This is a genomic window from Labilibaculum filiforme, from assembly GCF_002843315.1.
GTDB lineage: Bacteria > Bacteroidota > Bacteroidia > Bacteroidales > Marinifilaceae > Labilibaculum > Labilibaculum filiforme.
In genome coordinates, this window is the sequence record NZ_MVDD01000025.1 from 1 (window position 1) to 47841 (window position 47841).

The 47841-nt window shown below is 34.6% G+C and carries 42 protein-coding genes; 30 read left to right on the top strand and 12 right to left on the bottom strand.

Annotation, left to right across the window (positions count from 1 at the left end):
* Positions 1–227 precede the first annotated feature (227 nt).
* Complete coding sequence (locus BZG02_RS19075) at positions 228–1733, top strand: tetratricopeptide repeat-containing sensor histidine kinase (protein WP_101263347.1); 1506 nt, start codon at positions 228–230, stop codon at positions 1731–1733.
* Between the two features lie 74 nt (positions 1734–1807).
* Here the strand turns inward: BZG02_RS19075 and ovoA are convergent, their stop codons facing one another.
* Positions 1808–3943 (bottom strand): 5-histidylcysteine sulfoxide synthase, encoded by a 2136-nt coding sequence (gene ovoA, locus BZG02_RS19080; RefSeq protein ID WP_101263348.1) that lies wholly within the window; start codon positions 3941–3943, stop codon positions 1808–1810.
* Positions 3944–4111: 168 nt separating this feature from the next.
* Between ovoA and BZG02_RS19085 the strand changes: the two genes are divergently transcribed.
* The gene (locus tag BZG02_RS19085) at positions 4112–4360 is read left to right on the top strand and encodes a GlsB/YeaQ/YmgE family stress response membrane protein (protein ID WP_101263349.1); all 249 of its coding nucleotides are present in this window, start codon (positions 4112–4114) and stop codon (positions 4358–4360) included.
* A 220-nt stretch (positions 4361–4580) separates the two neighbouring features.
* Here the strand turns inward: BZG02_RS19085 and BZG02_RS19090 are convergent, their stop codons facing one another.
* Complete coding sequence (locus BZG02_RS19090; protein WP_101263350.1) at positions 4581–5528, bottom strand: LysR substrate-binding domain-containing protein; 948 nt, start codon at positions 5526–5528, stop codon at positions 4581–4583.
* Positions 5529–5744: 216 nt separating this feature from the next.
* On the opposite strand from BZG02_RS19090, the gene mtnN reads away from it, so the two are divergent.
* The 4 genes from mtnN (at position 5745) to BZG02_RS19110 (ending at position 9807) form a co-directional block, all read left to right on the top strand.
* Positions 5745–6449, top strand: a complete 705-nt coding sequence (gene mtnN, locus BZG02_RS19095; RefSeq protein ID WP_101263351.1) for a 5'-methylthioadenosine/S-adenosylhomocysteine nucleosidase — start codon at positions 5745–5747, stop codon at positions 6447–6449.
* A 12-nt stretch (positions 6450–6461) separates the two neighbouring features.
* Positions 6462–6941, top strand: coding sequence for an S-ribosylhomocysteine lyase (locus BZG02_RS19100; RefSeq protein ID WP_101263352.1), 480 nt, complete (start codon positions 6462–6464; stop codon positions 6939–6941).
* Between the two features lie 106 nt (positions 6942–7047).
* Entirely contained in the window at positions 7048–7497 is a 450-nt protein-coding gene (locus tag BZG02_RS19105; RefSeq protein WP_101263353.1) for a hypothetical protein, read from the top strand.
* Between the two features lie 189 nt (positions 7498–7686).
* A complete protein-coding gene (locus tag BZG02_RS19110) occupies positions 7687–9807 on the top strand; it encodes a M3 family metallopeptidase (RefSeq protein ID WP_101263354.1) in 2121 nt (706 codons plus the stop codon).
* Between the two features lie 137 nt (positions 9808–9944).
* Here the strand turns inward: BZG02_RS19110 and BZG02_RS19115 are convergent, their stop codons facing one another.
* Complete coding sequence (locus BZG02_RS19115; RefSeq protein ID WP_101263355.1) at positions 9945–10532, bottom strand: TetR/AcrR family transcriptional regulator; 588 nt, start codon at positions 10530–10532, stop codon at positions 9945–9947.
* 467 nt (positions 10533–10999) lie between these two features.
* On the opposite strand from BZG02_RS19115, the gene BZG02_RS19120 reads away from it, so the two are divergent.
* The gene (locus tag BZG02_RS19120; protein WP_101263356.1) at positions 11000–11743 is read left to right on the top strand and encodes a hypothetical protein; all 744 of its coding nucleotides are present in this window, start codon (positions 11000–11002) and stop codon (positions 11741–11743) included.
* Between the two features lie 328 nt (positions 11744–12071).
* On the opposite strand, the gene BZG02_RS19125 is transcribed toward BZG02_RS19120, so the two are convergent.
* Together BZG02_RS19125 and sfsA are read right to left on the bottom strand one after the other, a co-directional pair.
* On the bottom strand, positions 12072–12605 hold the full coding sequence (locus tag BZG02_RS19125) for a YkgJ family cysteine cluster protein (protein ID WP_101263357.1): 534 nt from the start codon (positions 12603–12605) through the stop codon (positions 12072–12074).
* Positions 12606–12646: 41 nt separating this feature from the next.
* Entirely contained in the window at positions 12647–13342 is a 696-nt protein-coding gene (sfsA, locus tag BZG02_RS19130) for a DNA/RNA nuclease SfsA (protein WP_101263358.1), read from the bottom strand.
* 77 nt (positions 13343–13419) lie between these two features.
* Between sfsA and BZG02_RS19135 the strand changes: the two genes are divergently transcribed.
* On the top strand, positions 13420–14658 hold the full coding sequence (locus BZG02_RS19135) for a hypothetical protein (RefSeq protein WP_143470523.1): 1239 nt from the start codon (positions 13420–13422) through the stop codon (positions 14656–14658).
* Positions 14659–14741: 83 nt separating this feature from the next.
* Here BZG02_RS19135 and BZG02_RS19140 read toward each other — a convergent pair whose 3' ends face one another.
* The gene (locus tag BZG02_RS19140) at positions 14742–15230 is read right to left on the bottom strand and encodes a superoxide dismutase [Ni] (protein ID WP_101263360.1); all 489 of its coding nucleotides are present in this window, start codon (positions 15228–15230) and stop codon (positions 14742–14744) included.
* Between the two features lie 193 nt (positions 15231–15423).
* Positions 15424–16170: a 3-oxoacyl-[acyl-carrier-protein] reductase gene (gene fabG, locus BZG02_RS19145; protein WP_101263361.1), complete on the bottom strand. Its 747-nt coding sequence runs from the start codon at positions 16168–16170 to the stop codon at positions 15424–15426.
* 826 nt (positions 16171–16996) lie between these two features.
* On the opposite strand from fabG, the gene BZG02_RS19150 reads away from it, so the two are divergent.
* Together BZG02_RS19150 and BZG02_RS19155 are read left to right on the top strand one after the other, a co-directional pair.
* Positions 16997–17266, top strand: a complete 270-nt coding sequence (locus BZG02_RS19150; protein WP_101263362.1) for a hypothetical protein — start codon at positions 16997–16999, stop codon at positions 17264–17266.
* Between the two features lie 43 nt (positions 17267–17309).
* A complete protein-coding gene (locus BZG02_RS19155; RefSeq protein WP_101263363.1) occupies positions 17310–18161 on the top strand; it encodes a hypothetical protein in 852 nt (283 codons plus the stop codon).
* A 25-nt stretch (positions 18162–18186) separates the two neighbouring features.
* Here the strand turns inward: BZG02_RS19155 and BZG02_RS19160 are convergent, their stop codons facing one another.
* Complete coding sequence (locus BZG02_RS19160; RefSeq protein ID WP_101263364.1) at positions 18187–18933, bottom strand: SIR2 family NAD-dependent protein deacylase; 747 nt, start codon at positions 18931–18933, stop codon at positions 18187–18189.
* A 375-nt stretch (positions 18934–19308) separates the two neighbouring features.
* Between BZG02_RS19160 and pstS the strand changes: the two genes are divergently transcribed.
* The 12 genes from pstS (at position 19309) to BZG02_RS19220 (ending at position 33430) form a co-directional block, all read left to right on the top strand.
* A complete protein-coding gene (pstS, locus tag BZG02_RS19165) occupies positions 19309–20376 on the top strand; it encodes a phosphate ABC transporter substrate-binding protein PstS (protein WP_101263365.1) in 1068 nt (355 codons plus the stop codon).
* 145 nt (positions 20377–20521) lie between these two features.
* Complete coding sequence (pstC, locus tag BZG02_RS19170) at positions 20522–21376, top strand: phosphate ABC transporter permease subunit PstC (RefSeq protein WP_101263366.1); 855 nt, start codon at positions 20522–20524, stop codon at positions 21374–21376.
* Positions 21377–21395: 19 nt separating this feature from the next.
* The gene (gene pstA / locus BZG02_RS19175) at positions 21396–22289 is read left to right on the top strand and encodes a phosphate ABC transporter permease PstA (RefSeq protein WP_101263367.1); all 894 of its coding nucleotides are present in this window, start codon (positions 21396–21398) and stop codon (positions 22287–22289) included.
* Positions 22271–23119: a phosphate ABC transporter ATP-binding protein PstB gene (gene pstB, locus BZG02_RS19180; RefSeq protein ID WP_218972306.1), complete on the top strand. Its 849-nt coding sequence runs from the start codon at positions 22271–22273 to the stop codon at positions 23117–23119. Before pstA ends, pstB begins: the two co-directional genes overlap by 19 nt.
* 49 nt (positions 23120–23168) lie before the next feature.
* A complete protein-coding gene (gene phoU / locus BZG02_RS19185) occupies positions 23169–23864 on the top strand; it encodes a phosphate signaling complex protein PhoU (RefSeq protein ID WP_101263368.1) in 696 nt (231 codons plus the stop codon).
* Positions 23865–23875: 11 nt separating this feature from the next.
* Complete coding sequence (gene phoB / locus BZG02_RS19190) at positions 23876–24628, top strand: two-component system response regulator PhoB (protein WP_218972307.1); 753 nt, start codon at positions 23876–23878, stop codon at positions 24626–24628.
* Between the two features lie 20 nt (positions 24629–24648).
* The gene (gene phoR / locus BZG02_RS19195; protein WP_180335788.1) at positions 24649–26442 is read left to right on the top strand and encodes a sensor histidine kinase; all 1794 of its coding nucleotides are present in this window, start codon (positions 24649–24651) and stop codon (positions 26440–26442) included.
* Between the two features lie 161 nt (positions 26443–26603).
* Entirely contained in the window at positions 26604–27590 is a 987-nt protein-coding gene (mgrA, locus tag BZG02_RS19200; protein ID WP_101263370.1) for an L-glyceraldehyde 3-phosphate reductase, read from the top strand.
* 170 nt (positions 27591–27760) lie between these two features.
* The gene (locus BZG02_RS19205; protein ID WP_101263371.1) at positions 27761–28117 is read left to right on the top strand and encodes a hypothetical protein; all 357 of its coding nucleotides are present in this window, start codon (positions 27761–27763) and stop codon (positions 28115–28117) included.
* A gap of 106 nt (positions 28118–28223) precedes the next feature.
* Positions 28224–30299: an ATP-binding protein gene (locus BZG02_RS19210; protein ID WP_101263372.1), complete on the top strand. Its 2076-nt coding sequence runs from the start codon at positions 28224–28226 to the stop codon at positions 30297–30299.
* Between the two features lie 122 nt (positions 30300–30421).
* Positions 30422–32035 (top strand): ABC-F family ATP-binding cassette domain-containing protein, encoded by a 1614-nt coding sequence (locus tag BZG02_RS19215; protein ID WP_101263373.1) that lies wholly within the window; start codon positions 30422–30424, stop codon positions 32033–32035.
* Between the two features lie 213 nt (positions 32036–32248).
* A complete protein-coding gene (locus BZG02_RS19220) occupies positions 32249–33430 on the top strand; it encodes a phosphopentomutase (RefSeq protein WP_101263374.1) in 1182 nt (393 codons plus the stop codon).
* An 86-nt stretch (positions 33431–33516) separates the two neighbouring features.
* Here BZG02_RS19220 and BZG02_RS19225 read toward each other — a convergent pair whose 3' ends face one another.
* From BZG02_RS19225 to BZG02_RS19235, 3 genes are all read right to left on the bottom strand, one after another.
* Complete coding sequence (locus BZG02_RS19225; RefSeq protein WP_101263375.1) at positions 33517–36150, bottom strand: transglutaminase family protein; 2634 nt, start codon at positions 36148–36150, stop codon at positions 33517–33519.
* An 18-nt stretch (positions 36151–36168) separates the two neighbouring features.
* A complete protein-coding gene (locus tag BZG02_RS19230) occupies positions 36169–36921 on the bottom strand; it encodes a copper homeostasis protein CutC (protein WP_101263376.1) in 753 nt (250 codons plus the stop codon).
* Between the two features lie 75 nt (positions 36922–36996).
* Positions 36997–37755: a hypothetical protein gene (locus BZG02_RS19235; RefSeq protein WP_143470524.1), complete on the bottom strand. Its 759-nt coding sequence runs from the start codon at positions 37753–37755 to the stop codon at positions 36997–36999.
* Between the two features lie 306 nt (positions 37756–38061).
* Here BZG02_RS19235 and nadA point away from each other — a divergent pair, with 306 nt between their 5' ends.
* On the top strand, positions 38062–38988 hold the full coding sequence (gene nadA / locus BZG02_RS19240) for a quinolinate synthase NadA (protein ID WP_101263378.1): 927 nt from the start codon (positions 38062–38064) through the stop codon (positions 38986–38988).
* A gap of 56 nt (positions 38989–39044) precedes the next feature.
* On the opposite strand, the gene BZG02_RS19245 is transcribed toward nadA, so the two are convergent.
* On the bottom strand, positions 39045–39770 hold the full coding sequence (locus tag BZG02_RS19245) for a hypothetical protein (RefSeq protein WP_101263379.1): 726 nt from the start codon (positions 39768–39770) through the stop codon (positions 39045–39047).
* A gap of 257 nt (positions 39771–40027) precedes the next feature.
* On the opposite strand from BZG02_RS19245, the gene BZG02_RS19255 reads away from it, so the two are divergent.
* The 7 genes from BZG02_RS19255 to BZG02_RS19280 all read left to right on the top strand — a co-directional run bounded on the left by BZG02_RS19255 (position 40028) and on the right by BZG02_RS19280 (position 47681).
* The gene (locus BZG02_RS19255) at positions 40028–41335 is read left to right on the top strand and encodes a carboxypeptidase-like regulatory domain-containing protein (protein ID WP_101263381.1); all 1308 of its coding nucleotides are present in this window, start codon (positions 40028–40030) and stop codon (positions 41333–41335) included.
* A 260-nt stretch (positions 41336–41595) separates the two neighbouring features.
* Positions 41596–42150, top strand: coding sequence for an RNA polymerase sigma-70 factor (locus BZG02_RS19260; protein ID WP_101263382.1), 555 nt, complete (start codon positions 41596–41598; stop codon positions 42148–42150).
* A 5-nt stretch (positions 42151–42155) separates the two neighbouring features.
* Positions 42156–43178, top strand: a complete 1023-nt coding sequence (locus BZG02_RS19265) for a FecR family protein (RefSeq protein WP_101263383.1) — start codon at positions 42156–42158, stop codon at positions 43176–43178.
* 10 nt (positions 43179–43188) lie between these two features.
* On the top strand, positions 43189–44772 hold the full coding sequence (locus tag BZG02_RS19270) for a carboxypeptidase-like regulatory domain-containing protein (RefSeq protein WP_101263384.1): 1584 nt from the start codon (positions 43189–43191) through the stop codon (positions 44770–44772).
* Positions 44773–44993: 221 nt separating this feature from the next.
* Complete coding sequence (locus BZG02_RS20910; protein WP_281253720.1) at positions 44994–45206, top strand: DUF5655 domain-containing protein; 213 nt, start codon at positions 44994–44996, stop codon at positions 45204–45206.
* A gap of 98 nt (positions 45207–45304) precedes the next feature.
* A complete protein-coding gene (locus BZG02_RS19275; protein WP_101263385.1) occupies positions 45305–46312 on the top strand; it encodes a lysylphosphatidylglycerol synthase transmembrane domain-containing protein in 1008 nt (335 codons plus the stop codon).
* 91 nt (positions 46313–46403) lie between these two features.
* Entirely contained in the window at positions 46404–47681 is a 1278-nt protein-coding gene (locus BZG02_RS19280; RefSeq protein WP_101263386.1) for a DEAD/DEAH box helicase, read from the top strand.
* Positions 47682–47841: the final 160 nt, after the last annotated feature.

The window sequence follows — 47841 nt, forward strand, 5'->3', positions numbered from 1 at the left end:
TTGATAGATATCATAACAGAGATCATCAAGGCATCGATAGGAAGAAGCCGTTTATAATCTATAATATGGCAGCTTAAATTCAACTTAGAAAACAGAAATCTTGGTCCAACAAAACGAGGGTACTATATAAGGAAATTAGCATCAAAACAATTATTAATATCAGTAATATATATATCAATCAAAACGACTATCCAAATGCTCAAAAATATGTGCAGGAAGCTATTCATATGTCCGAAAAACATGGAGACGCAAGCATGTTGGCTAGTCAAATAAATACGATGGGACAAATTTATTCCGCTCAGAATAAATTAACCGAAGCAGCAACTTATTTTAAAAAATCTCTTGAAATAAATAGAAAAAACAATAATTATTTTGGAACTGCCATTGCCTTATATAACATCGGTGGCATAGAACATAAACTTAAAAACTATACGAAAGCACTAGAATACAATCAAGAATCGCTACGCTTAAGTACTAAGATTAATGATCGAATTGGAGTATTAATGGTTAATAAAAGTATAGGACTAATTTACAAAGAACAGAATAGAATTGATTCGGCATTATATTATTATAAAAAATCGTTTGATTTAGCGAAAGAATTGAATTTAAAAAACGAAAAATTAGATATTTACAACAAATACTATGAACTCTATAAAACTACTGGTCAGCTCAATAAATCGCTAAATTACCTCGAAAAATTCGTTTTACTGAAGGATAGTATTTACAATGAAAACCGCTCGCAACAAATTGCCGAAATGCAAACAAAATACAATAGCGAGAAAAAAGAAAAAGAAAACGAATTACTTCGAAAAAACAGTGAGATTCAAAATTTAGCAATTGCAAAACAAACCAACTTAAGGAACTCATTTATAGCCTTATCCATACTCATAATATTAATCGCAATTATATTACATAGTCGTTATAAAATTAGAAAAGACGCAAATGATAAACTCTATCAAAAAAATAAATTGATCGAAGAGCAAAAAGAAGAACTATTACTAAAAAACGATAAGCTTACAGAACAATACAATCAAGTTAAAGTATTAAATGCCACGAAAGATAAATTTTTCAAAATTATCTCCCATGACCTTAAATCCCCTTTCAATTCTATTTTAGGCTTTGCAGACCTACTAAAATCGCACTATTTTTCTTTTGATGATCTTAAAAGAATTGAAATGATTGATGATATCAATAAGTCTTCGCAATTAGCATACGAATTACTAATCAATCTTCTTACTTGGTCTCAAACCCAGACCGGAGAAATCAAGATTAATAAAGAACCTCTTGTTTTAAAAGAATTGGTTGAAACCTGCACGAAGCTTTACGGACAAAATGCAGTGGCTAAAAACATATATATTGATGTTCATATTCCCAACGACATTATTCTTACGATTGATAAAAACGCAGCCCTAATTTTTATAGGTAATTTAATTAACAATGCCATAAAATTCACTTTAGAGGGTGGCTTAATTTCAATTAAAACTACGGACAATGAAAACTTTATTCGTTTGCATATTATTGATAATGGGGTTGGAATGACTCCTGAAATTTTGGACAGTCTTTTTCAAATTGATAAAACCATTACTACACAAGGTACAAAAAATGAAAAAGGAACCGGTTTAGGATTAATTCTTTGCAAAGAATTTGCAGAAAAAAATGGAGGAAAAATAGAAGTAAGCAGCAAAGTTGGAGCCGGTAGCGAATTTATAATTTCTTTACCGAAACATATTTAGCGAATAAATAAATGTTTCTAAAAATAAAATAAGGGACAATTAATTTCTTTTCAATTGTCCCTTTACAGATTTCTTTATTTCTTTCTCCAAATAGTCATTTGTGCAATAGTATGCTGATATTTTCTTGCCGTTTCGCGAATTACAAAAGGCACATCCGTCGGCTCATCCAGCAAAACAAAATGCTCTTTCAAAATCTCTTTTAAACCATCTAAACTAGAGTAAGGTTCCCCATCTTTGCGATAACCACCAACCCACTTATCAGCTTCGGTAAATTCTTCCATCCAAGTATAGGGCGAGGTAAGAACCAACAGTCCACCATCATTTACCCGTGCGGGCAAATCCTGCAAAAATTGAATTGGATCGTACAATCTATCAATTAAATTACCAGCAAAAACCAAATCGTAACCAGCATAAATAGCTTTTAAATTGCAAGCATCGGCCTGAAAAAATTCTACCTTATCACGAGTATCATTTAAATGAAGATCTTCAAGTTTCACCTCCTGATAGGTAGTCAATTTCCCTTCTTCCTTTCGAATATACTTTAGTTTTCCAGCTTCTTTTAACTGAGTTCCTATTCGTATAAAACGAGCCGAAAAATCCAAACCAGTCACCTTATCGAAATGTTTTGCCAGCTCGAAAGTGGTTCTACCGGTTGCACATCCAATATCCAAAGCATTGCCTTTATTCAAATTTTTAAGCTGATTTTCAATTAGTGAAAGACAAGCTTTTGCATAATTTGGCACCCCAAAATATTCTTCGCCATATTGAGATTCGCAATACTGAGAAACTAAATCGTCGGTTTCATAGTAATCTGTTTCAATTTGCACTTCCTGTTCCGATTCAATATATCTAAAACCCGCGTGCTGAAAGAAATGGCGACGAAAAGCATAACGAGAATCACGAATAGCCAAATTCCCCGTCGAAATCCACGATCCCCCTTTAATTAAATTGTGTTTCGCATCAAAAGTTGGCGTTGAAAAATCATCGTAAAAAGGATGAATCTCGAAACCATCTAACCCAAAAATAGGCATCTCAGTCCATTGCCAAACATTACCAATAACATCGTAAAATCCCCCATTTTCGAAACAATCCACAGGACAAGGCGAAGCATAATGCTCCAAATTTATATTTCCGGGTGCGATTTCCCATTCCGGCTGATCGGCCATTTGCAACGAATCGTGTAAACGATAATACTCCGCTTCGGTAGGCATTCTCAAGCTTTTTCCTGTCTTCGCAGATTTCCAATTACAAAAAGCTTTTGCCTCCAAATAATTTACCTCTGCAGGCCAATTCCAGGGCATTTCAATAATTTCAAGCATGCTTCGAAACTTCCATACCTTACCTTCTTTTAGCCACCACAATGGATGCTCACATTTTTTATAAGACACCCAAGCCCAGCCTTCTTCCGTCCACCACTTTTCGGTTTTGTATCCTTTATCGTCCACAAACGCCTTAAATTCCTCATTGGAAACCAAGTACTTCGATGCATAAAAAGATTTTACCTTGCAATGAAATTCGCCAAACTCATTGTCCCAACCATATAAAGCGTTGTCCTTTCCTTTTCCAATACTTACCTTGCCCGATTTCACCTTTACCAATTCATTGGCCGGAGCTTTTCCCCATTCCTCGCAAATTTTAAACAGTGAATTGGCTTTTACCAAATGAATGGGAAGTTGACGAATTAAAACCGATGAAGTTTCGATATGTATTCGCTGATGCTCAATGCCCATCATAACTACCCAAAAATCAGTATTCCAATGAATTGGAATACTTAACGGAAGTTCTAAAATTAACTTTTCGATCCTTTTTTTAGCTTCATCGCGATAAGCCTTAGTCTCCTGAACTGTTGGCCAATCGTAATGCTTATCATTCAAATCATCCCACGACATTTCGTCTACTCCGACCGCAAACATCGATTCAAATTTTGGATGAATTCTTTCGGTAATGATTCCTGCTAATATCAGCTTATTCACGAAAAAAGTGGCCGTATGTCCAAAATAAAAAGCTAGCGGATGACGCAATGGATCCGCTCGATGCAAAAATGCTTCCTGTCCGTTTAGGCAATCATATAATCGTTCATCCAACTCCCAAGTATTTCTAAAGTAGTTGAGAATTTCTTGTCTTTTTTCTTCTGCCGCCCCTTGGTTCAATAGTGGTGTTTTAGTCACCAATAAATCCCGATGACTCACTGTTTCTATCCTATTTTTCATAAATTATTAGCTTTGAATTTTCCCTTTTCATTGCAAAAATGAAGTTACTAATTATTCTTACTCATTCAAAAAAACGCATTGCAGTGTAAATACACCAAAACAACAGTTAAAAGCTACATTTTGTTTAAATTATTTTTAGTATTTTAAGAAGCAACGAATACTTATTTTATGCACTACCTAATTTTCTTATTAATTGGTCTAATTGCTGGATGGATTGCCGGCATTCTGCTAAAAGGCCGAGGATATGGCATCCTAATCAACATGCTTTTAGGCGTAATTGGCTCTTTTATTGGCGGTACAATATTTAGTATTTTTGGAATTCATTTAAGCGGATTTTTTGGTTTGCTTTTATCGTCTACTATTGGCGCCATTGGTGTTATTTGGCTGGTAGGATTAATTTCAAAGCACAAAACGTAATTTTCGAAATGCGCCTGCCAATTTTTTATTGCTTCCCTACTTTCCCAGTAAAAAATTGTAATTCCAAATTCACTTTGAGCAGCTCCTACTCTCAAACAACCAGCTTGTATTTTTGCCAATTCCATCATCGAATCGGCCATTTCTTCATAAGCACTATCGGCCTTAATTTTTACCAACAAAAACAGTACCGCATAGTTAAGGAGCTCTTATTGTTTTGAAATCATTTCTCTACAAAATTAGTTTTTACAATTTCTTTGTCTTCCCTGCCAAGCATCTGCGAAGGCACACATTCTTTAATCACTTCACATACAGCATTTATCAAATTCCTTCTCACTTCTGTTTTTAGGGAAAGCATGCTTATTTCTCTTACCTTTTTTTTACCTTTTATATCCTTAATCATCTCTTCCTGCTCCGAAGGAATCATTAAAGTAGAAAGTTCGGGCAAAAAAGTAATTCCTCCTTTATATTCTACAATCCTCCGCAGCGCGTCAATATTATTACTTTCGTATACAAAATTTTCATTCTGATTGGGCTGTATACTACAAATATTGGTTACCTGATCCATAAAACAATTTCCTTCTTTTAGCAACCAAACATCCGAGTAATCCATACTACTAATATCAATTTCCTCCTGCGAATATAGTTGATGCTTATCGGACACGTACAAATAGAAACGCTCGTAAAACAAGGGTTTCACTTCTAAATTACCCTTCGATATAATTGGTGTAGAGAGAATACCACCATGATAAGTTCCGGTTTTTATTCCTTCTAAAATATCCTCGGTAATTGCCTCCTGAATTTTTAACTTCATTTTAGGATACTTCTTATTCAATTCATCAATAAAAAGGGGCACAAGAAATGGCGAAAGACTAGGAATAATTCCCAAACAAAGCTCTCCTCGTACCTCCTCGGATAATTGAATGGCAAAATCTTCTAATTGTTTCGATTCTGTAAGCAAAGCTTGAGCTTTCTCAAGAAAGGCAATTCCATTTAAGGTCGGTTCCACACTTTTTGTCGACCGATCGAAAAGAATAATACCTAATTCTTCCTCTAATGCTTGTATTTGAAGAGTTACAGCAGGTTGCGATACTCCCATAGATTTAGCCACATTAATATAGCTACCCAATCGGCCTAAAGCCAATGCATAATTCAATTGTTTTAAGGTCATTTAATAACTTTTTCTTATTTAAAACTTGAAGTTAATTAAAAATATCAACCTGCACACTCATAAATAAGGAGTTCTTTTATCGAAAAATAAAAATAGCAAATCAATAAATTAGGGATTAATACGTTTAAAACTGCATTGTTTTTTACCTTTGTGCCCTTAAATCGGTACTATTATTTTCTACAATGCACTTAATACGTACCTCTTGATACACATAAAATGAAAATTGGAATTATAGGTGCAATGGAAGTCGAAGTGGTTAAGCTTCGCGATCAATTGTCCAACAGAAAAGAACAAAAAAAAGGAGCTTTTGTTTTCTATACCGGAACTTTAAATCAGGTAGAAATTGTACTACTTCAATCGGGTATTGGAAAAGTTAATGCAGCCATTGGAGCGGCTTTACTCATCGATAACTTTAAACCTGATTACGTTATTAACACAGGTGCTGCAGGCGGTTTTCCCGGAGAATTAAAAGTAGGTGACATTGTCATATCCGAAGAAGTAATTCATCATGATATGGATTGCACTGTTTTTGGTTATAAAATGGGACAAGTACCTGGCATGCCAGCCAGTTTTACTGCAAACGAAAAATTAATTTCTTTGGCCGATAAAGTGGTTCATCAGTTCACCGAATTGCAAACAAAAAAAGCAACTATTCTTACTGGCGATCAGTTCATGAATAATGCAAGTGCTACCAGCAAAATAAAAGCTTTATTTCCAGCTGCCGAAGCTGTAGAAATGGAAGGAGCCGCAATTGCACAAACTTGTTTCCAATTCAACATTCCATTTGTAGTTATCCGATCTATTTCGGATATTGCAGGACAAGAGAATGCTATGGAATATCAGGAGTTTGTAGAAATAGCGGCAGTAAATTCAGCAAAAATGGTGACCGAAATGGTTCATGAGTTAGGAAATTTGAAATAAAAAAAAGAGAAGATGGAAAAGATACAAAGCTTTACAGTAGATCATAATAAATTAAAAAGAGGGATTTATGTGTCCCGAAAAGATAAAGTTGGAGCAGAAACATTAACAAGTTTCGATATCCGAACCAAATTGCCAAATCAGGAGCCAGCAATGGATATTCCCGCAATGCACACCATGGAACATTTAGGTGCTACCTTTTTAAGAAACCACAAAGAGTGGGCCGATCGCACTATCTATTTTGGGCCAATGGGTTGCAGAACTGGATTTTATCTAATATTTAATGGCGATTTAGAATCAAAAGACATTGTAAAAGTAACTCAAGAAATGTTCGATTTTATGGGCGATTTCACCGACGAAATTCCAGGAACCAACAAAATTGAATGTGGAAACTATATGAGCCACGATTTACCAATGGCCAGATGGGAATCTAACAAATTTAAAACAGAGGTTTTAAATCATCTTACAGCAGAAAATTTGAATTATCCCGAATAAGGAAACTGACATACAATATTTTAAGAGACTATTCTTTGAATAAAAGAACAGTCTCTTTTTTTGTTTAATTTTTCCTATATTTAACTATAGTAAAAAGCTTTATGCAATGAACATTTCAGGATTCCGATTTCTTATTATCACCATTTTAATACTACTTATTCCTATTTATGGTAATTGGAAACTAATAGCCTATGGCGAAAAAACAGAAGGCATTGTTGTAAAAATTATAGAAGAAAATACCGGCATGCTACTCTCCTTTTATTCTATTATTGCTTACGAAACAAATCAAAAAGAATATACATTAAAAGGTCCCGAAAATGTTGAATATCCTGTTGGTAAAAAATTTCAAATTCTCCATCTATCGGATGATCCTCAAAACGCCATCATTTTTTCGATGAAAGGAATGTATATAAACCGTTACACCTCTACTTCGGTTGTTCTATTTATATTGTGGATTGCATTTTACCTTAGTTTTTCGCCAAAAAGTGACAAACGAAATTCTGGAAAACAAAAAGTAAACTCGAACAACAAAATTTGCAGAAAAAAACTGGTGTAAATCCTGATAACTCAACAACGAATCTTCCATTAAAAATAGTCCTTCCACTTTTCAGCATATTTCGCAGTATTGATTCTAAACTGCAACAATCATGTTACGAAAACTAGGTAAATCATAAGGAAAACTAGTCATATTTTACTAATTTGGCACACAAAGATTCTATTAAGTACTAATACTAAACCTAACAACGTGAAAAAGACTTTTCTTTATGTACTTGTTGCAGGAATCGGTTTAACCGCTTGCAATAGTAACAAAAGTGAGCAAAAGACTGATAATCCGTTTTTTGCAGACTACAACACTCCTCATCAAACCGCTCCTTTCGAATTAATAAAATTTGAGCATTTCGAACCTGCTTTTACAGAAGGAATGAAGCAAGGACGTACCGAAATTGATGCTATTGCTAACAATACAGAAGCTCCTACTTTCGAAAACACCATTGAAGCAATGGATAAAGCAGGACAATTGCTGACTAAAGTTAGCAGTGTATTTTTTAATCTTACAGGTTCGGACACCAACGATTCTATTCAAGCTCTTTCGAAAAGATTAGCTCCTGAGTTGACCAAATATGGTGCAGATATCGACTTAAACGAGAATTTATTTAAAAGAGTTAAAGCTGTTTACGAACAAAAAGATGCACTAAATCTTGATGTGGAAGCAAATACGCTTCTTGAAAAAACTTACAAAGGCTTTGTGCGTGGTGGTGCTGATTTAGATGCCGACAAAAAGGCAAAACTTCGTGTAATCGATGAAAAATTATCTTTACTAACCTTACAATTTGGCGAGAACCAATTGGCAGAAAATAATGCATTCGTTTTATTGGTTGATAAAGAAGAAGACTTAGCTGGTCTTCCTGAATCTGTAAAAGCTGCAGCTGCAGAAACTGCAACTGAAAAAGGAGAAAAAGGAAAATGGGCATTTACTCTTGACAAGCCAAGCATGCTTCCATTTCTTCAGTACGCAGACAATCGCGAACTTAGAAAAGAAATTTACATGGGTTATGTGAACCGTTGTAATAACAACAATGAGTTTGATAACAAAAAAGTATTAGCAGAAATTGCAAACCTAAGAGTTGAAAGAGCTCAGCTATTCGATTTCAAAAGTCATGCAGATTACATTCTTGCCGAAAATATGGCAAAAACTCCTGAGAAAGTATTCGAATTATTGAATAAGCTTTGGGATGCAGCTCTTCCAAATGCAAAACTGGAAGCTGCTGAAATGCAAAAAATGATTGATCAAGAAGGAGGCAAATTTCAATTAGCTTCTTACGACTGGTGGTACTATTCTGAGAAAGTGAAAAAGGCAAAATATAATTTGGATGAATCCGAATTACGTCCTTACTTCGAAATTAACAACGTTCGCAATGGTGCTTTCGAATTGGCTCACCGCCTTTATGGAATCAATTTTATTGAAAGAAACGATATCTCAAAATACAATAAAGATGTTCAAACCTGGGAACTTCAGGAAGCAGACGGAACTCATATCGGAATTTTTTATTTAGATTATTTCCCTAGAGCTTCGAAGCGTGGTGGTGCATGGATGAACAGTTTCCGCAAACAATCGGGTTGGAATACAGAGAATGCAGTTACTCCAATTATTTGTAATGTATGCAACTTTACCAAACCAATTGGCGATCAGCCAGCTTTACTAAGTGTTGACGAAGTTGAGACTTTATTCCACGAATTTGGTCACGCTTTGCACGGATTTCTTTCAAGATGTAAATACAACACTCTTTCGGGTACTTCTGTATCACGCGATTTTGTTGAATTACCATCACAAGTAATGGAAAACTGGTGTTTAGAACCAGAAATGTTGGCATTATATGCTAAACATTACCAAACTGGTGAGGTAATTCCTGTTGAATTGGTGAAAAAAGTTCAGGATGCTGGTAAATTCAATCAAGGATTTGCAACTGTTGAATACCTTGCCGCTTCCTTGTTAGATATGAAATATCATACTTTAACCGAAGTTCAAGATATCGATGTTACAAAATTCGAAGATGATTACTTGAAATCAATTGGCTTGATTCCTGAAATTTATTCAAGATATCGTTCTACTTACTTCTCTCACATCTTTTCTGATCCTGTTGGATATTCTTCTGGATACTACGCTTATATTTGGGCTGGAGTACTTGACTCAGATGCATTTATGGCATTTAAAGAAACTTCTCTATTCGATCAGGCAACTGCAAAAGCTTTCCGCGATAATGTATTGGCTAAAGGTGGTACCGAAGATCCAATGGAATTGTACAAGAAATTTAGAGGTGCAGAACCAAATATCGATGCTTTATTAATTAAGCGTGGTTTAAAATAATTTGTAAGCTTTACGACTAAAGACCTTTAGTCGACTTACAGAAAAAATATATAAAAATCCGGTTCATTTTATGAACCGGATTTTTTTAATAGTATTTATCAGCTTCCACAAATAAAATGCAAATCCATTCGTATCAACTAATCATCAATTTCAGCTTTTTTACTGTACATGTTTAATACTTTCTGTTGCATTTCATCAATTGGATAGCCATCAGGTTCCAAAACATAATTCATTGCAATACCATCGAGCATCGAGGCCAAAAAACGCATTTCCATTTTTGGATTCTCCGCTCCTTCTTTTCTGAAATAATCACTAATTACCTCAAAATTAGAATTCACAATTTCGCGCAACTCCTGTTTATACTGATGAACAACCCCAGGCTGCAATCTTAACGAATAAAATAGACTGAAAAAGTCCAGGTTTCGAGCAACAGAATCAAAATAATCATTAATAAAAAATAGCAATTCAACTTCCAACAGCTCGCCATCCTGATTCGGATCTATTCCGTCGAATATTAAATGTACCGCCTCGGCAACAATGGTGTGAAGCAAATTTTCTTTCGTTTCAAAAAGAGAAAATAACTTTTCTTCACTAACACCTGCTTCGCTTGCAATTATAGCTCCAGTAGTTGAGAAATAACCATCGCGCACAAAAATTTCCAACGCAATGTGAAGAATTTCTTTCTTTAGTATTTTATCTGCAGTTTTATTTTTTGTTGCTCCCATAACCTTAAGTTTTAAGAATTAAGCCTCTACTTTCCTTCAAGTTACAACAGAATTTCACTTATTTCCAAAATATAATAAGAAGAATGTATTTTTAGTGCAAGCAGAAGACACCATTTTAAAGTAATATTCACTCTATCTTCTACTAATTAATTTCAATCATAAAAAATAACTTAACATGAAAACTAAGTTATTCAAAGAGTTTAACAATGATGGGCTTATCTAATTAAACAGCCGGCATTTGGAAATTACCGACCGCGAACGCCTTGAACGTATTTGTGAGAATGGTTAATTCTGCCTCTATTTTTTCAAAGCCTTTACCAATCTATTAATTGAGATCATGACAAAATTGCTAATCATATTTTCATTAGCTTAAAATCGATTTTAGATGTAAGATTTTGGCAATATCTGTTTTGATTATTTAAGATTACTTTGTTAAATTTAAAGTGCATAACAAACCTATACATAAAGTGAATAAAAATCTCGTAAGCATCCGACCTCAATTACTTACCAATATTCAAAACATCGCATTAAAAGATATCATTACCCCCACCATTCCAATTGCCATCTACCTTCAAGAGATTGAAAACATTGCCGTGTGGGCTACCGACGATTTAACTGCGTTAAACAAAGTAGGTATCACTGCTAATCATATTAAGGATTTAAAGGATCGCATCAATGCCTGTCGCAGCTTTCAAACAGAGTGGTTAAAATTGAAAAATATAAAGCCGACAAAACAGAAAGAATGTGAAGAATTAAGACATGTGGCTAGCAAACAAAGAGATGAACTTGTATTCATCTACAGATATGCATTTAGAAATAATATCGCAGCCCTTAAAGAAATAAAGGCTATTAATAAGAAAAATACAACGGCAGAACTTGTTGCAACTTTGGCTAATTTGATCAGAATTGGCAGAACCTACCCAGAACTACTCGAAAAAATCTCTTTTGATTTCACCCAACTTGACAAGGGAAAAGAACTAGGATACAAATTACAAGGTCAACATTCTGATTTTGTAACTACCACACCAGAAAAGGATAAGATAAAATATTTACGCGATAAATCGTACACCCACCTTAAGCACTTGGCGGATGATATAAAAAATGCGGGCAAATTTGTATTTGCAAAAAATAAGGAACGACTGAAAGGGTACGAAATAGCATACTACAAAAAGAAAAAGGCATATCTTAAAGAAAATGTGAATTCACAATAATCGAAAGAAAGGATAATTTTTGCCAATAGGAATAGATTTATCACTAAAACTACCGCCTTTCCCTGTTTCATCCTATATTTCCGATATTTTAGTCAGCTTGCTCTTTAATTTTGCATCTTTCCGTGTTTATTACAAGATTTCCCATTTTTCAACTCTCTTTCTCGGAAAGATTACGATATTTTGGGAAAGACTCTATATTTTACGGAAAGACTATACATTTATTGAAAAGAAATTATTTTTTAAGGAAAGACTAAAAAATTTATAGAAATAATGATTTTTTGATCTTAAGAGTATCACAATTGGGAGTTTTTATATTCCCTTTGGTAAATTAACCTTTCAAATCACTCACCAATCTATTCATCGAGATCATATCGAAGTCGCCAAATTTTTCAGCTTCATAATTCTTCACGAATTCTTGATTAATTAGGAACAATTTACTGTTGTAGGTATCCTGAGGATAAGTGTTTTCGCTGTGAAAATCATCAAATGCCGTAAAGTTGAGCGGACAAGTAGATAATTCCCATTCATCTCCATCTTGACTCATAAACAGTAATGGCAAACCATGTGTGCGACAAATAAAAGGTCGCGATTGATAAATTTGGCACAAATCATTAATCAGAAAATTACAATCGTCGGCTTCTTCATCCAGCTCCCGATACTCTTTTGGGGGATTTGCTTTCAATTCCTGTAGAATACTGAAATACTCCACCGGCAAAACCGAAAAATGCATGCAACACTCCGAACAACCTTTTTTACAAGCCATTTCCTCTTTATGTAATTTGGCTAACTTCTCACTCAATTCGCTCACTTCGTTTCTTAGTGCGCGGTATCTTTCTAATTCGTTTTGTGCCTTGTCGTTCATGTTCTATTTATTTAGAATCGCAAAAATACATATTTGCAAGTTTATTCCAATTCAAAAGGCAATAGTTCTCCCAATTTTATCTCGTAGGGCGTCACAATTGCCCGAATGGGATAAAGCTCTACTCCATTTTCGTAAGCTTCTTTTAAGGTTTTTGCATATTCAGGATCGATATCCGATGCAGGAGCGAATTTAGTAACATCTGTTCGTTGAATCACATAAACCATCACCGCTCTTTTGCCTTCTTTTTTCACTTGCATTAAGGTAGTTAAGTGCTTTTTTCCACGAGTGGTTACAGCATCCGGGAAACGAGCATACTCCTCCACTTTCATACTCACATTTTTCACTTCTATAAAGCACTCTTCCTGTTCATTCGAGGCAAAAACATCGAATCTACTATCGTCGAATTTCACCTCTCTTTTTACGAACGAATATCCTCTTAAATCATCAATTTGTTGATTTTTCACCGCTTCGTAAACCAACAAATTCGGAACGGCAGTATTAATTCCTACCCAAGAATCGTTAATTTTTATCATTTCCCAGGTGTATTTTGTTTTCCGTTTGGGATCATCCACGTAAGTGAGATAGACTTCGGCCCCTTCCTCCAAACAAGATTTCATACTGCCCGAATTTGAAGTATGCGCCACAACAATTTCCCCATTATCCAATTCAACATCCGCTAAAAATCTTTTGTATCGCTTTATTAATCGTCCGTGAACTAGTTTATTGGGAAAAATCATGCGTATAATTTAAGTTGAAAACCCAAAGATAAGCAGATTTCACCTATTTTTGTGAGACAATGAAGACATGAATTGGAATGATGCCAACGGAAACTGCCCCCAAACTATTTATTTATAATCCTACTTGCGAAATGGCTATTGCTAACGGAACTGTTAGTTTTATGCCGAACAAAACGTTAACAAAGTTTGAACAAGATTTGGATGTATTTCCCCTATTTTTTGCAGAAAAGAACGACACGGTTTTGGTTCATCAACAGCCCGATGAGCAATTTCTTGATTTACTTGCAAAAGCAGGAGTCAGCGTTCCAAGTTTCAGAGTGCTCAGCGAGGCATTGGTTGATTCCGAATTTATTAAAATGCCAAAAGATAGTCTGCATCCTTGGGGCTGGAGTCCAAGAATACATCACATTTTTAAGCCATTTAAAGAATCCTGTAGTTTGGCTTTTTTGGAGCAAGCAAATGCTTACTGGAAACCAGAACATCGCGAACTATATAGTCGCAAAAAGGCACTGGAAATTGGACAAAATGCAATTAATCGTTTTAAAAGCTCCCTTTTTATTGATATTGACAGCACAGCACAAATCTGCACTAGCGTTTCGGAAGTGGAACTGCAAATAAAAAAATGGAAGCAAATTGTAATTAAAGCACCCTTTAGTTCAGCAGGCCGAGGCATACAAATTCTTCGATATTCCACCTTAAATAAATCCATTATTCAATCGATTAATGGAATAATTGCCACGCAAGGCTACGTAATGGTCGAAGCATTTTTAAATAAACTATTCGATTTCTCGCTTCAATACTATTGCAACGGAAAAGGAGAAATTAGCTATTTAGGATTAGGATTTTTTGAAACCGATTCGAAAGGACAATATTTGAGCAATTATTTGGGTGGTATTCCCGATAAAATGAAAGAGGTAATAACGGAACAGTTGGTGAGCGAATTAGAAAACTGCATGACAAAAACCTTACTAGCTTCGGATATTGCAAGCACGTATACTGGCTATTTTGGAGTTGATTGTTTATTGGTTCTCGATCGGGAAGAAAAGATAAAAGTTCATCCCTGTTTAGAAATTAATCTTCGATACAACATGAGCACGCTGGCACTTTTCCTGAACAAAAACATTCATTCTGACTGCAAAGGCGATTTTAAAATCTTCCATCAATTTCAATCTACTTTCGATCAATTTCACCTCGAAATGATCGAAAAACATCCCTTTAAAATGCAGAATGGAAAATGGCTAAGTGGTTACCTTCCCTTGGTAAGTCCTTTTCAAAACAAAACATTTGGCGCCTACTTACTACTGAAAGAGTGCTGAAATTCATAAGTTTGCACAATTAATAGGTTGAAAAAAAAATCCCTTCCTGAATTAGAAAGGGATTTAAATACCAACAGCACACTTTAGTGATGGTGATGAGTTTCTTTGCCAAAATATAGATGAGAAAAATTGTGAACTGCTTCGTTCAATTTATCGATGTAAGTTAAATCGGTTGTCTGTTTCGCTTTCATTGCATACACACAAATTTCATGCAATACCGCCAATTGCTCAACACTTTTCTTTTGTACTTCCGGATCGTCCGACACTTTTACACGCTGAAACATAAAGTACTGCGTAGCAATATCCTGAATCTTTTTAGCGTGATCTTCCTTATTCGTAATCCATCGAACCAACTGATTGTAATCCACTTTCTCTGCCGATGACAATTCAGTAATCATTTTCATACTTTTCTCGATAGTTGTAATGTGTTCCGATAACAGAACCACACGAAGCGAATCGGCGTAAATGCCACAAGGAATTTCGCAATGAGCATACGTTTTTGCTGAAGTCCCAACCAAGAGCATAAACAGTATTACGATACCTGCTCCAATTTTTGATTGTAAAGTTTTCATGGAAATCAATCTATTTTAGTGAATATTTAATTTTCTTATTTAAAATTAGTCTAAATATTCATAATGCAAAAATTTCCTGCTGGTTATTTTTAACTCTACAATTGCAACATCACCCTTACTCTTTATTCCTAAAACGTTACAAGCAAAAAAAACCACCCCGAAGGATGGCTTTCAAATATGATATCGTAATTTCTTACATATTCATACCACCACAAACGTGAAGTGTTTGTCCGGTTACATATGAAGAAAGATCAGAACCTAAATAAACGCATGTTTTTGCGATTTCTTCAGGAGTACCTCCTCTTTTCAATGGAATTTTACTTGCCCATTCTTTCACCACATCTTCAGGAAGTTTTCCTGTCATTTCTGTGATGATGAATCCTGGAGCAATTGCGTTAGAACGAATTCCACGAGAACCCAATTCTTTAGCGATTGATTTTGTAAAGCCAATAATACCAGCTTTAGAAGCTGAATAGTTCGATTGACCAGCATTACCGCTAACACCAACTACCGAGCTCATGTTAATGATAGAACCGCTGCGTTGCTTCAACATTGTTTTTTGAGCCGCTTTGGTAAAGTTGAATACCGACTTCAAGTTCACGTTAATAACCATATCCCACTGCTCTTCAGTCATACGCATCAATAAAGTATCTTTAGTGATACCCGCGTTGTTTACCAAGATATCAATAGCACCAAATTCTGCTACAATTTCAGCAACAACTCTATCTGTATCAGCAAAGTTACTTGCATCAGATGCATATCCTTTGGCTTTAACACCGTAAGAAGCAATCTCTTTTTCAGTTTCGATAGCTTGCTCATTGTAGAACAAGTCAGTAAAAGCAACATTAGCACCTTGTTTTGCAAATTCAATTGCAACTGCCTTACCAATACCACGAGATGCACCAGTAATAATCGCTGTTTTTCCTTCTAATAACTTCATGAAATTCTATTTTGATTTTTTAATTTTCTATCCATTCACCGGACGAACCGGTTTTCAATCCTAAGATTACCAACGATTTAATTTGTGCATACACAAGCAACTCATTCGTAAATCGAAAACAAATATAAAATATTTTCCTCTATTATACTTCATAAATTAGGCTTTTGAAACGCCCTTTCGGGATTTACAATCAATCTGAAAGCTCAATTTCTTACTTGCAAAACCCGACTAATCAAATGGGTAACTTATCTATTCCGCCGGATCAAGGCCACCAATTCCAACAATATTTCACTGGCTTTTCATGGAAGAAATATTTCTGTATTGGTCAAAACCAGACATCAACGATTTCCAATTTGCAGTCCCGGATATATATGTTCGCATAATATATCGAAGCATTCTGCTTAGTTAAGGGAAACTTTGGGTTAAAAAGCGAAATTGTGCGGTTCCATATCCAAACAGAAGGCTAAGCGAAGCTAAAATTTTAGGTTGCGAAGCGTATTGTTTCGGTTACGAACCTATATTTTATGTTTCCTAACCGAAACGGATCAATATGGAACCAAAAATTAAAGATAAATAACCGAAACAGAATAGTAAAGAACCCTATTCGTGTTAATATAAATGGAACGCTGGCTTTTCATGGAAGAAATATTTCTTTATTGCATTTACCAGCAACCACCAGCAGATAGTTTTTTTATGGTTTATTAAGTCGCTAATTTGTACAAGTTTTTCTGTAATCTTTGCTAATTTTGAATTCAACTAACCAATAAGACAACACATATACTATTATATATTTATATCCATTATATTACCAATAAGCAAAAGAAAAATGAATAAACAGAACCCAATTCTAATTGTTGATGTTGATCTAAATCATTATGCATTATATCAGAAAAAAGAAACAGAAGTATATTATCTTGTTGAGATTAATGAAATAATTCAAAAATCTAATACCGAGGATATTATTTACCAGTGTTATTCTACAACCTACACTAAAGAAAATGACAGATATGTAGTTCGACTTAATGATAATGGTTTAACTCTTGAGATATCAAATGATGATTTGCAATCTGTTCCTGTAAAATGCAATCCTTTCTAAAACACATATTTCTTATAAAGAGAGCAATCAACCATAATTCAGTATGAAAACCCTTATAAAAAAATATTGGTATATATTAATACTTCTAATAACCTTGCCAATAGTTTTAAATCTAGTTTTACGCTTAAATGCACCTTTTGATATTGTAGGTAATGCAGAAACTTGGTTAGCATTCTGGAGTACCTATTCTGCTAGTATTATTGGTAGTCTTATTACCCTTTTTGTACTATTTAGGACATTAGATCAAAATAAACTCAGTCTATCAGAAACGTTAAAACAGAATGAAATTAATAACAAAGAATCTAAAAATCTTCAAATAGCTATTTACCAGAAAAGATTAGAAGAGCGTAGAATAAAGGAATTAACGCAAACATTTAAAGAGAGTTTACATTTTATAAATCACTCACAGATTCATTATAATCAGAGATTGATTATAACTGGAAACTACACCGAGGCAAGTAAATTCTTTATTAGTGAAACGGCAAGATGTAAACAGACTATAAGCACTTTATTATTAGATCTTATTCCTATCAGGAAGAGTGAAGAATTAGATGATTACCGAGAGACCTATACCGATTTACTTGAACTATACTTAATACTAAGTATCCAAATTATGAATATTACTTCCATATTAATTGGACAGTCATTTGCTGAGAAAAAAAACCTATTCCATATAACAATAACCTTCAATACATCCATAACTGTATTCTCTAAAAGTGATATTGATGATATAAATAGAGCAAAGTCTGAGGATCAATTTGTAAGTCAATTAACAGCTTTAATACAAAAGCAGATTAATGAATTTTCAACTAAGGCTAATAATATCGAAAAAGGACTTATGCGTAAATCGAAAGCTATAATAGATGATCTTTTAAAGCAATTAAGTGCTATATAAAACGAATTATAAGGTAAAAAAAAGGCTATCTTTTCAGATGAATCAACCCCTCCAATTCCAGCAATATTTCACTGGCCTTTCCTTGAAGAAATATTTCCGTAATGTTATTCGTATAATTAGACGGCTCGGTATTAATTTCGATGATTACTGCACCTGCCCGCTTTGCCTCGGTAGGAATCATTGCAGCAGGCATCACCTCTCCTGTTGTTCCTATAATTAATACTACATCGGCTTTTTGTGCTGCTAAAATTGATCGGCGGTACGCTTCTTCGGGAATTCCTTCCCCGAAAAACACAAAATCTGGTTTTAATACTTCCCCATCATTTTTACAAAAAGGAGGCAAATCATCTAAATTCACTTCATTGGGCAAATAAATAGTCTTGCAATGCGGACAAATCAATTTCTGGGAATTCCCGTGAAACTCAAGCACATTTTTAGATCCTGCCATCTGATGCAGATTGTCTATATTTTGAGTTACCAATGCTTTTAATAATCCTTTTGCTTCAAAATCGGCTAACACCCGGTGCGCCTCGTTGAACTTTGCCTTTCCAAAAAAATCATAAAAAATCGATTTAATCGCCGTCCACGATTCCAATGGATGGGTATGAAAAAAATCCAAATCTAAACATTGCGGATCATACTTGCTCCATAGTCCTTCCGGTCCGCGAAAAGGAGGAATTCCACTTTCTACCGAAACACCAGCTCCAGTAAAAGCAATCATCGAATGCGAGTTCTTCATTAATGTAGCAACTCTTAAAAGGTCGTTCTTCATATATAATTTGTTTTTCCTCGTAAATGTGAACTAAAAATTGGTACAGTTTTGCGTGGCATAACATTCGGTACTCTACTTCATTACCACCCACACAAAAGAACTTCTCGTGTAATTATTTAAGCCCTATTATGAGATTGAAGTAATCAAATAATGCTCTTTTCCGAAATCAATAAACATTCCACAAACACCTGTAAACATGCAACTTAAAATACGTAACATTTATTTAACATTCCTGTAACGTTCCTGTAATATTAGCTTCATACTATTGTAGTAGCATAAAACGAGGAGCCTATTTCTCCTCTACTATCTAAACGTGAAATTTAAATATTTTAATAAATACAAGAACTATTGTTCTACACTAAAATCTTAAAAAAGATGAAAAAATTTCAACTGCTTCTAACTGCTCTTATTGCAATTGCTTTAATGACTAGCTGTGGAGGCTCCGGAAAAGAAAAAGCATCCACCGAAAAAGCAGAAGCTATTACAGGTGCTGGTGCAACTTTTCCACAACCGTTTTACAACAAAATTTTCAAAAATTACTCTTCTGAAAAAGATCTTATAGTTACCTACGGTGGAATTGGATCTGGCGGTGGAATTCGCAGTTTAAAGGATGAAATTGTTGATTTTGGTGCTAGTGATGCCTTCCTAACAGATGCTAAATTAGCCGAAATGCCTAGTGAAGTGCTACACATTCCTACCTGTTTGGGTGCTGTAGTCGCAGCCTACAATCTGCCCGAAAAACCAGAATTAAAATTCACTGCAGAATTGATGGAAGGAATTTTTATGGGAAAAATCACCAACTGGAGCGATGTTAGAATTGCAGCTGTAAATCCGGGCATTAACCTACCCGATTTAGCAATTACAGTTGTTTATCGTTCCGATGGAAGTGGAACCACCTTTATTTTTAGCGATTACATGAGCAAGGTTAGCACTGATTGGAAGGAAAACATTGGAACAGGAAAAGCATTGCAATGGCCAGTAGGAATTGGTGCTAAAGGGAATCCAGGCGTTGCCGGAACAATAGGTCAAACCCTTGGTGCAATTGGATATATCGGATCGGAGTACGCATTTGCTCAAGGCATTCCAGTTGCAAGTATTCAAAATTTAGCTGGCAACTTTATTCATCCATCTGTTGAATCGGTAAGTGCTGCTGCAAAAGGCGAAATGCCTGATGATACCCGTGTTAGTTTAACCAATACGGATGCCTCTGACGGATATCCTATTTCAAGCTTTACTTGGTTAATTATTTACAAGGAGCAAAATTACAAGAATCGTAGTTTTGATCAAGCAGTACAGACTATTAAATTAATTGATTGGGCAATTAGTGCAGATGCCCAAAAAGAAACTACTAAAGTTCATTATGCTCCTCTACCAGAGTCTGCTGTAACCAAAGCAAAAGCTGTTTTAAGCAAGGTTACCTACAATGGAAAAGCCTTAAACTAACAAAGTAATTTATAACAATACAGAGCCTGCTTTCCGTTTTATTCTTGCAATAAAAAAGTTCTCCATACTTTTTGGAAAGCAGGCTCTTCTCCCAGTTTAGAACCAGCACAAATCGGTATTCTCGAACAGGAACCGTTGAAAGCTTATGAACAGCGAAAAAATATTTCGATATCTATTAATTGGTAGTGGTGTTCTTATCGTATTTATTGCCTTAGGAATTATTGCCACCTTGTTTGTGGGGGCTATTCCCTCGTTTAAAGAATTTGGTTTTGGATTTATTTATTCGTCCGACTGGAATCCAACCCAAGGAAGAGAATCGTATGGTGCTCTCCCATTTATTATTGGTACGCTGGTTACTTCAATTCTGGCACTACTTATTACATTTCCTTTTGCTTTTTCCATCTCCTTATTTTTAGGCGAATATTTTAAGAATGGAAAATTACCCTCTTTTTTAAGATCGGTTATTGATCTATTGGCAGGAATCCCATCGGTTGTTTATGGGTTATGGGGCTTTTATGCTTTACGTCCGATTATTACCGACTTAGGTTTAAACGCTCAGGGCTTTGGCATTTTCACCTCCTCTATTGTATTGGCAATCATGATAATTCCTTACGCTTCCTCGCTCGGTTCAGAAGTAATCTCGATGGTTCCTGGAAGTTTAAAAGAAGCGGCCTATTCATTGGGAGCAACCCGATTCGAAGTCGTAAAAACAGTAATTATCCCAAATGCCGGCTCCGGAATATTTGCAGGATACATTCTTGCCCTAGGAAGAGCTATTGGAGAAACAATGGCAGTTACCATGTTAATTGGTAATTCGAATAGAATACCTACCGGAATTTTCGATTTAGGAAATACTATGGCAAGTTTAATCGCCAATCAGTTTGGCGAAGCCGAAGGCTTAAAATACACCTCTTTAGTAGAAATAGGATTACTTCTTTTTATAATAACCGGTGTAGTAAATTATATCGGCAAACTAATTATGAAGAAACTATCGGCCTAACCGAAATCAGATATACAGAATGAATACATCAACTCAAATATCTAAAGCTAAAATAAATAGGCGATTACTTAAAGATAAGCTCTTTACCTACGCAATTATATTTTTAGCATTTCTTTCCAGCGTTCCTCTTTTCTTAATTCTTTTCGAATTAATAAAAAAAGGATATCGTCAAATTAACATCAGCTTTTTTTACAAAGTTGCACCAGACACCATGGAAGCAATGGTAGCGGTTAAAAATAACGAAATTATTCCTGGTGGTATTGCCAACGGAATAGTTGGAACATTAATTATTGTTGGAATGGCTTCCTTAATTGCTATTCCTTTAGGAATTATTTGCGGCATGTATTTGGCCGAAAATTCGAAAGGCAAATTTGCAGGAGTAGTTCGATTCATTGTAGATATGCTACAAGGAGTTCCCTCCATCGTACTTGGAGTTATTGGATACATTTGGGTAGTAAAACCCATTACTGGAGGTTTTTCGGGTTTGGCAGGAAGTGTTGCGCTATCTATTATGATGCTCCCCTCTATTGTTCGCTCAACAGAAGAAACACTGAAAATGATACCCGACACGTTAAAAGAAGCCGCTCTTTCTTTGGGCGTTCCGTATCACAAAACCATGTTGCGAGTAATACTCCCTTCCGGGATTAGCGGAATTTTAACAGGAGTAATCCTTGGTATATCAAGAATTGCCGGCGAAACTGCTCCCTTAATGTTAACCGCATTGGGAAGTGCAGCAATTAGCACAGACATAACAAAACCATCGAGTGCAATCCCCCTTTTAGTATGGGAATTTTACAACGACCCAAATTTGGTAAATATGATTTGGAGTGCGTCTTTATTCCTGTTGATTTTGATTTTAATTTTAAACCTTAGCGCTAAAGCAATCGCAAAAAAATGGAAAGTACAGTATTAGAAAAAGAACTTGAAGTAAAAGCACAACCATATAAAGTCAACAAGATGATGCAGAACCCAATTGAAAAAATAGAATCTCCTATTTTAAATATCGATAAGCTTTCTGTTTCCTATGGTGGAGACAAATATTCGATTAACGATGTTTCTGCGGGAATTGCCAAAAATAAAATTACAGCAATCATGGGACCTTCGGGTTGTGGAAAAAGTACATTGTTAAGAGCCATAAACCGAATGCACGAACTGTATCCCGATACACACAATAAAGGTTCTGTTTATTTAGGCGAAGAAGATATTTACAAAATGAATCCTATTCTGCTAAGAAGAAAGATTGGTATGGTTTTTCAACGTCCAAATCCGTTTCCAACCATGAGCATTTACGACAATGTAATTGCTGGTTACCTTTTAAATGGAATTAAATTGAAAAGAAAGGAAAAAGATGCAATTGTAGAAAAATCCTTACGTGAAGTTGGTTTGTGGAGCGAGGTAAAAGATGCTCTTCACAACAAAGGCACATTTTTATCGGGCGGACAACAACAGCGTTTATGTATTGCCAGAGCACTTGCTTACACACCAGAAATTATTCTTTTAGATGAACCAACCTCGGCTCTAGATCCTATTGCAACCGCAAAAATTGAAGATCTACTGGTAAAACTAAAGAAGGATTTTACAATTGTTTTGGTGACTCACAACATGTCGCAAGCGGCACGGATATCCGACTATTCGATGTTTATGTATTTAGGAGAATTAGTAGAATATGGCAAAACCAAACAAATGTTTACCATGCCAAAAGACAAGCGTACCGAAGAGTACCTAACCGGAAAATTTGGTTGATTTCCAACGAGTAACTAATTCTTATACTAATAACACAAATTCGCATACTATGTCGATCAAAAAAGATAAAAAATTTGAAAAACTTGATAATGATTTCGCTAAAATGCAAAGCCTGTTGTTTCAACAGTTCGAAATTTTAGAAGAGGTTGTAAATCATGGTCTGGATGAAATCGAAAAAGAACATCTGGATACATTTAAAAAGAACGAAAATAAAATTGATCAGTTCGAAATTAAAATGAGCGACAATATCATTCAAACCATTGGTCTTCAACACCCTATGGCTAGCGATTTACGCCTATTAATTTCGTACTTCCGAATGATTGGACACGTAGAAAGAATTGGAGATCAGCTAAATAACATCATGCGCTTTTTTCATAAAATGGATCCGCCCACTATTCATGACAACCATAAAGACTCGGTGCTTAACATGCTATCGATAAGTTCCGAAATGGTAAAAAAAGCACTAATCTCTTTCGAGGATAGAGATCGTGAATATGCAATCTGGACCATTAAAAACGATGAGATTGTGGATGAAATGCAATCGAAAATTTTAAAACGAATGGTTCGGAAAAATTCCCCAACAAGTGGCGATCCAACCGAAATATTCAACCTGTTAAATTTCAACAGTATATTGGGAAATATCGAACGAATAGCCGACAATGCCACGAATATTGCCGAAGCGTCGATTTATTACCTACAAGGCATTGATTTGCGCCACACAGATCTGCCTGAGGAAGATCATTAAGCAAATACAAAATGGATAATTTACAAAAACTTACAACTCAACTTTTTAACCAAAACCCAGGAAAGAATTCCAAAATGAAGGATTTAAAGATATTGGTAGTGGACGACGAAGAGGATTTATGTGAAATTCTCCAATTCAACCTGAAACAGGAAGGTTTTGAGGTAGATATTGCTTATTCAGCCGAACAAGCCTTAAAATTAGACTTAAAAACATATGATTTTTTTCTTTTAGATATTATGATGGGAGAAATTTCAGGGCTCGATTTAGCAAAGATAATTCGAAGAAATCCAGATTTGGAAACAAAGCCAATTCTTTTTATCACAGCCAAAACTAGCGAAGAAGATAAACTAATAGGTTTTAGTGCCGGAGCAGACGATTACATTACCAAACCTTTCTCGGTAAAAGAGATTATTGCAAGAATTAATGTAATTTGTAAACGAATTTTTTCGGATCTAAAAACTAATTTGGATTTTGAGTTTGATGAATTCAAAATGATTTCTGATTCAAAAAAAGTGTGCATTCATGGCAAAGACATCGGCTTAACAAAAACCGAATACGAAATACTTCGATTGCTAATTAGTCATTCAGGCAGAATATATTCTAGAGAAGAAATAATGAGCATTATCTGGGCCGATGAAAGCTTTATTGGCGACCGCACTGTAGATGTAAACGTTAGACGAATACGAAAGAAAATTGGTAAATATCAGAAGTTTATTAAAACAAAATCTGGCTACGGCTACTATTTTGAACCTAGCACAAACTAATGCCCCAAATCTATAATTTCATGCAAAAACCCATTCAAAAATCCGGATCAAAATACAAAAAGAGATTGTTCTTTTTCTTTTTTATTATTGTATTGATATTCTCAATGCTTATTGGCGGATTTCAGTACAATCAGGAACGTTTATACCGTCGCGAAAAATTAGAATATGCACTTAATATTTACACCCAACAGGTGCATCAGCTAATTCAAAAAAAGGGCTTGAACGAAAAACTTAATTTTTCGGAAGTGGATACTTTGCGAGCCTTAATGCCCGACAACGACATTAGAATATCGGTTATTACCAACAAAGGTAAGGTTGTATACGATTCCTTCGTTAACGATATCGAAAAACTAGACAATCATTTGAACCGACCCGAAGTTCAAAAATCAATTCATTCCAAAAAAGGAAGTAACATTCGTTTATCAGGTTCTACAGGACAATCGTACTACTATTATTCCAAAAATTATTACGATTATTTTGTTCGTACTGCCCTTCCTATCAACGAAAGTGTAATGGACTTTTTAAAAGCAAACACTTTATTCTTCTACTTTTTGTTTGGATTATTTGGAGTAACCGTAGTTTTTCTGATTTATGCCACCGAACATTTTGGAAATTCGATTGCAAAGCTTCGAAAATTTGCAATTAATGCAGCACAAAATAGAGATATCGATCCAAACGAAGATTTTGGAAAAACAGAATTGGGTGAAATCAGCAACCAAATTGTAAAAATATACCAAAACCTTAGCAAAACAACCAATGCTCTTAGTCAAGAAAAAGAGAAGTTAATCATGCACCTTCAAATTGCTCAGGAAGGAGTTGCCATCTTCGATAAAAACAAAAATCTTATTCTTTGGAACAGTCATTTTATCGATTACATCAACTATTTAGCTCATATTTCGAGTCACAATTACCAGGAACTGTTCGAGCTACCTGAATTAGTAGAAATCACCGAATTTATCGATAAAAACAGTAAAGAACTAGATACCAATTACATTCCAAACGTTGATATTATTAGTACCAAAAAGACCATCACAATTGGCCACAAAGTATTTCTATTTCAGGTAGTTGTGTTTTTAGATAGTAAGTTCGAAATTTCGGTAAACGATATCACTAAAGTGGAAAATGAAAAAACCATTAAACAGGAAATGACCCTGAATATCGCCCACGAGCTAAAAACACCAGTAACAGCTATTTCCGGATTTTTAGAAACAATTAAGGATAATCCAGGCATGGACGAAAACAAAAAAGCGCAATTTATAGAACGCTCTTGTCTGCAAATTAACCGTTTGTCTAATTTAATTCAAGATATTTCCTTTATCACTAAAATTGAAGAAGCCAACGAGTTATTCTCTATCGAAGATGTGAACGTAAATGAATTGGTAAAAGAAATGCTTACCGATTTTGAATTAAAATTGCTTGAAGCAAAAATGGAAATAGCATTCAATTTCCCTAGCGATCTTACTATTAAAGGAAATTCGGAGCTTCTCGATTCCATTTTTAGAAACCTAATTGATAACTCGATAAAATACGCAGGAGAAGGCTGTAAAATTGAAATTAAAAATTATTTCGAAGATACAAATTACCATTATTTCTCGTTTACGGATAATGGCGTAGGAATTCAAGAAGAACACTTGCCACGCATATTCGAGCGTTTTTACCGAGCAGATAACGGGCGTTCCAGAAAAATGGGCGGAACTGGTTTGGGCTTATCCATTGTAAAAAATGCAGTTGCCTACCACAAAGGGAGAATATTCGTTAAAAAACGAAAAGAACAAGGAATTGAATTTTTCTTTTCTCTTAAAAAAGAGATTTAAATTCACTTCGCACAATTATAATCGCCACAGGAATTTCCTGTGGCTTTTTTAAGCTTCTAATTTCAAACGTTTGTTGAGCTTTTTCCGCATTCAAAAAAAAAAGAAAGTCAGAAATTGTGTATTAATTCTTACCTTTCCTTTTCATTAAAATAAAAGTTAAAATGTACAAAGCATCAGAAGATAGATATGATAATATGCCCTACCGCAGATGCGGGCGAAGTGGTTTACTACTACCAGCAATTTCTTTAGGTTTGTGGCACAATTTCGGACATGTAGATGTCTACAATGAGTTCAAGAAAATTATTTTTCATGCCTTCGATAGAGGAATTACCCATTTCGATTTGGCCAATAACTACGGACCACCTGCAGGTTCGGCCGAAGAAAATTTCGGAAAAATTTTGAACGAAGACTTAAAGCAGTATCGCGACGAGATGATTATTTCGACCAAAGCAGGATATGGGATGTGGCCGGGACCTTATGGCGATTGGGGATCACGCAAATATCTAATTTCGAGTCTCGATCAAAGTTTGAAAAGAATGGGCCTCGATTATGTCGATATCTTTTATTCTCATCGTCCGGATCCAAACACACCAATTGAGGAAACAATGAGAGCTTTAGATCATGTTGTTCGTCAGGGAAAAGCATTATACGTTGGCATTTCAAACTATAGTGCCGACCAAACGCGCGAAGCATCACGAATTTTAAAAGAATTAGGAACACCATGCTTAATCCATCAACCAAAATATTCGATGTTCGAGCGTTGGGTTGAAAATGGCTTGTTGGATGTTTTGGAAGAAGATGGAATTGGTGGCATTGCCTTCTCTCCTTTGGCACAAGGAATGTTAACCAATAAATATTTAAAAGGTATTCCTGAAGGTTCGAGAGCGGCTAAAGCTCATGGCTTTTTACAGAAAGATCAAATTACCGAAAAAGTAATTGCTAAAATAAAATCTTTGGATGAAATTGCAGAAAAACGAGGACAAAGTTTAGCTCAGATGGCAATTGCCTGGTTACTAAAAGATGAACGAATTACTTCGGTTTTGGTTGGAGCAAGTTCAGTAAATCAACTCGAACAAAATATCAAGTCTGTTGCAAATCTAGAGTTTACAACTGCCGAATTAAAAGAGATTAGAACTATTATAGATTAATCACCTATAACTACTTACTATAAAAAGGATTCTTATTTTGAATAAGAATCCTTTTCTATATAACCACCCTCCTAATTCTTATGTAAGAAATATTTTTGATGTTATCATAGATTTTCTTAATTTCACTTATTAATATTATGAAAATTTAAACAAAACAAAAAAAAATGCTCATGAAACTATCCAAGCCCTTTGTTAACCTAACAAAATCTAAATTAACAGGAAATTACACACTTAACTCTGTTGTTTCTTTACCAAAAGATTATGCACTTACTGCCATAGAACAAGGACCTATTAAAACAGATGAGGGAAAAGTTTGGGCTGTTACAGCATCTTACATAACAAATGGTTCTACAGAAACCGATATTGTTGAATTCGCAGTTCCTCTAAAACATGGACCAATCAAAGAAATTAATAAAGTAAGAATGTATGTGAAGGATGTATCTCCAAAAAGTGCATCGTCACTTAGACATACAGAAGATAACGGTACAGATGTTGATTATGATGATGCCGAAACTACCAATCCATAATTGTGCTTAGTATTTACGTATAATGAATGACAAACTAAACTCATTAGTTATTTGTCATTCATTTTTTTTGTATTAAATTGCCTATTAGTTGTGACCGCCAATTGATATGAGAAAACTATTTTTATTTGTACTATTTTTTTTGTTTACTGCAAAGCCTTTGCTTTTTGCTCAGGAAGTAGATTCTGTGAACAAAAAATTAGATTCTATTTCGGATGTTAATTTAAAGATTGAATTCTTAAATGATTGGACCGGCAAGAATTATCGTAAATTACCAGTTGAAGCACTTTATTACGCTGAAAAAACAATTGAATATGCTAATAAATCGCAAAACTACTCTGGAACCGGAAATGCTCTCATCCGAATTGCTTTAATTCATTTTCGAAAGGAGGACTACAATCTGTCCATATCCTTTTTTAACAAAGCACTTGATAAATTCAGAATATCAGAGGATTCCCTTGGTATTAGTAACACTTTCTTAAACAGAGGAATTGTTTATCGCAATATGGATCAACACAATTTGGCAATTATTGATTTATTTGCGTGCATGGAATATTTCGAAAACGCAAATTGTACTTTTGAACTCCCCCTATCCTACAACAGTATTGGCCTCGTATACAAAGATTTAAAAAACTACAACAAAGCACTTGAGTTTTACCACAAAGCAGAAAACATTTATAAAGCAGAAAATAATATTTCATCTTTATATGCTTCAAATACCAACATTGCCAATATACTATCTATACAGGATAATTTCAAAGAAGCTCTCTCCCACTACCAAAAAAATCTTGAAATTTTAATTGTAGAACCCAATAAGTACAGACAAGCTCAAACCTATCACAACATAGGATCGTGCTATATGGAAATGAAACAATATCCACTTGCCTTGGAATATTTACGTCAGAGTTTGGAATTAAAAGAAGAAATTGGAAACAAAAACCTTTCAATTTCTACTATTAATAGTCTTGCACAAGTCTTTTATGAACAAAGCAATTACCAAAAAGCATTAGAATATCGCAAAAAAGCTCATGCACTAGCTATAGATTGCAAAAATATTGAATACCAAAAAAATTGTAATGAAGCACTTTTTAGAATTTTTACACATTTAAATATGGCCGATAGTGCGTTACATTATTTTATTAATTATGAGCAATTACGGGATAGTATTTTCAACCATGAAAATCTGAAACAAATTACAGAGATTCAGGAAAAATACGAATCGGAAAAAAAAGCAACACAAATTACTTTATTAGAAAAAGAGAATAGAAGTAGAATGTTGCAACGCAATGGACTAATTGCAATACTAATTTTACTACTTGGCTACGCCATTTTTATTGTTCGCTCCTATGCCAGAAATAAAAAAGTAAACCGTTTATTACAACTACAGAAAAATAGAATTGAATGGCATAAAACAATTCTCGACCGAAAAAATATAGACTTATTAGATTCCAATAAGACGAAAAACAGATTATTCCAAATCATTTCGCACGATTTACGATCTCCATTAGCTTCTGTTTACAACATTTCTCAATTAATTAAGATTTTTATTCAGCAAAAAAAATATCATTTACTCGAGGAAAGTAGCAATGATATGGAAGAATGCATCAAAAATGTATTAAGTCTTACCGATAATCTACTTTCTTGGTCGTTAAATCAATCTGGAAAACTACCTTACAAACCTAGCGTTTTGCCTCTTAAGCCATTAGTAGAAAGTAATTTACAAACATATTCGAGTGTTGCAAAACAAAAAGATATTCATCTTCAACTACTTATTAACGAACCCGTTTTCGTTTTTGCCGATCGTCAAATGCTAGATACAATAATACGGAATTTATTAAATAACTCACTAAAATTTACACCCACAGGAGGAGTAATTGCCGTAGGAATCAAGCAGTATGATAATTTCGTAGAACTGTGGATAAAAGACAATGGAATAGGAATTTCGGAAAATCAAATCGCACATTTATTTGACGTGGATAATTTAGAATCTCATTCAGGAACCAGTGGCGAAAAAGGAAATGGATTAGGTTTACTTCTTTGCAAACAATTTATTGAACAAAATAAAGGTGAAATTTGGGTAGAAAGCACTATAAATTTAGGAACGACTTTCCGTTTTACTATTCCTGCAAGAGAAAACACAAATGAAATAAGCTCTATTCTTACTTCCAATTTGCAGTCGAATTAATCCCATTTTTTTTAAGCATATATCCTACCAACAAATTTCCTTAAAACTTAATCATTCAATTGAACCGGTTCTAAATAAAAATCGCTAATTTTGCAGCCTTAATAATTAAAGGTAATAAGTGTATGATTTCAGTTTCAAATTTATCTATTCAATTTGGTAAAAAACCTCTTTTTCAGGATGTTAATATAAAATTTACTCCTGGAAACTGCTACGGAGTTATTGGCGCAAATGGTGCTGGTAAATCTACTCTAATAAAAATCATTTCGGGCGAGTTAGATTCCACCACAGGATCAATAGCGATGGAACCGGGTGAAAGAATGGCAGTTTTAAAGCAGGATCACTATGAATTTGATGAGTTTACAGTTTTGGATACGGTAATTATGGGGCACGCAGAATTGTGGGCTATATTACAAGAAAAAAACGATATTTACGCAAAACCTGATTTTTCGGAAGCAGATGGAATTAAAGCATCGGAACTGGAAGAGCAATTTGCAGAAATGGACGGATGGAATGCGGAGAGTGGAGCTGCTGAACTATTAAGCGGTTTAGGAATTAAAGAAGCTCTTCACTACAAATTGATGAGTGAACTGAGTGGTAAGGAAAAAGTGCGTGTACTATTAGCTCAGGCGCTTTTTGGAAACCCCGACAATTTACTTCTTGATGAGCCAACCAATGATCTTGATCTTGAAACCGTTATGTGGTTAGAAAATTATTTGTCTAACTTCGAAAATACAGTTATTGTTGTATCGCATGACCGTCACTTCCTAGATTCGGTATGTACTGATATTGTGGATATTGATTTTGGAAAAGTGAAAATGTTTTCTGGTAACTACAGCTTCTGGTACGAATCTAGTCAGTTAGCTGCCCGTCAGCAAGCAAATCAAAATAAGAAAGCCGAAGAAAAGAAAAAAGAACTTCAGGAATTTATTGCACGATTCAGTGCCAATGTAGCTAAATCGAAGCAAACTACTTCCCGAAAAAAGATGATCGACAAACTGAATATCTCAGATATTCAAGCATCTACAAGACGTTACCCTGGTATTATTTTTCAGCAGGAACGCGAAGCTGGCGATAAAATTTTCTCTTGCTCCGGATTAAGTAAAACTCTGGATGGTGAAGTTTTGTTTAAAGATGTTGAATTTACTATCGAAAAAGGAGAAAAAGTGGTCTTTCTATCTAGAGATCCACGTGCCATGTCTGCCCTTTTTGATATTATTAACGGAATTCAAAAAGCAGATAGCGGAAATTTTGAATGGGGCGTTACAATTACACCAGCATATTTACCTCTTGACAATACCGAATTTTTCGAAGAACCAATTACTCTAATCGATTGGCTTGCTCAATATTCTAGCGATACCAGCGAAGTTTATCTTCGAGGATACCTTGGTAAAATGCTTTTCTCTGGTGAGGATATTTACAAAAAAGCAAATGTTCTTTCGGGAGGAGAAAAAGTTCGTTGTATGGTTTCTAGAATGATGCTGAAAAATGCCAACTTATTGGTTTTAGATACTCCAACCAATCACTTGGATTTGGAATCGATTCAATCGTTCAATAATTCATTAATTAACTTTGGTGGCACCGTATTAATGTCGTCTCATGATCACGAATTTATTCAAACAATTTCCACTCGTGTTATCGAACTAACTCCAAATGGAATCATTGATAAATTGATGGATTACGATGATTATATTTCCAGCGAGAAAATTAAAGAGCAAAAGGAAAGCTTATATATTTAAGTCTAAATTAAACCTTTATATCTCATCCCCCGGACATTTTTTTGTTTGGGGGATTTATTTTTTTATCCTTTACCACAGTTAATCTCTTCTTAAAATGCAAGCTATAATATTTTAGTCACTCCTATTTTCCTTTTTCCGGCATTTTATTTATCTTTGCATCACTACCTAAACAACCCTTCATCAGTATATTTTATACACTTTAAACACAAATTTATGATTCCTAAAATAAAACGCGCTACAATTGTAGTGTTGGATAGCGCTGGCGTTGGTTATTTACCAGATGCTGCAGAATTTGGTGATGTTGGTTCCAATACATTTGGAAATATTGCCAAGCATTGTAATGGTATTAGCTTACCAAACATGGAAAAGTTAGGATTAGGTAACCTAACTGATATAAAAGGAGTTGCACCTTGCAACATGGTAAGTGGAGCTTACGGAAAAGCTGCAGAAGCATCAAAAGGCAAGGATACAACCACTGGTCATTGGGAAATAGCAGGAGTTAAGCTAGAACGAGCTTTCCCCACCTATGCAAATGGATTTTCAGAAAAAACCATTCAATTATTTGAAGAAAGAACTGGTAGAAAAGTGATGGCAAACAAGCCCGCTTCAGGAACTGCTATTCTTGACGAATATGGCGAAGAGCAAATGAAATCGGGCAACTGGATTGTTTATACTTCTGCCGATCCTGTCTTTCAAATTGCTGCTCACGAAGAAATTATTCCCTTAGAAGAATTATACCGAGCATGCGAAATAGCATTAGAAATTTGCACCGAGTTGGAACCTGTAGCTCGTGTAATTGCACGACCTTACTTAGGAAGTGGGGAAGGAAATTTTGCTAGGACCTCGAATCGTCACGATTATTCGGTGACACCACCCGCTCCTACTGTTCTCGATCGCTTAAGCGAAAGCGGATTGGATGTTATCGGTATTGGTAAAACAAAAGATATTTTTGCCGGACAAGGAATTACAGACTCCCGTGGAACTAATAAAGATAATTTGGATGGTATTAATAAAACCATAACTGCCTTAAAGGAAGATAGTAAAGGGTTGATATTCACAAATCTGGTCGATTTCGATATGCTATTTGGACATCGTAGAAATCCGGAAGGATACAAAGCTGCCTTGGAGGAATTTGATCGTTATTTGCCACAAATTCAGGCAAATTTAAAAGAAGATGAAATTTTGATTTTAACTGCCGATCATGGATGTGATCCTACTTATCCTGGAACCGATCATACAAGAGAATACATTCCAATAATGGTGTATGGTAAAAATATCAAACAGAATGTTAATTTGGGAACCAGAACATCTTTTACTGATATTGCTGCAACTATCGAGGAGCTTTTATTAGGAAATAAAGTAGAGGGAAGTTTTGCTAAGGAACTCTACCAGTAAACTTTAAGATATATTTCAAACTAAAAATGCCACTCCAAAAAGTTGAAGTGGCATTTTTTATTCCATTAAAAAATATCTTGTTTTGCTTATTCTTCCAGAAGTTTAAGCAAATGCTCATGTATTCCAATTTTATATCCGCGCGAAGCGAATTTAATATCGCCATTGGAATTCAAAACCAATAACAATGGCTTTTCAATTTTACCTGAAATGCCTAACTCCTTTTTTGCCTGTGTAATTAACTCATTATTCTTATCCTTATACAGCTCGTAATTCGATGGCATGTTGGCAAAAAAAGCTTCCGATAAATTCTCATCAGCTATTTCTTCAGCCTGAATTACTGCGATAGTACCATTCCATTCTTGGTATCGCTTTTTAGTATCTTTAAACTCTTCCATTAAATGGCGAGTTGGTTCTTTGCCTGGCTCCAACCACATCAGTACAATCGAGCCTTTATTTTCTAATGCTTTAAGTGATACACTTTCTCCTTTGTCGTTGAAAACCACCATTTTATCATCTATATGCCCAAGCAATTTACTTTCTACCTTTGGATCTCTGAATACCAAATCAACTTGTGTAGTTTGATCTTTCAAAACTTCAAAATGATTCAAATGCGTGTAAACAGTTCCATCGGCGCCACGCTTTCCAGTAACCAATCTATAGTTTCCTACTTCCAATTCTAATTTAGCTGGCAAATCGGATAATTTAGAATCCCAGCCATAATCAAGACTTTCGTAAGCTCCATCAATCATTTTTCCAATGGTAAAATGCATGTAATAACCTGGATCAAAATCTTTTAAAACGTTATTCAATGTTAAAAAACCCGTAATTGGTTGTGCATTTTCTTGTTTTTCAAAGTAAACGTTCATCCACTCATTTCCATCGAAATACTGTGGTGTTTTTTCTGCTGGTTCCAAACGCGAAGGAATTCCTAAACTTCTGCAAAGAGCTACAAAAAATACATCTCTCGATTCCGAATTCGAAATTCTTAGCTCGTAAACACCTTTAGGCGTAATTGGTAAGTTGTAATAATTTTCTACTTCAGTAATTTGTATCTCATGTAAAATCCATTGCTTAATTTGTTCAACTCTCTCCGCTCGCTCTCCAGTACATTTGCCTTCAAAAGCCTTCTGCAAATATCCTCTATAAGCAATTAACCACTCGTTGCTAATTCTTGGATTCAGAACATATTTCAAATAAACTTCCTTAGAGTCGTAATCTTCCAACTTGTATTTCCCTACAGTATTATTTAAATGATCTTCCAATATTGTAGATCTCGTGTCGCGTAAATCTTTATCAGCAACTAAATTGAGAAGATCTACTGCAAAAGCGCCATTCTCTTCAGTTGTAGCTTCAATAAATTGTTGAATTTCGTTCCAGTTCCCTTGACTTTTTTTGCAAGCATTCCAAATAAGTTGAGAATCCAAAGATTTTTTCTCAGCCAAACTACTGGCAGTAATTGAATCGATAAAAGTGGTTCTATAATCCATTCGAATGCTGTCTTCATAAGACAGTCGAATATCATTTTGTTTCTTTTTACTCTCATCCACCGAATAAGGATCTTTCTCTACCGGAGGAACCATATTTAAATCGGCAATTTTATCACCATAAAAACCACGTCCTAATTCCAAACGAAGCGTATCGGTTTGCTTCACGCTGATTTTTTTACCCGCATACTCTCCATCTTTACTAGTCCAAATAATCAAATCACCCAAACCTGTGGTGAGAAATGATACTCCATTAGAATCAGTTTTTTTACTGGCAATGGAATAAAACTCCGCATAGTTATACAAACCAAAATCTACCTTTGCATTTTCTACAGCTTTACCTGATTCATCAATAACTTGCACGTAAATTTTCTTCACATCAGCATAGTTTTCCACCACATTAATCTCTGTGAAATTATCGGAACGCTTTACAACTTCAGAATCACCATCAAAATCGCCAAAAACCTTGGTATGCACCAACATTGCCCTACGAGCAGGTTCGGTAAACCAACCCATATTCAAATCGGGTTCGGGTTCGCAAGCTCCTAAATACGACCATTTGCCATCTGTCCAAACTTCTACCCAAGCATGATTATCGTCGCTATGAGCCCAACGAGGTGTATAAACCTGACGGGCAGGAATGCCTACAGATCGCAATGCAGTAACTGTAAATGTTGATTCCTCGCCACACCTGCCCCAGGAAGTTCTTACAATACTTAACGGACCGCTTGTTCGAATATCGGTAGGAGCATAATTTACTTTTTCGTGGCACCAATGATTCACTTCCAGCACTGCTTCCTTCATCGACATAGCTTGCACACGAGGTTTTAATTCTTTCAGGAAAACCCATCGAGCAGCATCCAAATTTTCATTGTTTACACGATATGGCAATACAAAATGTCGAAACAATTCATCAGGCACCTTTTTTCCCCATTCGAAACTTTCTCGGGCCTCAAAGGCAGATCGCACTTGTTTAAGGAAAAAGTCGCCATTATAATCCGCTAAATCGCACAAAGGCATGTAGGCATACAAGAATTGTAATGCTTCTTTTTCTTCAGTAGTTATATTTTCCTGAAATACAGAGAAAAGTTCACCGGATCGATTGGATGCAAATTCTTTACGCTTTTCGAATCGCTTAGCAACTTTTGCACGAATAGTAGAATCTTGAATAAAATGCACATCGGAACAGCCCCAAAAGAAAATGAGACTAAGCAGAAGGATAGAAATCTTCCTCATTAGTAGAATAATTAGTTATTAGTCCTCGGCTTTTAGGATAGTTACAATTTTACAAATTTTCTTGGAGTCTGCCTCATAAAATTCAAATTCAGGCACATTTTCTTCACCTCCCATTGCAATTTTAGGATTCTGATATTCCATTTTACCTCTTACTAACGACTTTGCGGAACAATGAAACTCCTGAGCACCAGTGTGTTTTTTTAAGCTCAATATATTTTCATGATTGATTCCACTTCCCGGCACAATTACTATTCGTCCACTTGCCTTTTCAAGTAAGCCTTTCAATAAATCTTTACCCAATTCGGCAGTTTGCTCTCCTCCTGATGTTAGTATGCGATCGGCGCCCATCTCTATTAATTGCTCCAAAGCTTTAAAATGATCCTTCACCATATCAAAAGCTCTGTGAAAAGTGAAACTCATTGGTTTTGCTAAATCGATCAATTCCTTGGTTCTTTCCAGATCAATACTTCCATCAGAAAGTAAAACACCCGAAACAATTCCATCTACGCCACTATTTTTACATTGAATTATGTCCAATTTCATGCATTCAAACTCAATATCGGAATAGCAGAAATCAGCCCCACGAGGCCTAATAATTACATGTACAGGAATAGTAACCGATTCTTTGGTCAATTTTACAGAAGCAAAACTTGGTGTTGTTCCCCCTTCATAAACGCCAGCGCAAAGTTCAATTCGATCAGCACCAGATTGTTCTGCAATAATTGCTGATTGAATAGAATAACAACATATTTCGAGTAGAGATGTTTTCATGGTATAATAGTAATAAAAAAAAGTTACCTCGAATAAGGTAACTTGTTGTTAAAAAAAGTCAACACTCAACATTCTTTAATTTACATTTAAATGATTTTCATTTAAAAAATCAATAAAAGAGATTAAGCTTTGTTCATTTTTAGGATTGATTTTATTTTTCAGAATAAAATCATATAATTCAGCTTGTTCATTAAATTGTTTCTTTAATTTACTTTTCGTTTTCCCTAATTCAATTAAGCTAGTTCCTTTATATACAAAGTAGCTTTTTTCTTTTATTACCCTACTTGACTTTTGTCCTACATCCAATTGCACATTATAATTTGATGCTTGTAATTTAGCATCATATCTGCATAACAAAGAATTATCATCATCAATTATAACCTTATAAAAGCCTTGCTCTGTGAGTTTTAAAAAAATATCCGTTACAAACTGCTCCTCACCATCCGTAAAAATAATGCTTTTAACACGATATCTTGGCAATACTTTCACCTCTCCTTTATATTTAATTTCCAGCTCGTTTTTTTGCAAATCGATACGTGTTTCCATGCCTTTAATCACACTACTATCTGCGATCAGATAAATATCCGCTTTTTTCCAATCTTCGCATAAATAGAAGGTGCCAATCTGAGATTTTTTCACTTTCAATTTTAGTATATTTGGATCATTCAAAATATTTCCTTCAAACTCCATCATAGAATTTGTTTGAAATGTCTTACTATGTTGACCAAGACATAATTGGCTGAATAACAACAAAAGCCCTATCCCCATAATGACTTTTACTTTACTTAAACTAGTTCTTTCAGTATCTAATTTTGGTAGGTTAATTAATTTCATGTGCGTTTTGTGTGATTTAATTAATAAGGCATAAATGTATTTAATTTGAAGATCAAAACAATATTTAAATTAAGTAGATTATTAAACTAGAACTTAATAAACAAGCCATGAGTGATTTACATAACAACTAACATGATTTTGTTTTATAAGCTCCTCTGGTAAAGAAAGCACATTCCCTTCCAATTTTGCTATATAAATTAGTTAGATAAAAGTCCGAAACATATTGCTTTGGTTTGATTTTCGGGATAATTTAAAGATATTTGCATCGGAATTAACCCAACAAGAGAGTCAGTAAATATATACTTAATGAGAGATAAGGTTCTTCAATTAGCAAAAGAAAAGAATGCGGTTATTTTAGCGCATTATTACCAAACTCCTGACATTCAAGAGATAGCCGACTTTAAAGGCGATAGCTTGGCCTTAGCACAAAGGGCTTCGGAAGTAGATGCAGACATTATTTTGTTTGCAGGCGTTCATTTTATGGCTGAAACAGCTAAAATTTTAAACCCTACGCGTAAGGTACTTCTACCCGATTTAGAAGCAGGCTGTTCGCTAGCAGAATCGTGCCCAGCAGATGATTTTCGTAAATTTAAAGCACTTCATCCAGATCATATTGTTATTTCGTACATTAATTGTACTGCTGAAATAAAAACACTATCAGATGTGATTTGTACCTCGGGAAATGCAGTTCAAATTGTAGAATCTTTTCCTAAAGAGCAGAAAATAATTTTTGCTCCCGATAAGAATCTTGGTCGATACATTAATGAAGTAACAGGCCGACAGATGATTCTTTGGGATGGAGCCTGTGAAGTTCATGATATTCTTTCTTCGGAGAGAATTATAAAAATGAAAATTGAAAACCCTGATGCATTGCTAATTGCGCATCCAGAATGTGCACACCCAGTATTATTATTGGCCGATTTTGTGGGATCGACAACAGCAATGCTAGATTTTACAAAAAATAATAAATCGAAAAAGTTTATTGTTGCTACTGAAACAGGAATTCTTCATCAAATGAAAAAAGATTCTCCTGATAAAGAATTTTTAATTGTTCCGGCCGATGAAACCTGCTCGTGCAACGACTGTGCTTACATGAAATTGAATACCATGGAAAAATTATATTTAGCACTAAAAAACGAACAACCAGAAATCATATTACCAGCTGATGTAATGGAAAAAGCAAAAGCTCCAATTGTTAGAATGCTTGATTTATCGAGACATTTGATCAAATAAACAGCTACTCGCAATAGAAAAAGGGAGATCTTTTAAATCTCCCTTTTTCTATTGCTTTACTTTTCGTTCATTACACTTACCGAAGAAATTCCAGCTAATTTACAAGCCTCTTCGAAATGTAAGTCATCCAAGGCTTTATATAGAACTGCAAATGCAGAATGAATCCAAACAATAGAGACAAAGACGCCTACAAACAGACAAATAAATCCTAAAAGAAATACAAAAAAGGATAAAATTGCCATTCCAAAAATAGTCCAGAAATAACCTTTACTTAAATAATAACTAAGCTTAACAGCTTGTATTGGATCTACCTTTTTATCCATAATTAAAAAAGGAACAAAAATCATTTTACAAGCCAAGTAAATACCTGGAAGAATAAGAAATACAAAACCCATTCCCACAATTCCAATCACCAACAAATGACTTAATATCACAAATAGAAATTTTTTAAAACCATTTAAAATTTCTTCGAACTGAGGTTCTGTTTTTCTAGCTGCTTTTAGAAACATCCAATCTACACCGTAATTAAATGGCGTAATTATTAAAAAATAGTACAAAAAGCCAAAAAATTGAATCGACGACAGACCAATACTCAACGAATCTTTATCCTTCCATCCCATTTGATTGAAACCCATAGGTATTTCAATTAAACCAGAAACAATAATTGCAAGTAATAAGATTAAAAAATGATTCTTAAGAACACTCCAAGCCTCTTCAAAACAACCACCTACCGTTGGAAACACTTTTAAAATCAGATCCTCTTTACAATAATCTACTCTCATAAAACTATTTTTTTAATTAAATCCTTCCCATCCACTTTTCGGTTTTACTTCTTACGCAAAGGAGGGAATTTGTATTATTTTAAATAAATATAGAACATCTAAGCTTGCTAAAAAAGATCCCTGTAGGATAAAAAAGCAATAAGCTAAAAAAATAAATAGGGTAATTCCATACTAAAGCATCATAGTAGTAGAAGCAAGAAAATACTCGATCGATTTTCTCCGAAACTAAAAAAGTATCATCAATTAAATAAATCGCCATGAAAACAAAAATTAGATTTTATTTCGCAATTACTCTTTCTGCCTTTTTGTTTTTCTCTTTTAGCAATGTAATGGCAGCGGAGGGAAATAGTAGTAATGAAAAGAAAGAAAAAAACAAAGTTCAACAGGTTATTGACACCTTAAAATACGATGTTTACAAAGGGGAAATTAAAGATTCAAAAACCAATGAACCGCTAATGTTTGCAACTATTACCGTTCAAGGAGTTAATGTTGCAACTGTATCGAACAGTGATGGTGAATTTCTATTAAAAATAGCTAAAGACCTACCTGTTAATACGATAGAAATCACCTATATTGGATACAAAAATCTCGAAATTCCTATTTCTTCATTAAAAGAAAAGAAAAACATATTAAAGTTGGAATCTGTTACTATTCCTTTAGGACAAATTAATATTTACCCTTTAGATCCGCTATTTTTAGTAAAAAGTATTTTGGCTAAAGTAGCTCAAAACTATTCCACAGAACCCAATATGATGAAGGGTTTTTACCGTGAAACCGTGAAAAAAAACAGAACTTATGTAGCTATATCTGAGGCTGTTGTAAATGTTCATAAAGCTGGATACAAACAAATAAGAGATGATCAGGTACAGATATACAAAGGACGTAAAAGTCAAGATGTTAAGAAAATGGATACCTTACTATTCAAGTTGCAGGGCGGACCAAATACTTCCTTACTTTTGGATGTGATAAAAAATCCATACAACCTACTTTCCGAAGATTTTATAGAAAGCTATAATTTTTCGATAAAGTCGGTGACTAAAATAAACGACAAAATTCATTACGTCATTGAATTCAAACAAAAAGAGAATATCGATATCCCATTGTATTACGGATTACTATATATCGAATCGACAAATTTAGCCTTAGCTAGCGCCAAATTCAGTTTGAATTTAAGTAATGAAGACGAAGCAAGTAGAATGTTTATTAAACGCAAACCGGCAGGTGTTAAAGTAACTCCTACTTCGGCAGACTACCTGGTTAACTATACCGAAAAAGATGGTAAATGGTATTTCAATTATGCAAGAGGTGAAATTAACTTTAAGTGCAACTGGAAACGTAAATTATTCAACACCAACTATAGCGCAATGACTGAAATTGCGATTACCGACCGCGACGAACAAAATATTGTTCGCTTTAGAGGAGATGCTAAATTTAAAGTAAATCAGGTAATGGTTGAAGAGGTAAACAACTTTGCTGATGCTAATTTCTGGGGAGCATACAATACCATTGAACCAGACCAGTCGATTGAATCGGCAATCCGAAAATTGAAAAGAAAAGCCGACTAGTAAAGTTTTGAATTCAAAAAATACTAAAGTTAGTTAACCTACAAACTTTAAAAAATGAATTCAAAAATCAGAAAAGAGCCGTTCACTCCTATTTGGGGAAAACAGGAGCAACTTTAGAACGGTTCTTTTCACCATAATAATAAATTAAGTATGGACGAAAAAATGTAGAGATTAATAGTACAGATCTTTCCTCCAATGATTGAAAAATCCTAACTTAGAACGTAGAAAAAGCTTTTTACAACACGGGAAGAGATACAAAAATGCTGGAAGATAAAGACAACATACTTAAAAACATACAAAGAGGTAATTTACAAGAATTTGAAAAATTATTCAAAGCATTTTACCCCTCGCTATGTAATTACGCTCTACGATTTGTAAAAGATACCAATCAGGCTGAAGAAATTGTTCAGGAATTATTTTGTCAATTATGGGAAACAAGAAAGAATTTAAAAATACACACTTCCTTAAAAGCCTACCTTTACAAAGCAACTTATTTTAATAGTTTGCAGGTTTTACGAAAAAGAGGTGTAAAAACGCAGTACGAAGAATATATTAAAACCCACAAACCAGAAAGCTCATTGCCAATAAATTCGGTAGAAGAAAAAGAAATTTATAGCATCGTACAAAATACACTTGCTAATTTACCCGAACGATGTAGCCAAATATTTAAAATGAGTAGGTTCGAAGGTTTAAAATATCAGGAAATAGCAATTAAATTATCCGTTTCGGTAAAAACTGTTGAAGCAAATATGGGAAAGGCATTAAAAGCTTTCCGTAAAAATTTAAAAGATTACGTTGGAATTATTGTGCTATAAAGAACATGGAAGAAAAAAAATCACATAAAATTGAGTGGGAAATCATTTCGAAATACCTAAGTGGAGAAATGAGTGCGGAGGAAAAATTGGCATTTGAAAAGTTGATTGATTCCAATCCTAAGTATGCAAAAATTGTTACTGCATCCGATAAAGATTTAAACCTAATTCAAGAGATAAATGAAATTCAACAACAGTTTAATGCTGATGTTGCTTGGACTGCGGTAAAATCTAATTTAAGTAATTCTATTAAAGAGAATCCCTCGAAAACAATTCCTTTATTTTCGAGACAAAATGCGAAAAGAATCATGCAGATTGCGGCCATGTTACTAATTACCATTGGCCTTGGTTTTGCAAGCTATCGTATTTACACAGAACAACTTACTTCTTACCAAAGTATTTCATCGGAATTACATGAAAGTGGGAAAACAATTACATTGGCAGATGGCTCTACGGTAACACTTAATGGAAAATCAGAATTAGTTTACGAAAAATCGTTTGCCGGAAAAGAAAGACGAGTAAAACTAACAGGAGAAGCTTTTTTTAGTATTGCTAAAAACCCTGCAAAACCATTCATTATTTCGGTTGAGAATGCAGAAGTTAAAGTTTTAGGAACTTCATTCAACGTAAATGCCAACAATAAGCATGTAGAAGTACTAGTAGAAACAGGAAAAGTTCAATTTTCGCTTGCAAAAAAACCAACTACGAATATTATTCTTGAAAAAGGCGATTTTGGAGTTTTACAAGAAGAGTTTTTGGAGAAAAGAACGCAAAAAGATGAAAACTATCTTTCGTGGAAAACCCAGCTAATGGTTTTTAAAGCAATGAGTTTAAAAGATGTTGCCAAAGTAATTAACCGCACCTATCAAGTTTCTATTGAATTTAACGACCCAGCGATTCAAAATTTACCAATAACCACATCGTTTAATAAAACACCACTTAACGATGTTTTGGAAAACTTATGCCGACCATATCATCTTACTTACGAGAAAAATGGAGCTCAAATTATACTAAAAAAAGATCTTAAATAATTAATGTAACATGAAAAAATGGAAGACATATATCAATTGGCTTCAGAGCATCTTAACTTATACTCTGCTTGCGCTATTGTTATGCTTCTCTTCCACTGCCAAAGCGCAGAGTTCCCTTTTAAAAAATAAAATATCCATCGACATTACCGAACTTAGTATTAATGATGCTTTAGATTCTTTAGCGGCAAAAAACAATTGCTACTTTACCTATAATTCTGATTTATTTGCCAATAAAAAGAAACTTAGTTTGAAAGCAGACACGCTTGAATTCGAAATTTTATTGAAAAAAATAGTACAAGATACCAGTCTTACATTTCAAGTGGTAAACCAGCATATTATTATTGTCTCGGCAAAATACAAAACTAATAAACCAATTAATTCGAATTTGATCCCTTACCTTTCGTACCGAAACATTGGAGGAAAAATAACAAGTCAATCGGCCAATAAATCATTAGCCTACGCAAGTATCGGACTTAGAGGGAGACATGTTGGTACCATTAGTAATCAAGATGGCGAATTTTCTCTCACGGTTTCATCTCAAAACACAAACGATACACTGGTTGTTTCCTATGTTGGGTTTAAAAATTTTGAAATTCCGGTCGCCAAAATCCCGAACAAAAACCTACAAATCCAATTAAAAGAAGATTTTATTTCTCTTCAAGAGGTGATTATTCGAAACAATGATCCCAAATCATTATTAAAAGCTGCAATTAATAAAATTGGAACTAATTATCCACAACATGCTACTAATTTAACCTCCTTCTATCGGGAATCTGTACATAAAAACAATAAGTACATGATTTATTTGGAATCCGTTTTGGAAATTTACAAAAATGCATACTCCGAAAATGAACTAACAGATCGAGTAAAGGTATTTAAAAGTCGCAAAATTTATGACGTTTCCCGTTTGGATACCATTTCATTCCGGTTAAAAGGAGGAATTCAAGGATGCTTAATGTTAGATATTGTAAAAAATCGCCCCGAATTTTTGGATCCTGAGTGGATGGATTTTTATAACTATCACCTATCCGACATTAGCACATTCAACAACAGACCAGTTTATATTATTGAATTTCGGCCAAAACCAAATATAAACACTCCTCTTTTAGAAGGGAAACTAATTATTGAAACCCGTAGTTTAGCTATTATTAGTGCTGAGTTTGGATACAACAAAAACCTATTGCCCGAATTGGCAGACCGATTTATTAGCAAAGGAAATGCAAGAACTAAGGTACGTCCAACACAAGTATTGTATTCTGTAAACTATCGTAATATCGATGGAAAGTATTTTTTAAATCATACACTTGGAGACTTAAAATTTAAAGTGAAGAACAAAAAGAAACTGTTCTCCCAAACCTTCGCTACCACTTTCGAGATGGCTACAACAAAATTAGACACCAATAATGTGGTGAAATTTAGGCATCGGGAAACCATTGCCCCCACAACCATTCTTTCCACCGAAAACCTAACTTACGATCCTAAATTTTGGGGAAATCAAACCTTTATTAAACCCGAAGATAATATTAAGGAAGCCATTAAAAGAATCAGCAACAGCATGCAACAGGTTGCTATGGATACGAGCAAAACCGAATAAATTTGCTTTTTAAAACACCTTTACCCATGTACATTTGTCCCACTTGCAAAAGAAGTTTATCTGGTCCAAACCAAAACCACTCTTGTTTTATCACCAATAAAGAAACGCATTTGCAAAAAATGAAGGTGTAAATTTCGGAACTATTTGAAGCGCTTCTTACTTATCTAACCAACTTCGAGAAGATTGAAATTATCTATTTAAAAACTTGCATTTAATGTAAAATTGGAGCAACATTTTTATCTATTTACGCAAAAAGAAAACATCTGGTATTGGAGTTTCAATTGCAACGAGAAGAAGATCAATTTCCAATCTACCTGTGCAAACGCCTATCTAAAAATCGAGTACTACACCGTATTGCTATTACCGAATTATCCGATTTCGATCAGCAATTAAAAAATTGGTTGCAGGAAGCCTATCAAACTATCCGTAAATAAACATTTTGTATGATTATATTTTTCTTTGAAACAAATATTCTAAAAGTCTTTCTATTTTTGTATTTCTTTGCAAGAACTAAATTAGCAAGCTCAAATAAATGGGAAGTCGGATTAAAAAACTACTACAAAATTCACTTGGAATAATAATTGGTTCCGTATTTTTGTTTCTTACCCTCCGTAAGAAATCGATGACTCCCATATGGGAAAGTTTGGCTAATGCCGACTATTTTTTCATCATTTTAAGCTTTGTATGTTTATTTGTGATATTTTATCTACGTGCCTTGCGGTGGAAGTTAATCATTGAAGAATCGGGAGAAAAGCCAAAATCCGACAAGGTATTAACATCCATCCTACTCGGCTATTTTGTAAATAGTTTTACGCCCAAATTTGGAGAAATAATACGTTGCACCTCTCTACAAAAAACAGCAAATGTTCCAGTTTCTGTATCAATGGGTAGTGTTATGGCCGAACGAGCCTACGATTTGCTGATTTTGGGAATTGGTGTGTTCGCTATATTTTGGGTAGAGCTAGATCGGTTACAGAGCATTATCGACTCCACACTTGGCGGAATTTCGCACATTTATGGCTATCGCTATTTGTATGTAATTCCTTTTGCACTAGTGGTTCTGTTTATTCTATTTCTAATTAGCTTACGCAGATTAAAAAAATCGGAGCGTCGCCCGATTAAAAAAATCGTTGAATTTCTACAAAGTATGTTTTTATCCCTAAAGCAAGGATTATTACTTAAGAAAAGATTCCACTTTATCGTGCTAACCATTCTAATTTGGGCAATGCTAATTACTTTAAACTATATTTATCTGCTTTGCTTGCCCGAAACTTCATCCTATTCAATTAGTTTTGCCATTGTAGTTCTTTTTATTGGTGGTATTGGTTGGGCCTTGCCTAGTCCGGGTGGAATTGGAACCACTCACTTTTTACTACTGCAGTTATTCGTTGCCTTTCAATTAGATCCAAATGCTGGAATTAGTTTTGGAATTCTTTCTAATGGATTAACTTTTATTGGTACTATTGTAATTGGAGGTTACGGCTATTTTCGATATTGGGTAGAGACAAGAACCCTTGCGAAATCGGAAAAAAACAAATAAAATGCCCAATTGCCAATTGGGCTCGCAAAGAATTCTACAAAATCATATATTACACCTATCTTTGTCCAATAACAACACCTGAATACAAAAAATGAAATTTAGTCAATATAGTTTTTCCCCTGATATTAAAAGAAATTTAGAAGGTTTAGGTTTTAACCGACCTACCGACATTCAATTTAAAGCAATTCCTCCTATTGTAAGAGGAGAAGATGTGCTTGCTATTGCGCAAACGGGAACCGGAAAAACTGCAGCCTTTGCAATTCCTATTATCGATAAATTGCATAAAGCGAAAAAAAACAGAAGCAGCGAGGGTATTAAATGTGTTGTAATGGTTCCTACCCGCGAATTAGCCATACAAATTACCGAAGTTTTTCAGAAAATTGGGAAACATACAAAAGTAACTAGTTTTTGTGTATTTGGAGGAGTAGAACAAGCACCTCAAATTTCTAGTTTGCAAGGAGGGATTGATGTTTTAATTACCACTCCAGGCAGAATGTTTGATTTAACCAGTCAGGGATTTATTCAATTAGATCAAGTAGAAACCTTGGTTTTAGATGAAGCCGATCATATGTTGGATTTGGGCTTTATAAAAGACATACAGGATTTAATTCGTTTTCTACCTAAGAATCGTCAAACCTTATTCTTTTCGGCAACCATTACCCCTAAAATTAAAAAACTAGCCTATTCGTTGGTTCGAAGTGCAATTCGTATTCAAATTTCGCCTAAAGATCCTGTATCTAAAAACGTAGAGCACGGTGTTGCATTTGTAAAAATGGACGATAAACGTTTCTTTTTGGAACGTATGATTAAAGAACATACAGAAAGCAAAATACTTGTTTTTGTAAGAACAAAAGTAAGAGCCGAACGCGTTCATAAAGCTATGGAGCGAGTTGGAATTGTTACTCAAACCATTCACGGAGATAGAGAACAGAGTGATCGTTTAATTGCTTTAGAAGCTTTTAAAACAGGAAAAGTAAAAATATTAATCGCTACGGATGTTAGTGCCCGCGGTATTGATATTCCAAATGTTGATTACGTAGTTAATTACGACATGCCAGATGTTGCAGAAAACTACGTTCACCGAGTAGGTAGAACCGGACGTGGCATTAAAAAAGGTTTAGCGATATCTTTTTGTTGTCCAACCGACGAAAAAAAATTGCTGGCTGAAGTAGAAGCATTTACCGGTACCGAAATTCAGGTAATGGACATTTCGAAAGGAGATTACACCGCAACTATCGATTTTTCGGAAGACTATTCGAAAAGTTTGAAGGAGCTTATGGATGAAGCAGATAGTTTCCTTCAAAATCCCAAAAAGAAAAAATCAAAAAATAAAGTAGCAACAAAGAAAGCTCCTAAAAAGAAAAAATAGCGGTGAAAAAATTAAAACCTCAAAACCAAAAAATGAACTGCACCCCAAAAGTTGGACACAACATTTGGGGTGTTTTTTATGGAAAAGAAAAAGAGAAACAAATTTAGTATTGATGATCGCGAACGTGCAGTACTGAAAGTATTAAATGAAGGACGATCTT

Coding starts and splice junctions, on each gene's coding strand:
- BZG02_RS19105 (WP_101263353.1), top strand. CDS start 7,048: ATGAACATTTCAGGATTCCGATTTCTTATTATCACCATTTTAATACTA.
- BZG02_RS19275 (WP_101263385.1), top strand. CDS start 45,305: ATGGGAAGTCGGATTAAAAAACTACTACAAAATTCACTTGGAATAATA.
- mgrA (WP_101263370.1), top strand. CDS start 26,604: ATGTACAAAGCATCAGAAGATAGATATGATAATATGCCCTACCGCAGA.
- BZG02_RS19255 (WP_101263381.1), top strand. CDS start 40,028: ATGAAAACAAAAATTAGATTTTATTTCGCAATTACTCTTTCTGCCTTT.
- BZG02_RS19280 (WP_101263386.1), top strand. CDS start 46,404: ATGAAATTTAGTCAATATAGTTTTTCCCCTGATATTAAAAGAAATTTA.
- phoB (WP_218972307.1), top strand. CDS start 23,876: ATGGATAATTTACAAAAACTTACAACTCAACTTTTTAACCAAAACCCA.
- nadA (WP_101263378.1), top strand. CDS start 38,062: ATGAGAGATAAGGTTCTTCAATTAGCAAAAGAAAAGAATGCGGTTATT.
- BZG02_RS19265 (WP_101263383.1), top strand. CDS start 42,156: ATGGAAGAAAAAAAATCACATAAAATTGAGTGGGAAATCATTTCGAAA.
- BZG02_RS19235 (WP_143470524.1), bottom strand. CDS start 37,755: ATGAAATTAATTAACCTACCAAAATTAGATACTGAAAGAACTAGTTTA.
- BZG02_RS19155 (WP_101263363.1), top strand. CDS start 17,310: ATGAAAACCCTTATAAAAAAATATTGGTATATATTAATACTTCTAATA.
- BZG02_RS19115 (WP_101263355.1), bottom strand. CDS start 10,532: ATGGGAGCAACAAAAAATAAAACTGCAGATAAAATACTAAAGAAAGAA.
- pstC (WP_101263366.1), top strand. CDS start 20,522: ATGAACAGCGAAAAAATATTTCGATATCTATTAATTGGTAGTGGTGTT.
- sfsA (WP_101263358.1), bottom strand. CDS start 13,342: ATGATTTTTCCCAATAAACTAGTTCACGGACGATTAATAAAGCGATAC.
- BZG02_RS19100 (WP_101263352.1), top strand. CDS start 6,462: ATGGAAAAGATACAAAGCTTTACAGTAGATCATAATAAATTAAAAAGA.
- phoU (WP_101263368.1), top strand. CDS start 23,169: ATGTCGATCAAAAAAGATAAAAAATTTGAAAAACTTGATAATGATTTC.
- BZG02_RS19220 (WP_101263374.1), top strand. CDS start 32,249: ATGATTCCTAAAATAAAACGCGCTACAATTGTAGTGTTGGATAGCGCT.
- BZG02_RS19140 (WP_101263360.1), bottom strand. CDS start 15,230: ATGAAAACTTTACAATCAAAAATTGGAGCAGGTATCGTAATACTGTTT.
- phoR (WP_180335788.1), top strand. CDS start 24,649: ATGCAAAAACCCATTCAAAAATCCGGATCAAAATACAAAAAGAGATTG.
- BZG02_RS19160 (WP_101263364.1), bottom strand. CDS start 18,933: ATGAAGAACGACCTTTTAAGAGTTGCTACATTAATGAAGAACTCGCAT.
- BZG02_RS19215 (WP_101263373.1), top strand. CDS start 30,422: ATGATTTCAGTTTCAAATTTATCTATTCAATTTGGTAAAAAACCTCTT.
- BZG02_RS19085 (WP_101263349.1), top strand. CDS start 4,112: ATGCACTACCTAATTTTCTTATTAATTGGTCTAATTGCTGGATGGATT.
- fabG (WP_101263361.1), bottom strand. CDS start 16,170: ATGAAGTTATTAGAAGGAAAAACAGCGATTATTACTGGTGCATCTCGT.
- BZG02_RS19135 (WP_143470523.1), top strand. CDS start 13,420: ATGATGCCAACGGAAACTGCCCCCAAACTATTTATTTATAATCCTACT.
- ovoA (WP_101263348.1), bottom strand. CDS start 3,943: ATGAAAAATAGGATAGAAACAGTGAGTCATCGGGATTTATTGGTGACT.
- BZG02_RS19270 (WP_101263384.1), top strand. CDS start 43,189: ATGAAAAAATGGAAGACATATATCAATTGGCTTCAGAGCATCTTAACT.
- BZG02_RS19210 (WP_101263372.1), top strand. CDS start 28,224: ATGAGAAAACTATTTTTATTTGTACTATTTTTTTTGTTTACTGCAAAG.
- BZG02_RS19075 (WP_101263347.1), top strand. CDS start 228: ATGTCCGAAAAACATGGAGACGCAAGCATGTTGGCTAGTCAAATAAAT.
- pstS (WP_101263365.1), top strand. CDS start 19,309: ATGAAAAAATTTCAACTGCTTCTAACTGCTCTTATTGCAATTGCTTTA.
- BZG02_RS19245 (WP_101263379.1), bottom strand. CDS start 39,770: ATGAGAGTAGATTATTGTAAAGAGGATCTGATTTTAAAAGTGTTTCCA.
- pstA (WP_101263367.1), top strand. CDS start 21,396: ATGAATACATCAACTCAAATATCTAAAGCTAAAATAAATAGGCGATTA.
- BZG02_RS19230 (WP_101263376.1), bottom strand. CDS start 36,921: ATGAAAACATCTCTACTCGAAATATGTTGTTATTCTATTCAATCAGCA.
- BZG02_RS19150 (WP_101263362.1), top strand. CDS start 16,997: ATGAATAAACAGAACCCAATTCTAATTGTTGATGTTGATCTAAATCAT.
- BZG02_RS19205 (WP_101263371.1), top strand. CDS start 27,761: ATGAAACTATCCAAGCCCTTTGTTAACCTAACAAAATCTAAATTAACA.
- BZG02_RS19260 (WP_101263382.1), top strand. CDS start 41,596: ATGCTGGAAGATAAAGACAACATACTTAAAAACATACAAAGAGGTAAT.
- pstB (WP_218972306.1), top strand. CDS start 22,271: ATGGAAAGTACAGTATTAGAAAAAGAACTTGAAGTAAAAGCACAACCA.
- BZG02_RS19125 (WP_101263357.1), bottom strand. CDS start 12,605: ATGAACGACAAGGCACAAAACGAATTAGAAAGATACCGCGCACTAAGA.
- BZG02_RS19090 (WP_101263350.1), bottom strand. CDS start 5,528: ATGACCTTAAAACAATTGAATTATGCATTGGCTTTAGGCCGATTGGGT.
- mtnN (WP_101263351.1), top strand. CDS start 5,745: ATGAAAATTGGAATTATAGGTGCAATGGAAGTCGAAGTGGTTAAGCTT.
- BZG02_RS19225 (WP_101263375.1), bottom strand. CDS start 36,150: ATGAGGAAGATTTCTATCCTTCTGCTTAGTCTCATTTTCTTTTGGGGC.